The 57,671-nt window shown below is 28.7% G+C and carries 60 protein-coding genes and 1 pseudogene (1 of these 61 running past the window's edge); 28 read left to right on the forward strand and 33 right to left on the reverse strand.

The annotated features are described in order from the left end of the window. The 8 genes from L8X28_RS03475 to mqnE all read right to left on the reverse strand — a co-directional run. On the reverse strand, positions 1–1,029 hold a 1,029-nt coding region (locus L8X28_RS03475), incomplete at its 3' end, for a cache domain-containing protein (protein ID WP_263659815.1). Between the two features lie 78 nt (positions 1,030–1,107). Next, positions 1,108–1,848 carry a Tfp pilus assembly protein FimT/FimU gene (locus tag L8X28_RS03480; RefSeq protein ID WP_220566288.1) on the reverse strand — a complete coding sequence of 247 codons (741 nt, stop codon included), beginning with the start codon at positions 1,846–1,848 and terminating at the stop codon, positions 1,108–1,110. Then, entirely contained in the window at positions 1,845–3,002 is a 1,158-nt protein-coding gene (locus tag L8X28_RS03485; protein WP_263665534.1) for a hypothetical protein, read from the reverse strand. Before L8X28_RS03485 ends, L8X28_RS03480 begins: the two co-directional genes overlap by 4 nt. Before the next feature lie 6 nt (positions 3,003–3,008). Continuing rightward, on the reverse strand, positions 3,009–3,542 hold the full coding sequence (locus tag L8X28_RS03490) for a hypothetical protein (protein ID WP_133319345.1): 534 nt from the start codon (positions 3,540–3,542) through the stop codon (positions 3,009–3,011). Position 3,543: 1 nt separating this feature from the next. Then, positions 3,544–5,937: a molybdopterin guanine dinucleotide-containing S/N-oxide reductase gene (locus L8X28_RS03495; RefSeq protein WP_263665535.1), complete on the reverse strand. Its 2,394-nt coding sequence runs from the start codon at positions 5,935–5,937 to the stop codon at positions 3,544–3,546. A gap of 61 nt (positions 5,938–5,998) precedes the next feature. After that, positions 5,999–6,439, reverse strand: a complete 441-nt coding sequence (locus tag L8X28_RS03500) for a phosphoribosyltransferase (RefSeq protein ID WP_133319347.1) — start codon at positions 6,437–6,439, stop codon at positions 5,999–6,001. Positions 6,440–6,448: 9 nt separating this feature from the next. Then, positions 6,449–7,765: an NCS2 family permease gene (locus L8X28_RS03505; protein WP_263665536.1), complete on the reverse strand. Its 1,317-nt coding sequence runs from the start codon at positions 7,763–7,765 to the stop codon at positions 6,449–6,451. Positions 7,766–7,773: 8 nt separating this feature from the next. Beyond that, complete coding sequence (gene mqnE / locus L8X28_RS03510) at positions 7,774–8,838, reverse strand: aminofutalosine synthase MqnE (protein ID WP_133319349.1); 1,065 nt, start codon at positions 8,836–8,838, stop codon at positions 7,774–7,776. Between the two features lie 120 nt (positions 8,839–8,958). Here mqnE and L8X28_RS03515 point away from each other — a divergent pair, with 120 nt between their 5' ends. From L8X28_RS03515 to L8X28_RS03535, 5 genes are all read left to right on the forward strand, one after another. Further along, complete coding sequence (locus tag L8X28_RS03515; RefSeq protein ID WP_263665537.1) at positions 8,959–11,313, forward strand: nucleotidyltransferase; 2,355 nt, start codon at positions 8,959–8,961, stop codon at positions 11,311–11,313. Positions 11,314–11,316: 3 nt separating this feature from the next. Beyond that, on the forward strand, positions 11,317–13,116 hold the full coding sequence (gene glmS, locus L8X28_RS03520; RefSeq protein ID WP_263665538.1) for a glutamine--fructose-6-phosphate transaminase (isomerizing): 1,800 nt from the start codon (positions 11,317–11,319) through the stop codon (positions 13,114–13,116). A 128-nt stretch (positions 13,117–13,244) separates the two neighbouring features. Beyond that, positions 13,245–14,636, forward strand: coding sequence for a class II fumarate hydratase (gene fumC, locus L8X28_RS03525; RefSeq protein WP_263665539.1), 1,392 nt, complete (start codon positions 13,245–13,247; stop codon positions 14,634–14,636). Between the two features lie 41 nt (positions 14,637–14,677). After that, the gene (locus L8X28_RS03530) at positions 14,678–15,052 is read left to right on the forward strand and encodes an HIT family protein (RefSeq protein ID WP_263665540.1); all 375 of its coding nucleotides are present in this window, start codon (positions 14,678–14,680) and stop codon (positions 15,050–15,052) included. A gap of 235 nt (positions 15,053–15,287) precedes the next feature. After that, a complete protein-coding gene (locus L8X28_RS03535) occupies positions 15,288–15,662 on the forward strand; it encodes a DUF1090 domain-containing protein (RefSeq protein ID WP_263665541.1) in 375 nt (124 codons plus the stop codon). A gap of 510 nt (positions 15,663–16,172) precedes the next feature. Here L8X28_RS03535 and rsfS read toward each other — a convergent pair. Both rsfS and nadD read right to left on the reverse strand, forming a co-directional pair. Then, positions 16,173–16,502 carry a ribosome silencing factor gene (rsfS, locus tag L8X28_RS03540; protein WP_133319354.1) on the reverse strand — a complete coding sequence of 110 codons (330 nt, stop codon included), beginning with the start codon at positions 16,500–16,502 and terminating at the stop codon, positions 16,173–16,175. A 13-nt stretch (positions 16,503–16,515) separates the two neighbouring features. Further along, positions 16,516–17,061: a nicotinate (nicotinamide) nucleotide adenylyltransferase gene (gene nadD, locus L8X28_RS03545; RefSeq protein WP_263665542.1), complete on the reverse strand. Its 546-nt coding sequence runs from the start codon at positions 17,059–17,061 to the stop codon at positions 16,516–16,518. A gap of 59 nt (positions 17,062–17,120) precedes the next feature. Here nadD and gap point away from each other — a divergent pair, with 59 nt between their 5' ends. The 10 genes and pseudogenes from gap to L8X28_RS08415 all read left to right on the forward strand — a co-directional run bounded on the left by gap (position 17,121) and on the right by L8X28_RS08415 (position 26,246). Next, positions 17,121–18,116 carry a type I glyceraldehyde-3-phosphate dehydrogenase gene (gap, locus tag L8X28_RS03550; RefSeq protein WP_220566300.1) on the forward strand — a complete coding sequence of 332 codons (996 nt, stop codon included), beginning with the start codon at positions 17,121–17,123 and terminating at the stop codon, positions 18,114–18,116. A gap of 1 nt (position 18,117) precedes the next feature. Next, entirely contained in the window at positions 18,118–19,320 is a 1,203-nt protein-coding gene (locus L8X28_RS03555) for a phosphoglycerate kinase (protein WP_263665543.1), read from the forward strand. Continuing rightward, positions 19,317–19,997 (forward strand): triose-phosphate isomerase, encoded by a 681-nt coding sequence (locus tag L8X28_RS03560; RefSeq protein WP_263665544.1) that lies wholly within the window; start codon positions 19,317–19,319, stop codon positions 19,995–19,997. The genes L8X28_RS03555 and L8X28_RS03560 overlap by 4 nt, the downstream gene beginning before the upstream one ends. Positions 19,998–20,000: 3 nt before the next feature. Beyond that, positions 20,001–21,635 (forward strand): hydrogenase small subunit, encoded by a 1,635-nt coding sequence (locus L8X28_RS03565; RefSeq protein WP_263665545.1) that lies wholly within the window; start codon positions 20,001–20,003, stop codon positions 21,633–21,635. Positions 21,636–21,760: 125 nt separating this feature from the next. Further along, the gene (locus L8X28_RS03570) at positions 21,761–22,309 is read left to right on the forward strand and encodes an ATP-binding protein (protein ID WP_133319360.1); all 549 of its coding nucleotides are present in this window, start codon (positions 21,761–21,763) and stop codon (positions 22,307–22,309) included. Between the two features lie 12 nt (positions 22,310–22,321). Next, on the forward strand, positions 22,322–23,014 hold the full coding sequence (locus L8X28_RS03575) for a dUTP diphosphatase (RefSeq protein ID WP_133319361.1): 693 nt from the start codon (positions 22,322–22,324) through the stop codon (positions 23,012–23,014). Further along, positions 23,011–23,721 (forward strand): EI24 domain-containing protein, encoded by a 711-nt coding sequence (locus tag L8X28_RS03580; RefSeq protein WP_133319362.1) that lies wholly within the window; start codon positions 23,011–23,013, stop codon positions 23,719–23,721. Before L8X28_RS03575 ends, L8X28_RS03580 begins: the two co-directional genes overlap by 4 nt. After that, the gene (locus tag L8X28_RS03585; RefSeq protein WP_263661056.1) at positions 23,714–24,118 is read left to right on the forward strand and encodes a hypothetical protein; all 405 of its coding nucleotides are present in this window, start codon (positions 23,714–23,716) and stop codon (positions 24,116–24,118) included. The genes L8X28_RS03580 and L8X28_RS03585 overlap by 8 nt, the downstream gene beginning before the upstream one ends. Positions 24,119–24,248: 130 nt before the next feature. Continuing rightward, positions 24,249–24,917: pseudogene (locus L8X28_RS08410) on the forward strand (cache domain-containing protein); the annotation flags it as partial. An 804-nt stretch (positions 24,918–25,721) separates the two neighbouring features. Continuing rightward, positions 25,722–26,246, forward strand: coding sequence for a methyl-accepting chemotaxis protein (locus L8X28_RS08415; protein ID WP_393921402.1), 525 nt, complete (start codon positions 25,722–25,724; stop codon positions 26,244–26,246). 24 nt (positions 26,247–26,270) lie between these two features. Here L8X28_RS08415 and fldA read toward each other — a convergent pair whose 3' ends face one another. The 5 genes from fldA to L8X28_RS03615 form a co-directional block, all read right to left on the reverse strand. Beyond that, positions 26,271–26,762 (reverse strand): flavodoxin FldA, encoded by a 492-nt coding sequence (gene fldA / locus L8X28_RS03595; RefSeq protein WP_263665547.1) that lies wholly within the window; start codon positions 26,760–26,762, stop codon positions 26,271–26,273. Then, on the reverse strand, positions 26,763–27,455 hold the full coding sequence (locus L8X28_RS03600) for a hypothetical protein (protein ID WP_263664618.1): 693 nt from the start codon (positions 27,453–27,455) through the stop codon (positions 26,763–26,765). A gap of 1 nt (position 27,456) precedes the next feature. Continuing rightward, positions 27,457–27,774, reverse strand: coding sequence for a DUF2325 domain-containing protein (locus tag L8X28_RS03605; protein WP_039666680.1), 318 nt, complete (start codon positions 27,772–27,774; stop codon positions 27,457–27,459). A gap of 86 nt (positions 27,775–27,860) precedes the next feature. Then, positions 27,861–28,994, reverse strand: coding sequence for a tRNA pseudouridine(13) synthase TruD (gene truD, locus L8X28_RS03610; RefSeq protein ID WP_133319458.1), 1,134 nt, complete (start codon positions 28,992–28,994; stop codon positions 27,861–27,863). Then, positions 28,963–29,784: a thiamine-phosphate kinase gene (locus L8X28_RS03615; RefSeq protein WP_263665548.1), complete on the reverse strand. Its 822-nt coding sequence runs from the start codon at positions 29,782–29,784 to the stop codon at positions 28,963–28,965. The genes truD and L8X28_RS03615 overlap by 32 nt, the downstream gene beginning before the upstream one ends. Before the next feature lie 97 nt (positions 29,785–29,881). Here L8X28_RS03615 and L8X28_RS03620 point away from each other — a divergent pair, with 97 nt between their 5' ends. From L8X28_RS03620 to L8X28_RS03670, 11 genes are read left to right on the forward strand one after another with little or no spacing between them, the layout of a single operon-like run. After that, entirely contained in the window at positions 29,882–30,520 is a 639-nt protein-coding gene (locus L8X28_RS03620) for a DUF5644 domain-containing protein (RefSeq protein WP_133319369.1), read from the forward strand. 9 nt (positions 30,521–30,529) lie between these two features. Then, the gene (locus L8X28_RS03625) at positions 30,530–31,234 is read left to right on the forward strand and encodes a hypothetical protein (protein WP_263665549.1); all 705 of its coding nucleotides are present in this window, start codon (positions 30,530–30,532) and stop codon (positions 31,232–31,234) included. Next, the gene (locus L8X28_RS03630) at positions 31,218–31,613 is read left to right on the forward strand and encodes a hypothetical protein (protein ID WP_263659833.1); all 396 of its coding nucleotides are present in this window, start codon (positions 31,218–31,220) and stop codon (positions 31,611–31,613) included. Before L8X28_RS03625 ends, L8X28_RS03630 begins: the two co-directional genes overlap by 17 nt. Continuing rightward, the gene (locus L8X28_RS03635) at positions 31,606–32,262 is read left to right on the forward strand and encodes an RsmD family RNA methyltransferase (protein ID WP_133319372.1); all 657 of its coding nucleotides are present in this window, start codon (positions 31,606–31,608) and stop codon (positions 32,260–32,262) included. Before L8X28_RS03630 ends, L8X28_RS03635 begins: the two co-directional genes overlap by 8 nt. 58 nt (positions 32,263–32,320) lie before the next feature. Then, a complete protein-coding gene (locus L8X28_RS03640) occupies positions 32,321–33,367 on the forward strand; it encodes a flagellar basal body P-ring protein FlgI (RefSeq protein ID WP_263660510.1) in 1,047 nt (348 codons plus the stop codon). After that, positions 33,367–33,732, forward strand: a complete 366-nt coding sequence (locus tag L8X28_RS03645; RefSeq protein ID WP_207921002.1) for a rod-binding protein — start codon at positions 33,367–33,369, stop codon at positions 33,730–33,732. The genes L8X28_RS03640 and L8X28_RS03645 overlap by 1 nt, the downstream gene beginning before the upstream one ends. A gap of 60 nt (positions 33,733–33,792) precedes the next feature. Continuing rightward, positions 33,793–33,999, forward strand: coding sequence for a flagellar biosynthesis anti-sigma factor FlgM (locus tag L8X28_RS03650; RefSeq protein WP_133319374.1), 207 nt, complete (start codon positions 33,793–33,795; stop codon positions 33,997–33,999). A gap of 42 nt (positions 34,000–34,041) precedes the next feature. Then, positions 34,042–34,476: a flagellar export chaperone FlgN gene (flgN, locus tag L8X28_RS03655; protein WP_133319375.1), complete on the forward strand. Its 435-nt coding sequence runs from the start codon at positions 34,042–34,044 to the stop codon at positions 34,474–34,476. A gap of 10 nt (positions 34,477–34,486) precedes the next feature. Continuing rightward, positions 34,487–36,316 carry a flagellar hook-associated protein FlgK gene (flgK, locus tag L8X28_RS03660; protein ID WP_263665550.1) on the forward strand — a complete coding sequence of 610 codons (1,830 nt, stop codon included), beginning with the start codon at positions 34,487–34,489 and terminating at the stop codon, positions 36,314–36,316. Then, positions 36,316–37,065: a TIGR02757 family protein gene (locus tag L8X28_RS03665; RefSeq protein WP_263665551.1), complete on the forward strand. Its 750-nt coding sequence runs from the start codon at positions 36,316–36,318 to the stop codon at positions 37,063–37,065. The genes flgK and L8X28_RS03665 overlap by 1 nt, the downstream gene beginning before the upstream one ends. Beyond that, positions 37,050–37,802 (forward strand): TSUP family transporter, encoded by a 753-nt coding sequence (locus L8X28_RS03670; protein WP_263665552.1) that lies wholly within the window; start codon positions 37,050–37,052, stop codon positions 37,800–37,802. The genes L8X28_RS03665 and L8X28_RS03670 overlap by 16 nt, the downstream gene beginning before the upstream one ends. A gap of 9 nt (positions 37,803–37,811) precedes the next feature. On the opposite strand, the gene L8X28_RS03675 is transcribed toward L8X28_RS03670, so the two are convergent. The 10 genes from L8X28_RS03675 to rplM all read right to left on the reverse strand — a co-directional run bounded on the left by L8X28_RS03675 (position 37,812) and on the right by rplM (position 48,833). Beyond that, positions 37,812–38,960 (reverse strand): type II secretion system F family protein, encoded by a 1,149-nt coding sequence (locus L8X28_RS03675; protein ID WP_263665553.1) that lies wholly within the window; start codon positions 38,958–38,960, stop codon positions 37,812–37,814. Further along, the gene (locus L8X28_RS03680; protein ID WP_263665554.1) at positions 38,957–40,474 is read right to left on the reverse strand and encodes a GspE/PulE family protein; all 1,518 of its coding nucleotides are present in this window, start codon (positions 40,472–40,474) and stop codon (positions 38,957–38,959) included. The genes L8X28_RS03675 and L8X28_RS03680 overlap by 4 nt, the downstream gene beginning before the upstream one ends. After that, positions 40,467–40,796 (reverse strand): CDC27 family protein, encoded by a 330-nt coding sequence (locus L8X28_RS03685; RefSeq protein ID WP_263665555.1) that lies wholly within the window; start codon positions 40,794–40,796, stop codon positions 40,467–40,469. Before L8X28_RS03685 ends, L8X28_RS03680 begins: the two co-directional genes overlap by 8 nt. After that, a complete protein-coding gene (gene mshL / locus L8X28_RS03690) occupies positions 40,777–42,168 on the reverse strand; it encodes a pilus (MSHA type) biogenesis protein MshL (RefSeq protein ID WP_263665556.1) in 1,392 nt (463 codons plus the stop codon). The genes L8X28_RS03685 and mshL overlap by 20 nt, the downstream gene beginning before the upstream one ends. Next, positions 42,140–42,463 (reverse strand): hypothetical protein, encoded by a 324-nt coding sequence (locus L8X28_RS03695; protein WP_263661061.1) that lies wholly within the window; start codon positions 42,461–42,463, stop codon positions 42,140–42,142. Before L8X28_RS03695 ends, mshL begins: the two co-directional genes overlap by 29 nt. A gap of 2 nt (positions 42,464–42,465) precedes the next feature. After that, positions 42,466–46,020, reverse strand: coding sequence for a pyruvate:ferredoxin (flavodoxin) oxidoreductase (nifJ, locus tag L8X28_RS03700; RefSeq protein ID WP_263665557.1), 3,555 nt, complete (start codon positions 46,018–46,020; stop codon positions 42,466–42,468). 117 nt (positions 46,021–46,137) lie between these two features. Then, on the reverse strand, positions 46,138–46,782 hold the full coding sequence (locus tag L8X28_RS03705; protein ID WP_263665558.1) for an HAD family hydrolase: 645 nt from the start codon (positions 46,780–46,782) through the stop codon (positions 46,138–46,140). Between the two features lie 3 nt (positions 46,783–46,785). Continuing rightward, positions 46,786–47,772 (reverse strand): OmpA family protein, encoded by a 987-nt coding sequence (locus tag L8X28_RS03710; RefSeq protein ID WP_263665559.1) that lies wholly within the window; start codon positions 47,770–47,772, stop codon positions 46,786–46,788. Between the two features lie 243 nt (positions 47,773–48,015). After that, entirely contained in the window at positions 48,016–48,405 is a 390-nt protein-coding gene (gene rpsI / locus L8X28_RS03715; RefSeq protein WP_039617655.1) for a 30S ribosomal protein S9, read from the reverse strand. A 2-nt stretch (positions 48,406–48,407) separates the two neighbouring features. Then, a complete protein-coding gene (gene rplM / locus L8X28_RS03720; RefSeq protein ID WP_039617653.1) occupies positions 48,408–48,833 on the reverse strand; it encodes a 50S ribosomal protein L13 in 426 nt (141 codons plus the stop codon). 171 nt (positions 48,834–49,004) lie between these two features. On the opposite strand from rplM, the gene L8X28_RS03725 reads away from it, so the two are divergent. Further along, positions 49,005–49,388 (forward strand): WG repeat-containing protein, encoded by a 384-nt coding sequence (locus L8X28_RS03725; RefSeq protein ID WP_263665560.1) that lies wholly within the window; start codon positions 49,005–49,007, stop codon positions 49,386–49,388. A gap of 5 nt (positions 49,389–49,393) precedes the next feature. Beyond that, positions 49,394–49,522 carry a WG repeat-containing protein gene (locus L8X28_RS03730; RefSeq protein WP_263665607.1) on the forward strand — a complete coding sequence of 43 codons (129 nt, stop codon included), beginning with the start codon at positions 49,394–49,396 and terminating at the stop codon, positions 49,520–49,522. Here L8X28_RS03730 and L8X28_RS03735 read toward each other — a convergent pair. The 8 genes from L8X28_RS03735 to ccoO form a co-directional block, all read right to left on the reverse strand. Then, positions 49,519–52,263, reverse strand: a complete 2,745-nt coding sequence (locus tag L8X28_RS03735) for a RecB-like helicase (protein WP_263665561.1) — start codon at positions 52,261–52,263, stop codon at positions 49,519–49,521. The two genes, L8X28_RS03730 and L8X28_RS03735, sit on opposite strands and share 4 nt — an antisense overlap. Beyond that, positions 52,260–54,647, reverse strand: coding sequence for a PD-(D/E)XK nuclease family protein (locus tag L8X28_RS03740; protein WP_263660524.1), 2,388 nt, complete (start codon positions 54,645–54,647; stop codon positions 52,260–52,262). Before L8X28_RS03740 ends, L8X28_RS03735 begins: the two co-directional genes overlap by 4 nt. Beyond that, positions 54,647–55,159, reverse strand: a complete 513-nt coding sequence (locus tag L8X28_RS03745) for a FixH family protein (protein WP_165955270.1) — start codon at positions 55,157–55,159, stop codon at positions 54,647–54,649. The genes L8X28_RS03740 and L8X28_RS03745 overlap by 1 nt, the downstream gene beginning before the upstream one ends. A gap of 2 nt (positions 55,160–55,161) precedes the next feature. Continuing rightward, the gene (locus L8X28_RS03750; RefSeq protein WP_261529512.1) at positions 55,162–55,737 is read right to left on the reverse strand and encodes a hypothetical protein; all 576 of its coding nucleotides are present in this window, start codon (positions 55,735–55,737) and stop codon (positions 55,162–55,164) included. Positions 55,738–55,837: 100 nt separating this feature from the next. Further along, positions 55,838–56,050, reverse strand: a complete 213-nt coding sequence (locus L8X28_RS03760; protein WP_133319393.1) for a DUF4006 family protein — start codon at positions 56,048–56,050, stop codon at positions 55,838–55,840. Beyond that, positions 56,050–56,928, reverse strand: a complete 879-nt coding sequence (gene ccoP, locus L8X28_RS03765) for a cytochrome-c oxidase, cbb3-type subunit III (RefSeq protein ID WP_263665562.1) — start codon at positions 56,926–56,928, stop codon at positions 56,050–56,052. Before ccoP ends, L8X28_RS03760 begins: the two co-directional genes overlap by 1 nt. Continuing rightward, positions 56,928–57,131: a cytochrome c oxidase, cbb3-type, CcoQ subunit gene (locus tag L8X28_RS03770; RefSeq protein ID WP_133319395.1), complete on the reverse strand. Its 204-nt coding sequence runs from the start codon at positions 57,129–57,131 to the stop codon at positions 56,928–56,930. Before L8X28_RS03770 ends, ccoP begins: the two co-directional genes overlap by 1 nt. Positions 57,132–57,139: 8 nt before the next feature. After that, positions 57,140–57,671, reverse strand: partial view of a cytochrome-c oxidase, cbb3-type subunit II gene (gene ccoO, locus L8X28_RS03775; protein ID WP_087700416.1) — the 3' portion only. Its footprint extends 134 nt past the window's final position; 532 of the gene's 666 nt are visible here — the last part of the coding sequence; its start codon lies off the right edge, out of view; it ends in the stop codon at positions 57,140–57,142.

Raw genomic sequence — 57,671 nt, forward strand, 5'->3', positions numbered from 1 at the left:
ATTGATACCTTTTTGGATTGCTTGTAAAGGGGATAGTAATTTTGAAGAAAAAAAGTAAATAGCAAAACATGAAATAAACAATATAATAATAGAAAAAATAATTTGCTTATATGCGTCTTTTAAAACCAACATTTCCAACTCATCTTGCTTTTGAGTTGCACAAGCAATATAGCTTACTTTAGCTTTTGAATTATCTATATTAGCGCAAATTCCAAATCTTTCTTCTTGTGTATCAACGCTTATATATTCAAATGTTTTATAATCTCCAAATTGCTGATGATATTTTTTTATCTCTTCTATACTTGGATGTTGAGTTAAGATTAGTGATTTATTATTTGATGCAAAAGGAATAGAGCTTGTTGTATCAAAAACAAAAACATTTCCTGGAAGTTTTTCAAAGGTCTTTTGCAAAGATGTTAGCAGTAAATCAACACCTAAAACACCTATCAACTTACCATTTTTCTTAATCGGGGTAGAATAAGTAAAACTAGGTAATTTTGTAACAGAATCTTCATAGACATCGCTTATAAACACTCCATCATTTGCAATAGCCCCTTTATACCAGTCTCTAGAAGTAGCATCGTAACTTGGATCATCATAAGAAGAAACTCCACCACCTCTTTTTCTAAAATTAACTCCTTTTTTATCAGAAACAGTATCGCTTACAAGCATAGTTCCATCGGGAAAACCAACATAGACAGCTAAAGTATTTGATCCATCTTTAAAAATTTTTAAATCATCTCCTAGTATTTGCTCCATAGAATCAAAATTTAAAACTTGATTTTTTCCCAAAGAATCAATGTATTTTTTTATGGCAAGTAAAATATCTATATAGCCATCAACATATCCTTCTACTTGAGTTTCTGTGATCAATAAATAATCTTCATTCGCTTGTTTACTGTTTGAAATTAAATTATTTCTACTAGAAACAAATGCCATTATAGTGATTATTGATAAAGCTAAAAAGACAATAACACCAACAACAATGGACAATTTATTTTTCACACTCATTTGTGTATTTACATTCATATATCTCCTTTTTTGTATTTAAATTGAAGTATTTTAGTAAATATATTTTATCAAAAAAATAATAAATTTTAATAAAAATTATATATTATGACAAAATATTTGTTTATTATTTAAAATAATACTCTGCTGGTTTAGTGAAGAAAAATTAGGTATATAAGCATAACCGCTGATAGGATTTATAACTATACATATATGCTGATCTTGTTTATTAGATAATCTTATAATGCAGTTATTATTAAAAGATGAGAGTTTATCATAAGGACGCATAGCATTTTTCAAAGGTGTATATAAGCGACCATAATCATCAAAAATTAAACGCGTACTTCCCTTGCAAGCACCTTCAAACAAAACTTTTGAAATACCATATGTTTTTTCTATATTATATTTTAAATTCGCCTTAGAATCATTTTGATTTATTACTCCGCTTTGTCCTGAGTTCATCAATAAGTTTGGATTAATTAAATCAACAGCTATTTCTCTGTCTTTATTAATCATGTTTTTACCTATATTTGCATTACCATCACCATTTTTATCTAAAAAAATAGTATAAGTTTGTTCATTATTTGTAGCTGACTTTGAGCGTATGAAATATAATTGCCATTTGGCTTTAAACCACTCTCGTTTAGCAATGTTAAATTCTTTTACTCTAAAATCATTTTGTATTAATGCTAAATGTCTTGTGTATTTAATATCATTTAAAATTTGTTCAGCCCCTAAACGCAAATAGTCAGGTTTGTAATAAAAATACCCCATAGAAAACAATAAAGACAGTATAATACAAACAAAAACTAGTTCTATTAAAGTAAAAGCTTGTTTCATTTTATATAATAATAAATTTTATGCTTACCTAAACTAACATATATCTTACTAGCTTTTTTACTAGAATGAAGTTCTAATTTACCTTTGGAAATACCATAAAATTTAAGTCTTAAAGCTAACTCTTTATCTTTAGTGAAAATATGTGTAAAATTTCTTTGTTTTAATTTTAAAGACAATTCTTTAGCAATATGATAATCATAAGCAAAATGTTTTTTTGGATCTTTTAATAAATAATAAAAACTTTGATTAAAAATAATACCAAGATAAAAAAATAGTAAAAAAACTAAAGAGCATTCTATAAAAATTTTATGTTTTAGGCGCAATTGTGGTATTCTTGAGCGATAAGAAGACATTAAATAACGAACTAATAATGGAGTACAAACTACACAAAAAGGTAAAAAGTCTTCTAAAAAAAGTTTTTGTCTTATAGAAAAAATCAAACAAAAAACAAAAGTAGTTGCACTAATAAACCATAAAAGAGGTTTATCATCTTGTAAAAGAATTCTATAAATAACATAAAAAAAATAAAGAAAAATTAAAGGTGAAAAGCAAGCCGCAAAAATACCTAAAGTATCTAAAAAATATCCTTTAGGTTTTCCACTTGCATCAAAACCATAAATACTCATTGCAATAGCAAATAAAATCAAAGAGCATGCAATAAGTAATTTATCTTTTTTATATATAGCAAAAAAGAAAAAAGATAAATATAAAATTACAAAATTTCCATCTACAAAAAGAACTAAAAAAAACAAGATATAAAATAAAAAGAATTTTTTATATTCAAACAGCACCAAAATCAAAAGCGTAAAAAATATTACTACGCTAGATTCATTGATAAGCAAAGCACTGGCTACACTACCAGGAAGCAATATAAAAAGCACAACAGAAATAAAAGCATCAAAAGAAGTTTTGGTGTATCTTAAAGCCAAAATATACAACAAAATACAACTTAAAGAATGCAACAAAACAAACGGAAGTCTTAATCCAAAATCATTTTGTCCAAGAAGAGTAGTACCAAATCTAGCAATCATAGCAATTAAGCTATGATCGTAAAAATAAATTTGTGCTTCATTATAGCTGATAGATAAAGTGCTTACACCATATAATAAAGCACAAAAATCAAAAAATAAAACGGCTAATAAATACCTTTTCATTTTTGATTAGTCAAGTTTTACAGGCCCATTACTTGCGTGAGATTGTAAAAATCTTAAAATTCTATCTTTTTCCGCATCAGTGATTTTAGCAAAACCTTGCATAGCAGATAAATATGCATCCCATTCTTCCATTAAATGTTCTTTTGGTTTATGTGCTGCGTGACAACTTGTGCAAGTATCATAATAAGTTAATTCTATCTCATCCCAAGCAAGAATTTCTTGATCGGTCAAATCTTTACTTTTAACTAAAAATTCCATTTCATTACTTGCATTTTTACCATTTAAAGTAAGTAAAAGATAAATTCCATCTTTGGTATAAGCAAGGCTTTTTGGATTTGACTCCACAACCTCACCTTTGACTTTAATTAAAGAGTATTCACCTTCTTCTTTTATAAGCTCCACTTTAGAGCCTTCATAAATTTGTCCTACTACTTTTTTACTAGCACTATCTAAAAGATCTACTTTTTCATTAAAAATAAACATATCTTTAGCAAACAAGGCACTAGCTAAAAAAGTTAATGTCAATATAATTTTCTTCATTTTAAGCTCCTATGATTTCTGGTGGTGTAGTTGAATTATAAGGTTTTATAACTTCTTTTAGCTTTTTAATACCCACTAAGCAAGTATTTACACTAGTTGCTTGAGCCATAGTTGAAGTTGGTCTTGAGCTTGTTAAAACATTTACATGACCTGCATTACATCTTGGCTTGCTATCGCTTACATCTTCAGGGTCATACCAAGCACCTTCTTGGATACTAACAACTCCTTCCATGATATTATCTGTTACAAAAGCACCTGCTAAAAGTGACCCACGATCATTATATACTTCTACAACTTCTCCGTGGGTAATACCAAGTTTTTTGGCATCATTTGTATTAATCATCACAGGTTCTCTACCTTGAATTTTATACAAATCTCTTACCCAAGTATTATCAAGCTGAGAATGCACTCTATATCTTGGATGTGGACTTACTAAATGGAAAGGAAATTTTTTAACTAATTCTTCATTACCCAGCCACTCTGCAGGCTCAAACCATGTTGGATGTGCTTTAAAATCATCTAAATTGTATTTTTCAAATTTTGGAGAATAAATTTGGATTTTTCCACTTTCTGTTGCAAGTTTATTTGCCACAGGATCGGCTCTAAATTCAGAGTGTCTTACAAAATTATAAGCTTCTTTTGGTGGTTCAAAATGGATAAAACCTTGTTTCCAAAAGTCAGCAAATTCCATATAATAAGGACAATCACTTCTTCCATAAAAACCTTCAAGCCATTGTTGTTTTGTTTTATTACCTGTAAATTTTTTATGCTCTCTCTCGCCAATTCTTTTTGCTAATTCTTCGAAAATATCATAGTCATTTCTACTTTCAAAATAAGGCTCAATTACTTTTTTCATAGCATAAACATAATCTTGAGAATAAGAGCCACCAAAGCTAATATCATCTCTTTCTAAAGTTGTAGTTGAAGGTAATACAATATCTGCCATTTTTGCCATAGGAGTCCACCAAGGCTCATGTACAATTAATGTATCAAGTGTTCTTAAAGCTTTGATAAGTTCATTTGTATTTGGATGATGACCCAATACAGAAGCACCCACTACATACATGAGTTTAATTTTAGGATAAGTGATTTCTTTACCTTTAAATTTAACTGTTTTACCTGGATTTAAAATAGCTTCTGAAACTCTACTTGCAGGAATATTAATATCAAGATTATTTTTACCTTGTGGTAAACCTACTGGTAATCTTACACCTGAAAATGCTTGACCACCACCTGAATAATGCATAGAAAAACCAAATCCACCACCAGGTAAGCCTACTTGACCTATCATTGAAGCTAAAACCATTAAAGTCCAATCGGCTTGCTCGCCATGGTGTGCTCTTTGCATAGCCCAGTTACCTGCTAAAAAGGTTCTATTTTTTACAAAAGTATCTGCTAATGCGGTAATAACTTTTTCTTCAACGCCGGTAATATTTGCAGCCCAAGCTGGAGTTTTATCAATACCATCAGTTTTTCCAAGCAAATAAGGTAAGAATTTGTCAAAACCATCAGTGTATTTTTCAATGAATTTTTTATCATATTTTCCACTTTTATATAAATAATTCATCATACCAAGCATTAAAGCAACATCAGTATTTGGACGAATCTTAATCCACTGGGCATTTAAAATTTCTGCTGTTTGAGTATATTGAGGATCAATAGTTATAAATTTAATTTTTGATTTGCTGTATTTTTTATAATAATCATCATTACCACGATTTGCAACTTTAAAATCAATTTGATTACATTTATAAAGATCAGCTCCCCATAAAACATAAACCTGAGTGTTTTCCAAAATAACTTCATGAGAAGTTTGTAAAGAATAAACTTCCAAATCTCCTACTATACTAGCATTTACTTTACCAGCAGCACCATTACTATACTCACCATCAGTACCAATATGGCCACCTAAAGCGGTATTAAAAAATCTTCCTGCTACTGAGTTACAATTGTGCAATAAACCTACATGTCCCCATGCACCATAACTTGCATTAAATAAATTTTCAATAGGGGTTTCTTTTAATTTTTCCAATACAAGCTCTAAAGCTTTCTCCCAACTTACTCTTACAAAAGGTTCTTTACCTCTTAATTTAGGTCTTTTTTTACCTTCTAAAAAGCTTTTTCTAACACAAGGATACTTTACCCTAGTGTCTGAATAAGTTCTATCGATAATGGCATCAGTTATTACTGAAGGATGTTTATCAGATTTTTGTGGAGTAACTTTTACTATTTTTCCTTCTGAATTTACTTCAGCCCAAAAAGCACCAAAGTGAGTTGCATGAGGAATTTTTTTAGTATCGTAAAATTTTGTTTGTGCTGCCATTAAAGGATTAACGGAAGCAACTGCTGAAGTTGCAGCAAGACCTTTTAAGAATTTTCTTCTTGTTAAACTCATGTTTGTCCTTCCTTTTAGTTTAGTATTTAATTATATTGTATTATTTATAGCTAATAATAAACTAAATTTTAATACTCCAGAAAAAATCAATCCATTCCTTAGCTTCTTTAATATAAAATTCAGGGATTAATAATGCTGAAGTTTTGTAAAAAACACTTGCTACTTTAAGCTCTAAATGAGGAAACTTTTGACTTAAGACTCTCTTAATTTCTATCATAGTTTCACCGCTATCTATGATATCATCTACCAAAAGAACTTTTTTATATGAACTAAGATCAGGAATATTAAAAATTTTAATCGTATCTAATTTTTGAGTATCTTCATAATGGATAGAATTTAAAGAAAATAAATTTCTATTACCCATACCTTCTGCTAAAAAATGGCCCAAAGTCATACCACCTCTTGCTATAGCAAGTAAAACATCGGGATTAAATTCCTCTTTTATTTTGCGCGTAAAAGGGATAATTTCTTTTTGAAATTCTTCATAAGCATAATAATACATAATCACTTCCTATAAAAATTGTAATAAAAATACCAATAATGAAATTGCACTTAAAATGATAATTCCGAGATTAATTTTATCAAATTCTTTTTGCATAATACGCATAAATAAATACGCAATAAAACCAAAAGCAAAACCTGTTGTAATAGAATAAGTCAGCGGCATCATAATAATAATAAAAAACGCACTCACAGCTATTGCTTTATCTTTAAAATTAATATTTGCAACTTCCATAAACATTAAAACTCCAACAAGAACCAATACAGGATAAATAGAATTTGCAGGAATAGCTTTAAATACCGGTAGTAAAAATAAAGTGAAAACAAAACATATAGCAGTAACTAAAGCTGTAAGACCTGTTCTACCGCCTGCTTCAACTCCCGCTGAACTCTCCACAAATGCCGTTACAGTAGAGGTGCCAACAACTGCTCCCATAGCTGAACTAACAGCATCTACTCCTAAAGTTTTTCCTAGTTTTTTATCACCTTGTTTTGGATCATCAAATATTTTTCCTCTTGAGCCTACGCCTGTGATTGTCCCTACGCTATCAAAAAGCTGAGTAACAAAAAAAGTAAGCACTATAGGAATCATACTAAGCTCTAAAGCTCCTTTAATATCAAGCTTACCAAATATTGCACTTAAGCCATTATCTCCGTTTATAACTGGCATCGACAAAAGTTGTTCTGGAAACTTAGCTCCATCAATACCAAAAATCCAAGCACACAAAGCACTTACAAAAACAGCTAAGATAAAAGCAGCTTTAATCCTCCAAGCCCAAAAAACAAAAACTAAAAACAAACCAAATAATCCAAAAAGTACTTTAGTGCTTGAAAAATCTCCCAAGCCTACTAAAGTTGCTTCGCTTTTGGTGATAATTCCCATTTGCACAAGTCCCATAAAAGCTATAAAAGTTCCAATACCCGCTGATATAGCTTTTCTTAGATCATTTGGTATGCTTTTTATAACCCAAATTCTAAAATTAGTAAAAGATAATAAAGTAAAAACAATACCTGATAAAAAAACAGCCCCCAAAGCACTTTGCCAAGGAATTTGATAAGTATTACACACGCTAAAAGTAAAATACGCATTTAATCCCATGCCTACACTCATAGCCACAGGAGTATTAGAAAAAAAAGCACTTAAAGTAGTAGCTATAATAGTTACCAAAGCGGTTGCTACGATTAAAGCTTCTAGTGGCATACCTGAATTGCTCATTATATTAGCATTAACCGGTATAATATAAATCATTGCTAAAAAGGTAGCAATACCTGCATAAATTTCAGTTTTTACATCGCTATTATGCTCTTTAAGTTTAAAAAAATCCATTTTAATCCTTAATAAATTTTTAGTTCATTATATAAACTATCTCGCTCTATTGCTATATAACCTGAACTTTGAATCATCTCTATGAAGGTTTTTAAACTTAAGCCATTTGAGCTTTTTGCTCCGCCTGCACTTTGTATGCTTTCTTTTTCTATGGTACCATCTAAATCATTTGCGCCAAAATCTTGAGCCACCATAGCTAAATTTATACCCATAGTTGCCCAATAAGCTTTGATATTTTTAATATTATCAAGCACTATTCTTGCTATAGCTAAAGTTTTTAAAATTTCCACCGAGCCAAGTGGCTTTTTACCTGTAATAAAACTATTATCTTGTTGCCAAACTAAAGGAATAAAAGCATTAAACCCACTTGTTTGATCTTGGAGATTTCTTAATCTTATCATGTGATTAATTCTATTTTCTCTACTTTCTATATGCCCAAATAACATAGTAGCATTACTTTGTTTACCTTTTTCATGCCAAAGTTTGTGAATTTTTAGCCAATTTTCACTACTTACCTTACCATGACAAATTCTTTTTCTAACTTCTTCATCAAAAATTTCAGCTCCACCACCTGGCATAGAATCAACACCATACTCAAGCATTTTTTCTATTACTTCTTCATAACTCATATCAAAAGCTCTACTTAAAAAATCAACCTCAGCAGCAGTTAGAGCTTTAATGTGTAAAAATGGATATTTTTCTTTAATCATTTTAAAAATTTCTAAATACCACTGCCATGATGTATTTTTATTGTGCGCTGAAACAATATGAATTTCTTTCGTATCTCTTAAAACTGTCTCATCAACTATTTTCATTATCTCTTCATGTGTCATAGTGTAAGGATTAGGATTTTTCCTATGTGCTGAAAAAGCACAAAATTTACAAGTATCTGCACATATATTTGTAGGATTAATATGTCGATTGATATTAAAATAAACCTTTTTGCCATGCAAATTAGTACGAATTTTTTGTGCATATTTAGCTAGAGTAAAAAGCTCTAAATCCCAAAGTTTATTAGCCTCTTCTTCGTTTAATCTTTCTTGATTTTCTAATTTTTCTATAATTGTTTGCATATTCTTACCATATTTTTAATTTTAAACTACAATTATAATTTTAACTTACTTAAAATTTAATACAAAGTATTTTTTGGTATGATTTTAACAAAAATTTAAAGCAAGGAATAATTTTCAAAAATGGATATGCAAAAAATTCAAAAATTAAAAAATTCTTTAAAAGACTATGAAGCATATTGTTCTAGACTTTTTTTAAAGCAAGGTTCTTTTAGCTTTTACCATTCTAAAGAGATTGATCGTTTTATAGAAGATATTTATGAGCTTGTTTTAAATGATTTTTTTGATGATTTTTTTCCACATAATGACAAAATTCCTTTTTGTATTATCGCCATTAAACAATATGCTAAAATGAATTTAAGCATAAAAGAAAATATTGATTTATTGCTTATTTATAAAGATATAAAAGCTTATAATATTAAGCCTTTAATGAAAGCATTTATCACTTCTTTAAACGATATTGGTTTAAGCATTAACTATCAAATTTGTGAAATAAATGGACTTTATAATATAGCTAAAAATGAGCTTAAACAAAATATTTTACAATATCGCTATATTAGCGGCTCTAAGATTTTATTTAAACAAATCAAAGAAAAAATTTTCCAAGCTCAAGATGAGTTAAAAGAAGAATTTGCTCTAAAAATCTTGCAAGAATTTAACCCTTATTATCAACCTTTAATCAAACAAGAATTTGATATTAATAAAAATTTTGGCGGTTTAGATGAGCAACTTAATATAGAAAATTTAAATATTTTATTTAAAGATTCTCCCAAAAATTATATGCTTAATTTTATCAATGAAAAAGAATTTAGCGAATTTAAGCTTGCGAGTGATTTTTTATTTTCACTTAAATGTGCAATGAATCTTTTAGAAGGTAAAAACACAAATTTATTTTTAATACAAAATTCACAAGAACTTGCTAACTTAATGCATAAAAAAGAAAAGAAAAATTTAGATCTTAAATCCATACTCATTCAAAAAGCAATGCAAAGTATGCAAATTTGTGGAATTTATACACATTTTTTAGCAAGGTGCATCCAGGAAAAACATTATAAAGAAAATAAACTTTATGAAATACAAGATAACTTTTTTACTCATTCAGATGAAAATGAAAATTTAAATTCAATACTCAATCGACTTTTAAAACTAGAAGATGAGGATTTTATTTTTGATATTAAACTAATTTTTGCATTAAAAAGAGCAAAAAATAATGATGAAAATTTGGAGTTATTTAAAGGTATATTAGAAAAAAAACATTCTTTTAGTATTTTAAAACTACTAAACAATGCAAATATTTTAAAAGATTTTTGCAAACCATTAATTCAAAGTAAATTTTTACTCGAAGAAGAAGGTATTTATAGTGCATTAGATAGAGCATTACTTTGCTTAAAATACTTTGAAGAAAAAGATTGCAAATTTGATAAAAAAACACTTCTAATAATAAAGCTTACCATACTTTTAAGTGCTATTCATGAAGAAAATGAAATTTCTTTAGCTAATATTTACAGAGCTTATGTTGGAAAATTCCAAGTTGATAATGAACTTTTAGATTTTGGCTTAAGATTATTTAAAAATTTCAATGCTTTTAAAGATATTATAGAAAAAGAAGATATTTATAATTCTACTATTGTATTAAATTTTATTTCCAAATTAAATGATACTCATACCCTAAAAACCTTACATCTTTTATCTTTTTGCAATGCTAAAGCTTTGGGTATAGAAAATCATTTTTATTATAAAAGTTTAGAAAGATTGTTTCAAAATGCACTAGAAGGTTTTGAGGATGAAAATTTAATTGATGAGAGTCAAAGAAGGGTAAAAAAAGAACAAACCCTAAAAAGAAGCAAGGCTTTTTTAGATCTTGATGAGCAAACTCAAAACAATATCACTCATATTAAATCTAATCTCTTTTTTATAAAAAATAGCTTTGAAAAAATTATTAAAATAACACAGATTGCGCAAAAAGAAAATTTTACTTTTTGGCTTGACAATCAAGATAATTTTACTCTAGAGCTTATAATGAATAGAAAAAATAATCTTGAAAATATACTCAACACTTTAAGTTCTTTAAATTTAGTCTTTATGAGTTTTTTTGAATTATTTGATGAAAAAGTTTATCTGAAATTTGAATATTCAGATATAGTAAGTGATAATCAAAAACAAAGTTTAGAAAATTTACTTAATTCTAAATTACATTTAAAAGTACAAAAAAAAGCAAAAAAACCAAACATTAAAAAAGATGAATTAAAATTAGACATGAATTATTCCAAAAGCTATGCCAAAATAACCTTAAACACAAAAGATCAAAAAGGTTTAATGGCTTATGTAATGGATGTGCTTGTAAGATATGATATTGTCTTAAGTGCAGCAAAAATTCAAACTATAAAAGAAAGAACGCGAAATGTTTTGATTTTGCATAAAAATGAAAGCTTGCAAGATCATAAAGATCAAATTCTTAAATCACTAATAAGCGAGTAAAAGATGTGTGGAATAGTAGGTTATATAGGAACTAAAGAAAAGAAAAAAATCATATTAGAAGGTTTAAAAGAGCTTGAATATAGAGGTTATGATAGCGCCGGTATAGCAGTAATGAAAGATGGAGAATTAGACTTTTTTAAAGCGGTTGGAAAATTAGAAAATTTAGCTAATAAGACTGCTAATTTTAATAGTGATGGATTTGGACTTGCTATAGGCCATACGCGTTGGGCAACCCATGGAAAACCAACTGAAATAAATGCGCATCCACATTTAGGACAATACTCTTGTGTAATACATAATGGAATCATAGAAAATTACCAAGAATTAAAAACAAAACTCACACAAGAAGGTATTAATTTTCTAAGTCAAACAGACACTGAAGTTATTGTACATTTATTTGAATATCATGCGAGTAATTTAGAGCCATTTGAAGCTTTTAAAAAGACTATAGCTGAACTAAAAGGTGCTTTTGCAATCTTACTTGTGAGTAAAAAAGATCCTAATACAATTTATTTTGCTAAAAATGCTGTACCACTCATCATCGGAAAAAATGGCGATGAAAATGAATATTATTTTGCATCAAGTGATGCACCTTTAGTTTCTTTAGTGGATAAAGTAGCTTATCTTGAAGATGGAGATTATGGATATGTTAATTTAAATGAATGCAAAATTTGTCATGATCAAGCTTGTATACAACCTACTTTTGTAGCTTTAAGTCAAGATAAAAGTTATGCTCAAAAAGATGGTTATAGATTTTTCATGGAAAAAGAAATTTATGAGCAAAGTAGAGTTTTAGGTGAAGTTTTAATGGGACGCTTGCAAAGTGAGCAGATTGTTTTTGAAGATATAGATGAAGTTCTTTTACAAAACATAGATGAAATCACACTTTGTGCTTGTGGTACAAGTTATCATGCAGCATTAAGTGGGGCTTATTTACTTGAAAGACTTGCAAAGATTAAAACTAAAGTTGAAGTAGCAAGTGAATTTAGATACAGAGAAGCCATTATAGGTAAAAATACTCTTTTTGTAGTAATCTCACAAAGTGGTGAAACAGCTGATACACTAGAAGCTTTAAAAATAGCAAAAACACAAGGAGTTAAAACTTTAGCAATATGTAATGTGGATAATTCTAACATCGTGCGTTTGGCTGATATATCTTTACTTACCAGAGCGGGCATTGAAAAAGGCGTAGCTTCAACTAAAGCATTTGCCACTCAAGTAGCAACTTTATGGATGCTTGCAATCTATCTTGCACAAAAAGCAAATTTAGATATGGGTAAAGAAATCAAAGCTCTAAGAAGTTTACCGAGTATAGTTAAAGTTGAACAAAACTTACATGAAAAAGTACATAGAATTTCAAAAAGATACCTACATGGCCATGGCTTTTTCTTTATAGGAAGAGATGTATTTTATCCATTAGCACTAGAAGGAGCTTTAAAACTTAAAGAAATTTCATACTTACATGCTGAAGGCTATCCGGCAGGAGAGATGAAACATGGACCTATTGCTCTAGCAGATAGTGAGCTTTTTACCGTTGCATTAATGCCGCAAAATTGTCTTTATGAAAAAACAAAATCAAATGTAGAAGAATTAGCTGCAAGGGATTCTACTTTACTTGCTATCTCTCCACTTGATTTTGATTTAAGTGATGATTTTATAAAAACTTCAAAACAAGAGCACTATATGTGCGAATTTTTCGAAATGATGGTAATCTTACAACTTCTAGCTTTAGAAGTTTCTATAAGACTTGGCAATGATGTGGATATGCCAAGAAATCTAGCAAAAAGTGTTACAGTAGAATAATATTTGTGTAGTTTTGAAAAAAACTACACCTTTCTTCAAAAATTTTATAAATACTTCTTAAATTATAAGCAAACTTTAGGGTTTATTTAGTTTAAATATCACAACTTATTTTATTACAAGGAAAGGCCATGGAATACAGAATCGAACACGATACTATGGGAGAGATAAAAGTTCCTAATGATAAATATTGGGGAGCACAAACTGAAAGAAGTTTTGAAAATTTTAAAATTGGTTGTGAAAAAATGCCAAAAGTTTTAATTTATGCTTTTGCAAATCTTAAAAAATCTTTGGCTTTAGTAAATAATAAACTTGGCAAATTAGATGATGTTAAAAAAAATGCTATCGTGCAAGCTTGCGATGAAATTGTAGCAGGAAAATTTGACGATAATTTCCCACTAGCAATATGGCAAACAGGTTCAGGCACTCAAAGCAATATGAATATGAATGAAGTTATAGCAAACCGTGCAACTGAAATTATGGGTGGAGATTTTAGAAAAGAAAAGCTTGTTCATCCAAATGATCATGTAAATATGAGTCAAAGTTCAAATGATACTTTTCCAACTGCTATGAGTATAGTTTCGGTAGAGCAAGTAGAGAAAAAACTTATCCCTGCTTTAGATGAGCTTATTGCAACTTTTGAAAAAAAAGTAAAAGAATTTGAAGGAATTATTAAAATAGGAAGAACTCACCTTCAAGATGCTACACCACTTACTCTAGCTCAAGAATTTAGCGGATATCTTTCTATGTTACTTCACTCAAAAGAGCAAATCATCACTTCTTTACCTACATTAAGAGAACTTGCAATAGGTGGGACAGCTGTTGGTACAGGATTGAATGCGCATCCAGAACTTAGTGAAAAAGTAAGCGAAGAATTAAGCAAGCTAATAGGCACTAAATTTGTTTCAAGTCCAAATAAATTCCATGCCCTAACAAGCCATGATGCAATTAATTTTACTCATGGGGCCATGAAAGGCTTAGCTGCAAATTTAATGAAAATAGCAAATGATATTAGATGGCTAGCAAGTGGTCCTAGATGTGGTCTTGGGGAATTAAACATACCTGAAAATGAGCCAGGAAGTTCTATCATGCCAGGCAAGGTTAATCCTACTCAATGCGAAGCTTTAACTATGGTTGCAGTGCAAGTTATGGGAAATGATGCAACTATTGGCTTTGCAGCAAGCCAAGGAAATTTCGAGCTTAATGTTTTCAAACCTGTGATTATTTATAACTTCTTGCAAAGCCTTGATTTATTAGCTGATGCTATGCATTCATTTAATATCCATTGTGCTGTTGGTATAGAGCCAAATAAAGAAAAAATAGATCATAATTTACATAATTCTTTAATGCTAGTAACTGCACTAAATCCACATATTGGCTATGAAAATGCAGCTAAAGTAGCAAAAAATGCTCATAAAAAAGGTATTTCTTTAAAAGAAAGTGCTATGGAACTTGGCTTAGTAAGCGAAGAAGACTTTGCTAAATTTGTAGATCCTACAAAAATGATAGGAGTAAAAAAATAATCAAAAGACTAGGAATAACCCTAGTCTTTTTAAGGATTTAGATGATTTATGAAAATGATTTTTTATTTATAGAAAAAGAAAATTCTCAAATTCCTTGGGTAAAAATTTTTACTAAAGAAAATTACAGAGAATTAAGTGATTGTCCAGCCTTTTTACAAAATATGCTTTTTCAGTATGTTTTAGCTTGTGAATTAAGCCTTAGAGAGTATTATAACCCAGAAAAAATCAACATAGCTTCCTTTGCAAACTATGTGCCAAGAGTGCATTTTCATGTTATGGCACGTTTTAAAAAAGATGGGTTTTTTCCTGAATGCATGTGGGGAAAACAACAAAGAGAAATTAAGGATTTAAAATTGCCTGATTTTGAAGGATTTGTATCAATTTTACTTAAAAAAATAAATAATATTCATGTTTAAAAAATTTATTAATTCTAGTTATCAAGTCCTATCACATCATCTACTTAGGATTATTTTAGTACAAAAATCATATAAGTTTAAAATATGAGAAAATCAAACTATAAGCTTGATAATAATTCATCTTTGTTTTTATAAAAGGTCAAATAACTTTTTTAAAACTCATGTTTTTATTAAAAACAGCAAATAAATTATTTAATATAATAAACTAAAATTTGAAAAAAGAAAGGTTTAAACTATGAAGCAATTGTTATTTTTACTTACACTTTGCTCATTTGCATTTTCCACACAATGTGAGATTAAAATAGAACGAATTCAAAAAGAAATAGCTTATGCTAAAAATTACAATCATCAAGAAAAAGCTTTAAGTTTAGAATTAGCCTTAAAAGAAGTTCAGGCAGATTGTGCAAAAGATCCTCTTTTTTATGATAAAAAATTAGAGGCCAAAAAACTTAAAGAGCAAGAGATAGAAAAAATCAAACAAGAGTTAAAAGAATTAAAAAAACAAAAAGATTATATGAGTAAAACAGAGTATAAAAATAAAAAACAAGCTTTAAAAGACAAAAAAGACAAAATCAAAAAAGAGATTAAAGAATACATCAACAAACTCTAATTTAATTCCAAATTTGCCACCATTTTTATTTTGTTGTTTTAATTTTTGCATTAAAATATTTTGATTTTTTAATGCAAACTCATTTTCTTCATCAAGCTTTGGTAATTCTTTGGTATATTCTAAAACTTGTTTACTCAATCATTTTATTAAAAAATTCTATAGCCTTTTGATAATCTTCCAAATTCTCAAAGTCACTTCTTAATCAAGAGCTAAATCAATATAAGTTTACAATTTTTTTAAGGCTTTTATTTTGCTTATCTAAAAGTATATAAACTCTAGCTCTGTTAAAATATACTAAATAATATATATTATCTAGTACATGGTTTTATGAAAGCCAAAAGTACTTCTTGAAATTTCAAACAATTAAATCCACAAAATGCTCTATTATGATAAGCTTCCAAAAACAATATGCTCGCTTAAAACTTCATCGCATTTTTCAAATTCTGAATTTTCAAAATATTCTTTAGCTAAATCTGATAACTCAGTAATTAAATTATCCAAATCTTAACCCTAGTTTTGATTTTCTTTATTTAAACTTTTCAAAAATTCTTCTATATTATATTTTGTTCTATAAGTTTCACTCATTAAGTGAATCAAAATATCTCCTAAATCAAGCACAGTCCATTCTTCACTACTTTCTATATTTAAAAACTCCTCACCCTTGCTTTTAAGATTAGTTTTTAAATCATCAATCAAAGAAAGCGCGTGTCTTTCCCCCATAGTAGTAGCAATCACTACAAATTTAACAAAATAATCCTTATCTTGCATATCAAAGCTTTCTATTAAATCTGCTTTTTTATCATCTAAAATCTGCACTATATTATTAATTCTTTCTTGCATTGTTTTCCTTTTGTTAAATATTTTTAAATTTAGAATAATAAAGCTTAACTTCTTCTTTGATTTGCTCACAAACTTGCGTTGTTTGTAAAGTTTGTCTTATAAAAGATGAAGAGATATTTACTTTAGTATCTAAAGTTTTAAAATGTTTTGGTATAAAAATACCATCTCTTTTAGCTACAACAAATTCTACCAAATTTTGCAATCTTTCAAATTCATGCCATTTTTCAAGACTTTGCAAATGATCAGCTCCTAAAATAAGATAAAATTTTGAAATTTCATATTGCTTATATAAAAATTCAACACTTTCTATACTAGGCACAGGTCTTTGCTTTTTTATTTCAAAATCACAAATTTCAACTTTTATTAAGCTTCCCCAAATTTCCTTGCACCATTTTAAGCGTCTTTGTTCATCTGCAGTAAATTCTTGTTTAAAAAGACTAATAAAAGTAGGCATAATAATGAGCTTATCAAGCTCTAAATTTTCTAATGCATTTAAGACTATAGCATTATGACCTAAATGAGGCGGATCAAAACTACCGCCAAAAAGTGCGATTTTCATTAAAATTTAACCTTTTTTTAGTAGAATTTTATCTACTTAATCATAAAAAGGAAATGAAAATGGCTGTAAAAGTTGCAATAAATGGCTTTGGACGCATTGGAAGATGTGTTGCAAGAATTATCATGAAACGCGATGATATAGAACTTGTAGCGATTAATGATACTACTGATATTGAACTCACAAAATATCTTTTTAAATACGACACCGTTCATGGGGTATATGATGGTAGTGTTGAAAATGAAAATGATGATTTAATAATTGATAATAAAAAAATAAAAGTTTTAAAAAGTAGAAATGTAGCAGATTTGGACTTTGCAAAATATGGCGCACAAATTGTTTTAGAGTGTACCGGTGCACACTTAACTATGGAAAAATGTCAAGGATTTTTAGATCATGGGGTGCAAAAAGTCATCATGAGTGCACCTGCAAAAGATAAAACTCCAACCTATGTTTTAGGAGTAAATGCACATGAATACAAAGGCGAAAATATCATCTCAAATGCAAGTTGTACCACCAACTGCCTAGGACCAATTTGTAGAGTTTTGCAAGATAATTTTGGCATAGAAAAAGGTTTAATGACTACTATACATGCTTACACCAATGGTCAAAGTATTATTGATGCAAAAGCAAGAGATAAAAGAAGATCACGCGCTGCTGCACAAAATATCATCCCTACTTCTACCGGTGCAGCAAAAGCTATGAAGCTTGTTATGCCTGAACTTGATGGAAAATTACATGGTCAAAGCATGCGTGTGCCTGTAGCTGATGTATCAACTGTAGATTTAACTGCAACTTTAAAGAAAAAAGTAAGTAAAGAAGAAATCAATGAAGCCTTTAGAAAAGCAGCTGCTAGTAATTTAAAAGGCATATTATTGGTAGATGATGAAGAAAGAGTTTCAAGTGATTTTATAACTTGCTCTTATGGTGCAATTGTAGCAAGTGATTTAACTCAAGTGATTTGTGATGATTTTGTTAAAGTGGTTGCTTGGTATGATAATGAATGGGGTTATTCTTCTCGTTTAGTAGATATGGCAGTATTTATAGCAAAGGCTTAAGATGAGTAGTATTTTATCGATTAAAGATATTGATCTTGCAAAGAAAAAAGTATTTATAAGATGTGATTTCAATGTTCCTCAAGATGAGTTTTTAAATATCACCGACGATCGTCGTATTCGCTCGGCCATCCCTACTATAAGGTATTGTTTAGATAATGGCTGTGCGGTTATTTTAGCTTCACATTTAGGGCGTCCAAAAGAAATAGCTTCAAAATACTCTTTAGAACCAGTTGCAAAAAGACTTGCACGCTTAATGACTAAAGAAGTCATCATGGCTAAAGATGTTATAGGTGAAGATGCAAAGAAAAAAGCTAGCGAATTAAAATCAAGTGAAATTTTGCTTTTAGAAAATTTACGCTTTGAAAAGGGTGAAACTAAGAATGATGAAAATTTAGCCAAAGAACTTGCTTCTATGGCTGATGTTTATATTAATGATGCTTTTGGGGTTTGTCATAGAGCCCATGCTAGCGTTGAAGCTATTACAAAATACTTTGATAATACAAACAAGGGTGCGGGATTTTTACTCCAAAAAGAAATTGAGTTTGCAAGCAATCTTATCAAACACCCTGCGCGTCCTTTTGTAGCCGTAGTAGGTGGTTCTAAAGTAAGTGGAAAATTACAAGCTTTGACTAACTTACTTCCAAAAGTAGATAAATTAATCATAGGTGGAGGTATGGCCTTTACTTTCTTAAAAGCTCAAGGTTATGATATAGGAAATTCTCTTTTAGAAGAAGATTTAATTGAAGAAGCAAATAAAATCTTACTCAAAGGTAAAAATCTAGGTGTAAAAATTTACCTTCCTGTGGATGTTACAGCAGCACAAACTTGCTCCCAAGAGGCAGTGATGAAATACACCCCTGTGCAAGAAATTCCTGCAGGTTGGATGGGACTTGATATAGGTCCTGCTAGCGTAAGATTATTTAAAGAGGCACTTTCTGATGCTCAAACTATATGGTGGAATGGGCCTATGGGGGTTTTTGAAATCGATAAATTCTCAAAAGGTAGCATTAAAATGAGCCATTATATTAGTGAATCTCACGCAACAACTGTAATAGGTGGTGGCGATACTGCTGATGTTGTAGCAAGAGCTGGTGATGCTGATGAGATGACTTTCATTTCAACTGGCGGTGGAGCATCATTAGAACTTATAGAAGGAAAAGAACTTCCTGGTGTAAAACCTTTGACTATAAAGGATAATGAATGATTTTTGCAGCAAATTTAAAGTGCAATCATACAAGATCGAGCTTTGAACTTTATGCTCAAGAATTAAATCAAAATTTAAACAAAGAAGATGAAATTTTCATCTTCCCACCTAGCATAGCTTTTTTAAAAGACAATTTTTCATTTCAGCAAGGCGCGCAGAATTTCTACCCTTGTGAAAATGGAGCCTATACCGGAGAAATTGGTAAAATTCACTTAGAAGAATTTAATATCAAAAGTGTTTTAATAGGTCATTCTGAAAGAAGAGCTTTAAATGAAAATGAAAGCTTTTTAAAAGCTAAATTTGATTTTGCAAAAAATCTTGATTTTAATATCATTTATTGTATAGGCGAAAGTTTAGAAACCAAAAATACTAATAAAAGCTTAGATTTTTTAAAAAAACAAATTGAAAATATTGATTTATCTTATAAAAAACTTATCATAGCATATGAGCCTATTTATTCTATAGGCACAGGAGTTAGTGCTAATCTTGATGATATTAATACCATACTTAATTTTTTAAGAGAATTTACTAACGCTAAGCTTTTATACGGTGGAAGTGTTAATCAAAACAATATTAAAGAAATTTGTGCTTTAAAAAATTGTGATGGAGTATTAATAGGTTCAGCCGCATTAAATGCAAATGATTTTTTAAATATGATACAAATAGCCAAAGGTTAAAAAATGTCTTTAAGCAATGAAGAATTAAAAAGCATATTAGAGCATAAAATTGCTCTATTAGAAAACTCGCATAAAGAAGAGAAAAATATCTCATTAGAAGCCGTAAATTCTATCATTAAAACTTTAGGTTTGCCAAATGATTTTAGCCCTTTAGCACATAGATATTTTCAACTTCACACCCCACCTAGTCTCATATGGCTTCATTTAAGTGAATGCACAGGGTGTAGTGAGAGTTTGCTTAGAACTTCATTGCCTGACTTTTTAGATCTGATTTTTGATTTCATTTCTTTAGAATATCATGAAACCTTTATGAGTGCAAGCGGATACCAGGCAGAATCGCATTTAGAAGAAGTTTTAGAAAAAAAAGATTTTCTTTTGGCCGTTGAAGGCGGGGTTTGTGCTATAGATCCTTTTTATCTAACTATAGGAGCACATGGTGAAAATGGATATGAAATTTTACAAAAATGTGCCAAAAATGCTAAAACAATCTTTGCTATGGGAACTTGCTCAAGCTATGGAGGAATTCAAGCTGCACATCCAAACCCTACCAAAAGCATAGGAATTTCTAAAGTCTTGGAAAAAAAAGTAATCAATATACCAGGTTGTCCTCCAAGTGATGTAAATATCATCGCAGCGCTTTGCTTTTATATATTATTTGAGCAAGACATGGCTTTAGATGAACAAAATAGACCTTTAGCTTTTTATGGTAAATGTTTGCATGATTTATGTGAAAGAAAAGCTAAATTTGAAGCAGGCAATTTTGCTCAAAGTTTTAACGATGAAAATATAAAACAAGGTTATTGTCTTTTTAAAGTAGGTTGTAAAGGACCTTATGCTTATAATAATTGCCCTAAGGTTAAATTTAACTCCAAAACCTCTTGGCCAGTAGCTGCAGGACATGGCTGTATTGCCTGTAGTGAAGAGAATTTTTGGGATGATTTTGGTTTTTATGAAAAACCTATGAGCAATGAATTTGCTTATAATGATTTTTCTATTATATTAGATGATAAAATAATTCATAATAGTTCTAACAATGAGCTTAATTCAGATAATATTTTACTAGATTTAGAAAGTGATACTAGTGGGATTTTTTATCAAAATGATACAAAGATTAATTTTTTAGATTTTAGTTTTGAAGCTAATCCTAAAGTTTTTTTAAATAATTTCGCAAAAACCAAAATGGCTATGACTTTAGTGCAAAATTACCAAGAGCAATTTAAAACATATTATGATTTTATACAAGAAAATTATAATAATAAAAACAAAATTAGTAATAATATCTTAGATTTATTTTATTTTATTTATCCATTTATTAGTGGAAAAAAATTAAACCATTTAGATGAGTTTTTAGATCTTGCTTTAGCTTATAAGTTCAAACATCCTAGCAAATTTGATTTTAAAACTACCATTAATGAACAAGCAAAGCTTGATGTTTCTAAGTCAATGCGTATGCCTTTGATTTATATTTTAGGTGGTTTAGATAAAGAAGCTATTGCTTTTGGATTGATTTTTTCTTTAAAAGAAAATTTAAAACAGGCTTTAAAAGCATGTAAAAATATACATAACAAAAAACAAATTTTAATACACTCAAATAATGAAAAAATACTAAAATTATTTTGGGATTTAACGAGTGTTTAAAGACTTAATGATAAAATATTTATCTCCCTAGTATTTGAAATTTGCAAAGCTTAAAAACTTTGCAAATTTATTTAAGATTTAGTTATTTTGACGATATAACTTTATCTTGATTTGAAAGGAACATTATGCAAATTTCTAGCTACAACTCTCAAAATTTTTCTATGGATATAAAAACAAAAAATGGCAATCATCTTTCTTTTTCTATGTACGATAAAAAAGAAGCAAAATTAGATAAAGATGGAAATTCAGCATCTTTGAGTTTAAGAAATCAATTTGGTTTTTCGTTTTCATATAGTGGCACAAAACTTTCACAAGAAGAAATTGAAGAAATTAAAGAAGCAGTAGCCAAAGTACAGCCTCAAATTGATGAATTTATGAAAAACTCAAGAGTAGGAACCTTAAAGCCAAAAGAGCTTATCACCACTGCGATGAAAATTGGCGATGCTCTGCCTATACCAAAAAATGAAGAGCACAAAAAAGCAACCTTGCATGAGTTATTTAATATTATGGATAAAAGTTTAAATAAAGAAATGACAAAAACTGATCTTGAAGATATTAAAAAACAGATTTTCCAAGATAGTGCTAAATTATTAGAAGAAATTTGGAAGCAATATAACAATCAAGAAAAGAAAAAAGAAGAAGAAAATAATAAAGAATTTGGATTTTACGCTTAAGAAGGAAAATAAATGCAAGTAAAAGATATTTTAAAAAGCATGCTAGAACTCCAGCAAAAATTAAATGATGATACTAATGGTATAGGATGGGAAAATGGCTATACCAAAGAAGGTAAATTAATTAGCTTTAGAAGATGCATTTATATGGAGTGTGCTGAACTTATTGATTCTTTTGCTTGGAAGCATTGGAAAAGTATACACACTCCTGCAAACTGGGATAATGTATGTATTGAAATAGTAGATATATGGCATTTTATCTTGAGTTTAATTTTAGAAGAATACAAAGAAAAACAAATTAATGATAAAAATTTCATAGCAGAAGAAGTTTCTTCTGTAAGTTTTTTTGATGATTTTTGCAAAGAAACTTCTAATCCAAATGAAGCAGATATTTATGGAATTTTAAATGATATTGAGCTTATTATCCATAAATGCAGTGGATTTGATTATGATTTAGGTGAGCTTTTAAGTGTCTATTTTATTCTAGCTAGAAAATGTGGCTTAAATTTCTTTAAACTTTACAAAACATATATTGGAAAAAATATTTTAAATCAATTCAGACAAGAAAATGGCTATAAAGAAGGCACATATAAAAAAACATGGAATGGTGTAGAAGATAATGAAGTTTTAAATCAAATTTTAAAAGAAACCTTAGATTATAAAGAAATTTACAAAAAACTTCAAAATTATTACGATGAATTAAAATGAATATTTTATATCTAAGCTTGCAAAATTTTTTTAGTAAACCTTTTTTAAAATTTTCTTTTTTGCCTTTTTTTGTTAGTTTGATTATTTTAGCCTTGCTTGTATTCTACACCTATGATATCTTTTTTTCTTATATTGAAGATGTCATTAGCGGAACTTTCATGGCTTGGTTTTTTAGCTTTTCCATAGTACAATTTTCACTTACATTTTTGAGTGCCATAGGTGGATTTTTCATAGTAGTTTTTGCCTCAGTATTTTTATCCATGCTAATTATTTCTTTTTTAACGCCTTATATAGTAAAAAAAATAAATCAAAAATACTACAACTATTTCATACAAAAAGAAGTAAATTCTTTAGAAGTTTTACTCAAAACATTTAAATTTATATTGACTTTTTGCGTATTATTTATAATCGCTACTTTTTTACTAATCATACCTTTTATAAGTATTGTGATTTATTATGGAGTTTTTTATTATTTATTTCATAAACTTTTACTCTTAGATGTATTAAGCAATGTCTTGGATAAAAATTCTTTTAATAATTTTTATAAGAACTCTTCACCTTTGAACTTTAAAATAAGTACTTTAATATTTTTTATTTTATCAAGCATTCCTTTACTTGGACTATTTTTACAAGTATTTTATGTAATTTTTTTAACTCATTTAAGTTACCAAAAGATCTTAAATTTAGAAGCTAAAAATAATGGATGAGAGAATTAAAAAATTCATTCATTCTCAAAAACTCTTAACCTTGAGCGTGCAAGATAATGATGAAATATATTGCGCAAGTTGCTATTATGCTTTTGATGATAAAAATCTTGCATTGATTTTTGCTAGCGAAGAACATACTAAACACATTCAGCTTTCTTATAAAAATCCAAAAGTAGGAGTTAATATAGCACTAGATACAAATATTATCAATCTTATTAAAGGAGTGCAAATTAAAGCTATTTTTAGAAAAGCTACCGCAGAACAAGAAAAAATATATTATGAAAAATTTCCCTTTGCAAAACTTGCAAAAGCTTGTATTTTTGCTCTAAATATACAATGGGCAAAATATACCGATAATAAAATTCTACTTTCTAAAAAATTAGAATTTTTTATTTAAAAATATCCTAAAAATATAATATTTTTTAATAAAAATTAATTTTTTTATAATTTTTTAAATATTTTTTTAATAAAATCATACAAACCATCATAATCATAAAGTCAAATATTGACTTTATCAAGGAGAAAAAATGCTCTCTTCTATTAAGAAATACCTACTAGGTAATTTTTCCAACAAAATAGCTTTCTTAGTTTGTATTTTTGTTGTAGTTTTACTATGTGTTTTAGGTTTTTTTAATTATGTTAAATCTAAATCCAATAGCCATACACTGTTAGTTCAGTTTCAACAAAAGGTTGCTTTTGATGTGAGTAAAAGATTTGATTTATACGCAAGCGATAGACGCAATGTGATCAATTCTTTAACAAAATACATCAAAGAAAATAAAAATAATCTAAATTCAACACAATATACTAGTTTATTAAATTCTATAGGAAATTCTTTGGGTTTTGATTTAACCTATGTGGGTTTTGAAGATGGAACTATATTTAGATCAAATGGCAATAATCAAACTCCAGAAAGTGGTTATGATCCTAGATCTAGAGGATGGTATAAAGAAGCCAAGGAAAAAAGAGAATTAATTGTCACAGATCCTTACATATCATCTAGTATGCAAAAACCAACCATTTCTTATGCTAGTCCTATTATAGACAATGGAAAAGTTATAGGTGTAGTTGCTGCTGATTATGATTTGAAAAAATTCTCAGAAGAAGTTTTGGCTATAGGTAAAACACCTTATTCACATGCTGCTGTTTTAGCTGATGATGGAACTTATCTTTTTCATACCGATTCTTCCAAAATCTTAACCTCAACTAATATTAGTAAAGATATTATTTCAAATTATTTTAAAACAACTGAAGGTGCAAACAAAGGTCTTTCTAGGGATATTTTCAAAATTCAAACTAAAGAAGAAGGGATCAAAGCTTTAATTTGTAATGGTAGTATCAATCCAAAATATACTATTTGCTCTATAGCTGATTATGATTTTTACAGCGATACAGCTAAACAAACATTGATGGAACAAATTATTATTTCCTTAATTGCTATTTTTATTACTTTGATTTTTATTAGAATAATCATTTCTTATAATCTTAAGCCAATTGCTATTATATCTTCAGGCTTGCATAATTTCTTTAACTATTTAAATCATAAAGACATTCATTCACACCCTATTAAACTAAAAACTCAAGATGAATTTGGAAAAATGGCTGATGAGATTAATGAAAATATTAATATTATCAAAGAGGCTTTAAGTAAAGATGCAAAAGCTATTGAAGAATCTGTAAATGTTGCTAGAAAAATAGAAACAGGTGAGCTTAATTTACACATTAGCTCTCATGCTAACAATCCACAAATTCAAGAACTCATAGATGTTTTAAATAAAATGCTTGATACTTTACAACAAAAAATTGGTAATAATTTAAACGAAATTCAAGCGGTATTTGATAGTTATAAACAATTAGATTTTACTGCAGCTATTAATATCCCAAAAGGCGATGTTGAAAAAGCAATCAATGCCCTTGGGAATGAAATCAAAAACATGCTTTCAAAATCACTAAACCAAGGTGAGTTATTAAATCAAAAAGCTGAAGCACTCAAACAAAGTATGCATGAACTTACAAATGATGCCACACATCAAACCTCATCATTACAAGAAAGCGCAAGAGCTTTAGAGCAAATGAATTCAACTATGAGTGAAATTTCTATCAAAGCACAAGATGTAGTTAAACAAAGTAATGATATTAAAAGTGTTACCACTATGATTTCAGATATTGCTGATCAAATTAACCTACTTGCATTAAATGCAGCTATTGAAGCAGCTCGTGCAGGAGAACATGGTCGTGGCTTTGCTGTTGTTGCTGATGAAGTTAGAAATCTAGCAGAAAGAACTCAAAAGTCTTTAGGTGAGATTGAAGCTAATACTAATATCTTAGCCCAGTCTATAAATGATATGGGTGAAGCTATAAAGGAAGAAGCTAATGATATTAGCCAAATTAATGAGTCAGTGGCTACTATAGAAAAACTTACACAACAAAATTCTCAAACAGCAATACATACAAATGCTATTGCAAATGAAGTAGATTCTTTAGCACAAGATATATTAAGTGAAACAAAAAAAAGGAAATTTTAAAAGATGCCTTTTTGGCATCTAAATTTAAGAAAAAGAAGGTTTAATTTGTTCTAACCAAGCATCAATTCTACTTTCGGTTAAATCCTCATGGTTATCATTATCTAATGCAAGCCCTACAAATTTATCTCCTTCTACCGCATCACTTGATTCAAAAGTATAACCACCTGTAGAAACTGAACCTACTAAATTTGCACCTGCTGCTTTTAAAACCTGAGCAAGTTTTCCCATAGCACTACAATATGTATCTGAGTAGCTTTCACTATCTCCCATACCAAAAACTGCAACGGTTTTTCCACTAAGATTTAAAGCTGAAAAATCAAAACTATCCCAATCATCTTGAAAATCTCCACTTCCCCAAGTAGAAGTTCCGCAGATTAATTTATCATAAGAATTGATTTTTTCTGCATTAATATCTGCAATATTTAACACATCTGAAATTCCTAATTTTTGAGCGATCATATTTGCCGCACCTTCGGTATTTCCCATAGAGCTACCATAAATTACTGCTACTGACATTTAACATCTCCTTAAAATTTGATTATTAATAGTATAGGGAACTAATTTTAGCAAAGTTTTGTTATTTTCACATAAATTATGTCTTATTTCTTTATGTTGAGTAAAATTTTTATTTCTTGGATACACAATATAAAATATTTCAAAAACATTTTTTTTGATAATTTGCAAAGCTAAATTTATATCCTTTTTATTATCTTCAAAAAAAGAAGGCATAATAGCCATTTTATCATTGATAATAATGATATTTTCTTGAATATCTACCCTAGCCTTTACATTGCTTTTACAAATTTTATCATACACAAAAGACTCAAAAGCCACCTGTGGATCTAAGATAAAATTTGATGACATAAAAACATTTTGTATTAATCTAGCTAAAGCGTATTTTGGCATCTTTGCTTCAAGCTGTAATTTATTTAAATTTCCTTCTTTATATGCTTTGATGATTTTATGAGAATATGGACAAAATTGTTTTATTTTACTAAATTTAAAAACCCTTTCTGTGATCATATTTTGGATTTTTAACTCAAAAATATTTCTTAAACTAGTAGCTTTTTTTGCATAAATATAAGATATTTTTAGATCATTTTCCACCAAAGAATTATACAAATTCAAAAAAATAAAATTAATATTTTCTTGTTCTAAATCTCTAAATATTTTAGGTACCAAATCCTCTTTGTTATTAAAACCAAACATGTTATGCCTTCTTTGTACATTCATAAGTTTGATCAAGACCAAAAACCTTACAATATTCACAATATACACAACTCACACTGCGTTTAGCACAAACCAAAGGTATATTGCGTTTTTTTGCCTCTGTTTTAATTTTTTTCATGGTGTTGTGATTTAAAAAACTAGTAAGCATGACTATGCATTCAGTATTTTGTGGAATGGGTTTTCTATTTACCCTATTTTCATTTCTAGCATCCCAATGCTCTATACTTTTTGCGCCTAAATTTGTCAAAACTGCCTTAATTGGAGTAATTTCATCTGCACCTATAACCAAAACTGACATTGAGCTTTCCTTTTATAAAAATGATAATTGTTATTATAATTTATAAAAGATAAATTTTAACTGATACTCAATATCAATTTTTAAAATTATGTATTATAGGTTTGATCAAAAATATCTGCGTGCAAAATCTCTTCTAAAACCACTGTAGCATATGAACCTTTTTGCAAGAAAAATTCTAAAGTAAAATGAGCTTTTTCTTCATCATAATAACTTTTACAATCTTGCAAATAAGACCACATAAAGCGTCTTGAACCTTGCATTTTATCTTTAAACTCATATGCAAAAGAAAAAATCTCATCTTCTAATTTTTTAGCTAGACCTTCATTTGTTTCATAAGCTTTAGAGCCTATTAAAAGTCCCATAGAACTAATATCTTTTTGATTAAATCTTTCTACTTCACTTGGCAAATCTTCACATACAAAGCATTTACCAAAAGGATAATGCCCTAAAACTTCACCTTTTAAAAGCTTAAAAAACTGCTTTTGATTTTTTAAACTTTTGATTTCATCTTTATCTAAATCATAAATTTGTTTTATTTCTTTTTCACTAAAATCATTGATAAAATGTGATAATTCCACCCTTTTACTCAAATATCTGTTAAAAAGTTCGCTTTGAAAGGCAGAAATTAAAAATTCTTGTATTTTTTTATTTTTGATTTTTTTACCTTTTAAAATTTCTAGTCCTTGTAAAAAATTATCTTGAAATTTACCAAAACGCTGATATCCAAAATAATTAGCAAAACCTTGTTCTTGGATATTTTTGAAAGCTTGTTCTATTTTTAAAGCATCTACTTTTGAAACTTTTTTTAATCTTATAAAAAATGAATTTCCTTTTAAATGCCCTATTCTAAGTTTATTATCATGATAAAAACTTTCTAAAATTTTCATCTTATCATGTTTAAAATTTTTTAAGCCCTCTTCAAATTTTTTAGGCATAGAAATATATTGAAAAGTTAAGCCTTGTTTATCTTTTAAACCACTATAACCAAAATCTCTCATTTTAACACCGCTTTGCTCACTTAAAATTCTCAAAGCTTCACTGGTGCTTAGATCTTTTTTTTGTATATGTAAAATAAGATGTTCACCTTTACCACTAAATTCATACAAAGGCTTTTCTCTTACTACAAAATCATTACTATTTTTTGAAAAATACACATTTATCGGGCTGTGTTTTAAAGTATATAAGGGCTTAAAAATGATGTTCTCTTCCATAAAATTTATACCTTCCTGTTGTTGTTTTTGCAAAAATATTTAGTTTAATTCTATGTTTTTTAGCCATATTTTGTATAAATACTTTATGTTTTTTATCAAAAGCAAATAAAATTTCATACTCTTCTGCACTATTTAAGCTAAATTTATCTAATTTTTTAAGAAATTTTATACCAAGTTGATTTATAAAGAGCATTCTCGATAGATCCTTATTTAAACCATCTGAAATATCCATACTTACTCTGACTTTTTTTGCTATATCATAAAAAAATTTCTGCCTTAAATTTGGTTTTATAAAACGATGTTTAGAATGTAATTTTCCACCGCGAAATAGTATATTTAAACCTTTTAAACTCTCACCTAATTTCCCACTAAAAGCGAGCAAATCTCCCTTTTTTAAACCTTTTCTAAAAATAGCCCTTTTATTCACTTTAGAAATAATAGTTATACTAATATTAATTTTCCTATCTGCTATAGTATCTCCGCCTATAATTTGCACCCCAAATTCTTTTGCGCTATCTAGCAAGCCTTTTTGCAAAGCTTTAACTTGTTTCATTTCTAAACATTTTGGTAAAGAAAGCCCCAAAAGAGCGTATTTTGGTGTAGCATTCATAGCAATTGCATCAGAAATATTAACGAGCATAGCTTTTGCGCCAATTTGCTCTAAACTCATCCAAGATCGTTTAAAATGCACATCCTCACAAAATAAATCTTTAGAATAACAATATCCATCGATGATTGCTCCATCATCTCCGTTGATAGAATTTGCAAAAACATTTATAATAAATTTTTCTTTATCCATGTGAATATTTTATACAAAAAGCTTTTAATTTTATATAATAATCAAATTTTTATAAGTTTAAAATGTATATAATCAAAAATAATACCAAGGATAAAAAATGCAAATAACTTTAAGAATTTTTCGTTTTGATAAAGATAGTGATTATTTAGCTTATTATAAACCATATGTTTATGATAGTAAAAATTTTAAAAGTGTTTATGATATTTTAAGTCAGATTAAAAAAGATGATATATATTTTGATTTTGAAGAAAATCCAGAAAGTTGTATTAAAGTTAATCAAGTTACCATTAGACAAAGAAGAGATTTAAGTAATATTATTGAAAGATTTGGAAAAGAACTCATCATAGAACCACTCGATACTAAAAGAGCTATTAAAGACTTAATCATGGATAAGAGTGATTTTTTAGAAAAACTTGAGCTTTTTAAAGGACTTATTGACATACATGATATAGAGCTTTACAAGCAATATGACTTTTTATATTATACAAGCGAAGTAAGAGAATTTCTACCTGAATATCTAGGAGATAGTTTCTTTATATTTGCCTATAAAATGCTACTTAAATATCCAGAAAAAACTCCACAATTTTTAAAATTGATAGCAGATGAAGAAAAAGGAATTTATTATCATACTAAATTCAAAAATTTTATTTCATCTAATGAGCTTGACTATGAATCTTACATCAAAGAATTAAAAGTTATGCTTGTAAAATCAGGTCTTGCAAGAAGTATTTTTTAAGGAATTAAAATGTATAAAATTTATACCAATAGCAATAATGATTTATTTTGTTATTTTGATATTATCAAAAATGTCTTGGATACAGTCGGTGTTGAAAGCACATTATGTGAAAAACCTTTGGGTAAAAATTATTTTATTATTGACTATGATCCTAAAGATATTTTAGATGAATATTCTAGAATGATGGATGAGAATAATATCTTAGCTTGCGAATATAGCTCTTATGAAATTATGAGTAAAATCAATAAGATTAAATACGCTCCAGAGTTTTTTTTAAAATACTTAAAAACAGAACATATTAAATATTTTTTTGATAAATTTAACATAGGTGTATATCAAGGATTTTCCCATGCTAATTGCTCTTTAGAACTTGCTAAGATTCTTAAAGCAAATATAATTGATTTTGAAAGAAAATATAAGAGTTGTGGCTATGGGTTCTTAAGTTTAAATGCGCAATTAGCTTATAAAAGTGCAGCAGCAATCATTTTAGATGCTTATGATAGTGGTTGTGATTTTTTAGTTGTAGAAGATTTTTATTCTTTTTATATGTTTGATAAGTGTTCTAAAGAATTACAAGCAATTTCAAATAGAAATTTTGAAGATTTTTATATTTTAAGTTTTGCAGAGCTTGCAAATTTAGCTCTAGGTATAGTACCATACACTTTAAAAAAACACAAATTAAAAGTGAGTTTAGTCAATGAAAATCGCTCTTGAATGCAAGGATTTAATTTTAGAAAAAACTTTAGAAATTGCTTTAAAAGATTTTTTAGTTTTAAAAAAAGATTGTGATTTTTTAGTCTGTGATGAAAAAATCAACACACAAAAGCCACAATTTATCATCAACAAAAAATCAAATTTCTTAACTCACCCTTTTAACATAGAAGAGTTGCTATGTGCTTTAAATGATTTCAATGCAAGCTTGCAAAATATTGCCTATAAAATAGCAATGCGTGAGAAAAAAATTATGAATCAAAAATGTGAAGCCATTTTAGAACAACTACGCCAAGAAAGTCATGAAAAAATCGATGCAATATTTGATCTTTATAAAACAGAGTTAAAAAATCTTATCAAAGAAGAAAATAATAATGCATAAAACACAAGAATATCAAAGCGTAAGAGATTTTTTAAAAAATTACAAAGAGGATAAAAAAACAAGCTCAAAAAAACAAGCTCAAAAAATTTACACCACCATAGAAAGTGGAATTTATAAGGGTAAAAAAATTTTACTTCCTAGCCTAGATACCACAAGAAGCACTAAAAGCATAGTAAAATCATGTGTTTTTAATGTTTTGCGTTTTTCTTTACAAGATAAGGTTTTTATAGAGGCCTTTGGAGGAAGTGCTTTGATGGCATTAGAAGCAAGAAGCAATGGTTGTTTAAAAAGTTATGCCATAGAAAAAGATAAAAAGGCTTATGAAATAGCTTTAAAAAACGCTTCTGGTGTTGATCAAAATACTCTTTGTTTTAATGATGATACTTTTAAAAAAACTCCTCAAATTATTCAAAATTCCAAAGAAGATATTATTTTATATCTTGATCCTCCATTTGATATTAGAGAAGGTTTTTTTGATATTTATGAAAAAACTTTAAAATTGATAGAAAATATACAAAATTCAAATGTAAAAATCATTATCATAGAACACCACAGCACTTTTAAAACTCCAACTAAAATACAAGATTACGAAAAAACTAAAGAAAAAAAATTTGGCTCAACTACTCTAAGTTTTTACTCCTTTATATAAATTTGGAACTTTTTTTGCTTTAATTTTATGAAAATAGCATAGATTAAAGGAAGAATCGATGAGAATATTACTATTTTGCTTGGTATTAAATCTAAGCGTTTTTGCAGCTACTATTAAAGAACTTACTAATGTAGTAGGTGTTAGAGATAACCAACTTATAGGATATGGTTTGGTTGTTGGCTTAAACGGAAGTGGAGATGGTACAAGTAGTGAATTTACTCTACAATCTATTTCAAATATGCTTCAGGGTATGAATGTAAAAGTTAGCCCAGGTGATATAAAATCAAAAAATACAGCAGCAGTAATGGTAACAGCAAAGCTTCCTGCTTTTGCAAGAAGTGGGGATAAGCTTGATGTAAGTGTGGCTTCTTTAGGTGATGCAAAATCTTTACAAGGTGGAACCTTACTTATGACGGCTCTAAAAGGGGTTGATGGAGAGATTTATGCAGTAGCTCAAGGTTCATTAGCTATAGGTGGACTTAGCCCAAGACCGGGTGCAGCAGGAACACACTCAACCTCAGCAAATGTTATTAATGGCGCTGTGGTAGAAAGAGAAATTCCACAAAACTTTAGTCAAAGCGAAGATTTGATTTTAAGCTTAAAAGAAGCAGATTTTAAAACAGCTAATAATATAGAAAGAGTTTTAAATACTATTTTTGACACAGATATAGCAAAAGCTTTAGATTCTAGAACTATAAAATTAACAAAACCTGAAGAATTTTCTCATGTTGAATTTATGGCAAGAGTATTAGAACAAGATATAGCTTATACCCCAGAAAGCAAAGTAATCATTGATGAAAGAACAGGAACTATCGTTGCGGGAGTAAATATAGAAGTTGAACCTATATTAATTACTCATAAAGATATTACTATAAAAATCGATCCAAACAATACCGTAGCTTTAGGACAAAATGAAATCGATATGAAAGATGGTGGTATTTTAGACCCTGTATCTAATACTTTAAAAATCACAAACAATAAAACAACAGTAGCAAACATAGCTAGAATGTTAAATAAACTTGGAGCAGCACCAAATGATATCATAGCTATTATGCAAAATCTAAAAAGAGCTGGTGCAATCAGTGCTGAATTAGAGGTGATATGATGAGAGTTGATAATTATTTAGCGAGCAAAAATTACAGCAGTGAGCTTTATGAAAACATTACCAAGCATAATAATAGCTATAAGGCTGCTAAAAACTATGCAGATAGTGCTTTTAAAAATGATTTAACTCATATACAAGCATTAAATGATGAAGATAAAGCTTTAAAAGAACAAACCGATGCTTTTGAAGCTTTCTTAATCAAAAGTGTTTTGGATATTTCTTTAAAACAAGAAAATTCTTTATTTGGAAAAGATGCAAGTGATGAAATTTATTCATCTATGTATAATGATACTATGAGTAAAGCATTAAGTGGTGGTTTAGGTTTTTCAAAATTATTATTTGATTATTTAAAAGAAAGGCGTTAAGTTATTTTTTTAAGTGTCGATATGGTTCTTAGAGTTTTTCAATAGAACTGGAGGCTTAAAATGATAAACCCTATACATCAAAGCTATGTGGCTCAAGTTGCTACTAGCGATATAAATAAAACAGAAAACAAAGAAAATAACAAGGCAAAAGAAACTCAAAAGGTAGAAGAAAATAAGGCATCTTTTATTGCTTCACAAATAAAGAATGGCGAGTATAAAATAGACTTGCAAGCCACTTCAAAAGCAATAGTAGATTCTTTATTATAATTTTTATCCTTTTTTGGGTTAGTGCCTAAGAAAGGATAAAAAATGGTTAAACAACACTTAGACAAAACAAATTCTATTTTAGAAAAACTCATCAATCTTACTTTAGAAGATATAGCTCAAATTCAAGCTGCTAATCACCAACATGTTAGCAAAAGCGTAGAAGAAAAAACTAAACTTGTAAATGATTTTCAAATTGCTAAAAAAAATCTTGATAAGGCTTTAGTAGAACTTAGCAATCAAGGAAACAATAAGGGTTTAGACGAACTTTTAGATGATGAAGATAAAGAAAAACTTGCTCTTTTAAAGCAAAATTTAAACACCTTACATCAAAAAAATAAAGAATATGCTAAATTGGCTCTTATTATTAAAAATTTTTACGACAATCTTTTGAATACAATGTTTGAACAAAATGGAACAAATAATGCTTATGGGGATAATAAGACAATTCCAGATTCATTATTTAAGATCAATGTTTAAAGGCTAAGTCATGGGAATTTTTGATAGTTTATATACAGGGGTTAGTGGTATAAGAGCTGCTGAACTTCAAATCAATACTACAGGTAACAATATCTCTAATGCAAATGCAGTATTTTATACTAGACAAAGAGCGGTGCAAAGTTCAGGTATGTCTCTTGATAGAGGTGGCTTACACCTAGGAACAGGTACGCAAATTGATACTATTAAAAGATTGCATGATGAGCATTCTTATTATGAGCTAAAAAACGCCACTACTCAACAAAACTATACAAATTATTTAGGACAAATTTTACAAGAAGCAAGTCAAAGATTTCCTGATATGCAAGGAACTGGTATTTTACAAGATTATAAAAATTACTATGATGCGTGGAATAATTTTGCTTCCAACCCAAGCGATGGGGCAAGTAAAATAGATCTTGTTAATAGTGCAAACACATTAGCCCAGAACATACAAAAAACATTACAAGATCTTAGCAAAATGCAACAAACAGTTAATGAGCAAATTCAACAAACCGTAGATGAGATTAATAACATTGGTCAAGAAATTGCAAATATTAATAAACAACTTGAAAATGAAGAAGTTTTACCTACCGATAATGCAAATCAACTAAGAGACAAAAGAGATGAACTTGAACTTAGACTTTCAAAGTTAGTTAATGCTGTTGCTTGGAAAGGAACAAGCTCTCAAGATAGTACTTTAGAATCTACCATGACTGATTCTGGAAGATATTATGATTTAAGCATTCAAGGCTTTAGTATAGTAAATGGCTCTAGCTTTCACCCTTTAAAATTAGATAATAACAACCCTAATGGTTTTTATCAAATTTATTATGAAGTAAATGATGAAAACCGCTATGATTTAACAAGCAAAATTTCAGGTGGGCAGCTTGGTGCTCAACTTGATCTTAGAGGTAGAAATTATGATGGCAATCATGATACTTACAGCGATGGAAAATTACAAGAGTATAAAGATATGCTCAATACCTTTACAAAAACACTCATAACTCAAACTAATAATGTCTATGCTCAAGCAGCAACCGATAAAGTAAATTCAGATGATTTAAAAGGTTTAAAATCTGATACTTCTTTAATGAGTTATGATAAAAACATCCAAGCAGGAAGCTTTGACATCACAGTTTATGATGAAAAAGGTAATGCAGTAGCTACTAGAACTATAAAAATAGATGTCAATACCACTATAGAAGATGTTATTAAACAAATCAATGCAGATATTGATGATAATAAAAATGGTCAAAGTGGTGATGATTTAAATGATTATTTTCAAGCCTTTTATCATTATGATGGAAAAAGTGATAGCGGAAATTTCCAAATCAATGGCTTAAAAAAAGGTTATAAAATAGCTTTTAAAGACAATGGCACAAATTTCCCAGGTGCTTTAAATGTATCTTCATTTTTTAATGGTCAAGATGCAAGTAGCATTAATGTAAATTCAAGCATTAGAAATGATCCAAATAGCTTAAAAGCTAGTTCAAACGGAGTTGATGGAAATAACGATGTAGCTAATGCTATGTTGCAACTTCAAAATCAAAAAGTAAATTTTTATAATAAAGATGGTACAGTAGATACTATGACTTTAGATGGATATTATAGAAAATTTACAGGCCAAATTGCTTCAGATGCTGAAAGCAATGGTTTTGCGCATGCGACTAATATGACGGTATTTAATACAGCTTATGCAGAATACCAATCAAAAAGTGGTGTAAATACCAATGAAGAATTAGCAGCACTCATACAATATCAAGCAAGTTATGGCGCTGCAGCTAAAATCGTAACTACCGTTGATCAAATGCTTGAAACCTTACTTGGTTTAAAATCTTAATGCAAATTAAAGCTCTTTTAGATGAGGCAATTTTAAGCAAAAACACTCAAAAAGAGCTTTTTTCTCATCCTGATCCTTTGCAAATTGCAAGTGTTTATAAAGATGAAAATATAGCCTTGCTTTGTGCTTTATTTGCCTATGGGAATGCTAAAAATATTGTAAATTTTTTAAATAAACTTGATTTTTCCTTGCTTGAAAGAAACGATGAGATTATTAAAAAAGAATGCAAAAATCTAAAATACCGCTTTCAAAACTCTCAAGATATAGCTCAAATTTTCATCACACTCAAGCGCTTAAAAAATGAAGATAGTATAGAAAATATTTTTACCAAAACTTATCAAAAAGAGCAAAACATAACACAAGCAATAAAAGCTTTCATAGAAACAATTTACAAGCTTAATCCTTATAAAAGTTATGGTTATGAATTTTTCTTTTCAAAAGAATTTAACATTCCAAAAGGTCCTTTAAAAAGATACAATATGTATCTTAGGTGGATGGTAAGAAAAGATGAATTAGATTTAGGTTTGTTTAAAAATATAGACAAAAAAGATTTACTCATACCCTTAGATACTCATACTCATAAAGTTTCATTAAAACTTAAGCTTTTAAAGCGTAAGATTTATGATTTTAAAAGTGTTTTAGAACTTACGCAAAGTCTTAAAAAATTCGATCCTACTGATCCTATAAAATATGATTTTGCTCTATATAGAATCGGACAAAACAAGGAAAGCTTATGGAGCTTGAATTAACTTATTATGTGATTTTATTCTTTGTTGCTGCTTTTGCAGGTTGTGTTGATGCGATTGTAGGTGGTGGTGGGCTTATTACCATACCTGCTTTATTTGCTTGTGGTATTCCTCCTCATTTAGCCCTAGCTACTAATAAACTTCAAAGTACCTTTGGATCACTCACTGCGGTTTTAGCTTATAGAAAATCTATGCATATAGAAAAGATAGCTTTGGGAATTTTATTTACTGCTATTGGAGCTGCCATTGGAACTTATGCAGTCTTACTAATAGATCAAAATGCTGTTAAAATCATTGTATTAATTTGCCTTGTTTTAATCTTTTTTTACACTATTTTCAAGCCTGATTTAGGCCATGTATATAATAAAGCTAAAATGAGCACTACAAGCTTTCAAATCATCTTTGGCTTGCTACTTGGTTTTTATGATGGTTTTTTAGGACCTGGCACTGGATCTTTTTGGATTTTTGCTTGCGTGATATTTCTTGGTTTTAGCATGAAAAATGCAAGCATTAATACTAAAATCTTAAATTTTACTAGCAATGTAGTAGCTTTAGGGGTATTTTTATACTCTTATGAGGTACTTTGGAAAGTTGGTATTTTAATGGGTATAGGCCAAATTTTAGGTGCTTTTATAGGATCAAAACTAGTCTTAAAAACACAAGGAACTTTTATCAAAAAACTCTTTTTGATTATGGTTGCTTTAACTATAGCTAAGGTTGCTTATGATTATCTTGCTTAAATTTCTTGACTAATTTGCCACATAGGTAAAAATACACCCAAGGCTAAAACTAAAATCAAACTCGCCATAAAAATTGTCATCAAAGGCTCCAAAACACTCAAAAGCTTTTGAGTATAATTTTCTTTTTTTATACTCATAAAACAAAGCAAGCTCATAAGTACTTTCATCTAATTTAGAACTTTTTAAAGCTAAATTTAACATTCTTATCACAAAAGGCTCAAAAAGCTTTGTGTTAGAAAAAGCTTGAGCTAAATCAAGTCCTGATTCAAATGAAGTCTTTATAATAAACATTTTGTTTTTAAAGAATTGATTTTCTATACCCTCACAAGCAAGCTTAAAAGCTCTTTTTATATCCACCCCTGCTTTTAATAAATATGAAAAAATTAAGAAAAAACAAAATTTATCTTGATAAAATATTATTTTTCCAAAAATGGGAAAATAAAAAAGAATTCTATGAAAAAACAAAGACTTCCTAAAAAAATAAGTAAGTATTATAAAAAATCCTATATTTAATAAAATAATCATATAAAAATGACTAAAAAAATCAGCTATAATAAAAAGAATTTGAGTGATTTTTGGCAAATCCAATTCAAGTTGTAAAAATAAAGTTTTAAATTCAGGCAAAACTAAAGTTATAAGAATAAAAAAAGCAAAAATAATACACATAAAAACGAAAAGTGGATAAGCTATAGCCTTTTTTAACTGCTTAAAACTATGAAGATTTTTTTCTTTTAAACTAATAATAATATCAAGAGCCCTATGTAAATCTTCTCTGCCATCACAAATTTTTAAAATAGCACATTCTCTAGAATTTAAAATATCTTTAAAGGCTTCATTATAAGAACTTCCATTATTGAGTTTATTATAAATTGTATTAAAAATTTTAATATTTTGTTTTTCATAGCTTGATTTTAAAAATTCTAAAATTGCTTCCTGTAAGCTTAATCCTGCCTTTAAGATCATATTTAAATCCTTAAGAATGAGAATAAGCTCTTCTTCTTTGATTTTATGTTTTATCGGTTTGAAATATTCTTCAACACTAATAATATTTACAAATGACTTTAACGCAAAATTTCTAGCTTCACATAAATTTCTAGCCCTTATTATATATTGTTTTTGCTCTTTATTTAATACATAAAAAATAACAAATTTTTTCAAAAACTAATCTTTCTTAACTCATCTATACTTGTTAAGCCAAGTTTTGCCTTTTCTAAAGCATCCATACCTAAAGTCAAAAAACCTTTTTTTAAAGCGTATGCTGAAATATTTTCATAATTTTCATTATTTTCTATCATATTTTTTAAATTATGATCTAAAAATAAAAATTCAGCTACCATCAAACGCCCTTTATATCCACTATACATACACTCAACACAACCTTTTGCTTTGTAAAATTTTCCTTCAAAAACTTGATTTTGAAAGTAAAATTTTTCCTTGTTAGGTTCTTTACATTCACATAGTTTTCTTACTAATCGTTGAGCTATAATTAAATTAAGAGAATGAGCTATTAAGTATTCTCTTGCACCCATATGCTTCATTCTAAAAATAGCTTCTATAGCGCCATTAGTGTGTAGGGTACTTAAAACTAAATGTCCGCTTAAAGAAGCTTTTAAAACTATATCCAAACTATCCTCATCTCTAATTTCACCTATCATAATCACATCAGGATCGTGTCTTAAAACTGCTCTTAAAGCTTTGTGAAAATCAAATCCGGCTTTAGAATTTAAAAGAATTTGTTGAGCATATTTAAGTTTATATTCTATAGGATCTTCTAGAGTGATGATTTTTTTACTTTGTTCAATTTCATTTAAAATAGCATGCATAAAAGTACTTTTACCACTCCCTGTTGGCCCACAAAACAAAATCAGACCATAAGGTGCATTCGTGTATATTTTCAGCTGAATTAAATTTTCTTCTTTGATAAAAAGTTTATCAAGTTTTAAAACATATCCATCTTGTTTTAAAATTCTAAACACTATGCTTTGTCCAAATAATAAAGGCATAATTGAAACTCTAAAATCATATTTTTGCTCTAAAATGATTTTAGAAAAACTCCCATCTTGAGCTTGTCTTTGTTCAGCTACATTAAGCAAAGCAATAATTTTTACATGCATCAATAAGGCTTGGTATGATTTTGCATCAAAACTATGTATATATTTTAACTCTCCATCTATTCTAAATCTTACATATACTTCATTTTCTAAAGGCTCTAAATGGATATCACTTGCTCTTAAAAAACAAGCATAAGTTAAAATTAAATTCAAAAACTGCTCTAATAAAAATTCATCTTTATTTTCATCACTTTTCAAACTAAGCTCTAATCTATTAAGATGATTTTGAAATTTAATTAAAAATTTAACCCTTTCTAGCAAAAATTCAAATTGCGTAAAAACACAAAGAAAAATCTTGATAGTTTTAAAACGATATAAATTTTGTATTTTTTCCAAAACATTCTCTTCCAATGGTTTAAAGGAAGCTATATGGATATTTTCATCATCTTCATAAAAACAAAAAATATCATGTTGTTCTATTAAAGAAAAAGGCAAAATGTGAAGATATTTTTCAAAATCAAAAGTTTGATTTAAATTTAAAAATTCCATTTTGTATTGAGAAGCAATTTCTTTTAAAGAATACTCACTTAAGTTTTTTAATTTTTGATGTGTATCACTCAAAATAAATCTCCAAAAGCTTTTCGTATTCTTTTTTAGCTATTAAAGCATCTTCATATCTTCCGAGTTTTATTTTAGCATTAATAAAAACAAGCCAAGCTTCTTTTTGCAATAAATCAAAATCATTAGCCTCTATAACCCAAAAAACTGCTTGTTTGTATTCTTTATTTTGATAAAAATATTTTGCTAAATTTAAAGCATTTTCATAGTTTGGTTGATTAATGAATTTTTCATAAAATATGTTTTGATCGAAACTATTGTTTTGAATTTCTATAGCATTTAAAAAAGAAAAACATATTAAGATTTTAAAACATATCATCTTCATGCTGAAAACCTAGGTCTTTTAAACTTAAAATTTTATTATTAGTTTTTACTAAACTTGGTTTGATAATAAAAACTATTTCACTAATATCTTCATAATTTTGTTTTCCTTGAAATAAAGCTCCAAAAAGTGGAATTTTAGATAAAATGCTTATTTCATTATGATTATTAATGGTATTTTTGCTCATCAATCCGCCTAAAATTAAAGTTTGTCCATCATCAACCTCAACTACAGTAGAAAGCTTTTTTTGTATAGTATCTGGCGCTATATTTCTTGGTTTGCTTTGTCTATGATTATCAAAACTATATTTAAAATCACTCAAGCTTGGATTAATCCTAAGCATAATTTTATGATCATCTGAAATCTCAGGCAATATATTAAGTAAAATTCCTACAAAAATAGAATAATTATTATATATTTCACTAACTATTGTACCATTTTCTGTTCCTTTAGAACTTTCTTTTACTTGATAATTTATTGTATCGCCTATAGAAATAATAGCTTGCTGATTGTTTAAAGCCATAAGTTTTGGGTTAGAAAGTATAGTTGTTTTACCATTTTCTTGTAATAAATTTAAAATAGCTTTAGTTTCAATATTTGCTTTTAAGTTAATATTTCTAACACCATCTTTATTAATTATAAAATCATTATCATCACCATTAAGTTTAAAAGCAAGTTCTTGCCAATTAATTCCACTTGAATGATTTTTGTTTAAATGCACAGCAACAATACTTACATCAATTAAAACTTGTTTTTTAAGTCTTTTATTTAAGTCATCTAAATATTTTCCAACTCTTGCAAGTTCATATGGAGTTGCATTTAAAGTAATAATTCCTGCATTAGTATTGACAATAGGTTTAGTTGTATTTTCATCCAACAAAGCTTGAATTTCTTCTGAAATTTTCTCCCAAAAATCAAATTTATCAGTACTAATAACTAAATTATCTACTTCTTTATAATTATCATAATCTCCTTGTTTTGGCCTAGAATCCACTGAAGCTTTAGTAATACTTTGTCCTTCTCTAATAGAACTTATATAATGCACTTTAAAAGTTTTAACTTGTTTTCCATAAATTTTTAAAGCATTTTTATCGTATTCATAAGCAAGATTGTTTTCCACCAATAAAAGCTTAAAAATCTCTCTTAAAGACATTTTCTTTATATGTAAATAATTTTGAACATGCATTAATTTTTCTTGAGCAAAAATATCTTTGATAATAATACTAAAATCACACTCTCTTCCGAGTTCATTTAAAATTTCAAGCAAAGAAGTTTTGTCTTCTACTCTTATATTAAAAAAATGCTGATTACACTGCATGGCAAATACATTTGTAAAAAACAAAAAATTAATACATAAAAATACTATTTTTTTCATACAAATTTAAAACCATTATTTTTTCTTCCTTTTTTAATACAACTTGAGAATTTCTAATTTCAACTATTTTAAAACCATCAATATAATCGTTTAAAGCATACCACTTATCATTAATCTTAATCTTATTTGAAACAATAGCTTGCAAAGAAAAATTAGATTTTATATTTGTAGTCTTTTTAAAAAAAGGATCTTGAATTGAAATTAAATTATCAACATAACAATTTCGATTTAAAAATGGATAATTAACACCAAAAGCATTAATTACCCATAAAACAAGAATAAAAATTCGAAACAAAATTAATTTTCATTGCTAAAATCAGCACTTGCTAAACGCTTAAGCTGTCTGTAACGACGTTGTGCCTCTGCTTTATTTTTTTCAAATAATTCTTTTGCTAGCTCAGGATTTGATTTTTTCAAAGAATTATAACGAACTTCATTCATTAAAAAGCTTTCATATAAATCCCAATCAGGTTCTTTTGAAGAAATTGTTAAAGGATTTTTACCTTCAGCTTCTAAACGCGGATCATAAATATAAGTTGGCCAATATCCACATTTTGTAGCTAACTCTGCTTGATTTCCTGAATTTCCAAGTCCACCTTTAATACCATGAGCTATACAAGGAGAATAAGCAATAATCAAAGAAGGTCCATCATAAGCTTCTGCCGCCATTACAGCTTTTAACAATTGTGCATAATTTGCATTAGAATTTACTTGAGCCACAAAAATATAACCATAAGTCATAGCAATTTGACCAAGATCTTTTTTCTGTACTGGCTTACCTGCTGCAGCAAACTGTGCTACTGAACCTGTTCTTGAAGATTTTGAGCTCTGACCGCCTGTGTTAGAATACACTTCAGTATCAAGCACTAAAATATTTACATTCTCACCGCTTGCCAAAACATGATCAAGTCCACCATAACCTATATCATAAGCCCAGCCATCACCACCAAAAATCCAATGTGATTTTTTACTTAAATAGCTTTTAAGTTCTAAAATATCATTAACTGCTTTGATTTGCTTATTTTCTTCTAACAATGGAACTAATTTATCTCTTAATTCCAAAGAAACTTTAGAATCTTCTTTATTTGCAATCCACTCTTTATATAATGCAGAAAGTGCGTTAGGTACTTCTTGCATACTTTCATTCATTATGTGTTCTATTTTATGTCTTGTAGTTTCAGTTGCTATTTTCATACCAAGACCAAATTCAGCATTATCTTCAAATAAAGAATTACCCCAAGCAGGTCCATGACCATTTTTATTGCTTTTTCTATATGGAGTTGAAGGAGCTGAGCCACCATAAATAGAACTACAACCAGTTGCATTAGCAACAATCATTCTTTCACCAAATAATCTAGTAATTAAAGTAATATAAGGAGTTTCTCCACACCCTGGACATGCTCCATGAAATTCAAATAAAGGTTGAGCAAATTGGATGCCTTTGGTATTTTCTCTATTTAAAATATTATCTTTATAACTTACTTTTTTGAATAAATAATCTGCATTTTCTTGCTCACCATGATCAAGCTCTTCACCTAGTGGTACCATCACTAAAGATTTTTCTTTGGTAGGACACTCATGCACACAAAGCTCACAACCTGTACAATCAAGCGGCGAAACTTGAATTTTGAAATTTAATTTTTGCTCTTTCACGCCTTTTGCATTTAAGCTGTGCTCTTTTACACCTGCTGGAGCATTGTTTAATTCTTCTTCATCAATCAAGAAAGGTCTGATAACTGCATGAGGGCATACTGAAGCACATTGATTACACTGAATACAATTAGTTTCTATCCATCTTGGCACCATAACACCAACGCCTCTTTTTTCATACTCAGTAGTACCATGCTCAAAACTACCATCTTCATAGCCCAAAAATGCCGAAACTGGTAAATCATCGCCCTTAGCTGCATTCATAGGTTTTGCGATTTTTTCAACAAATTCAGTGCCTTTATAAGCTATAGTTTCTTCTTTTGCTTCATTAGCTAAATTTACCCAAGAAGGATCAATATCAACTTTTACAAGTCCATCTGCACCTACATCAATAGCTTTATAATTCATTTCAACTATAGCATCACCTTTTTTACTATATGATTTATAAGCTAATTCTTTCATATATTTTTGCGCATCTTCAAAAGGAATGATATTAGCAAGTTTGAAAAATGCTGATTGCATAATCGTGTTTGTTCTACTACCTAGTCCTATCTCTCTAGCAAGTTTTGTAGCATTAATGATATAAAAATTAATTTCCTTTTGCGCTAAAACTCTTTTTACTGCATTTGGAATTTTTTCAATAGTTTCTTGCGCACTCCAAATACTATTTAAAAGGAAAGTTCCTCCTTTTCTAATACCTGCTAAAACATCATAAATTTCTAAATACGCAGCCACTGAGCATGCTACGAAATGTGGCGTAGAAACTAAATAAGTTGAAGTAATAGGTTTTTTAGAAAATCTTAAATGGCTTCTTGTATAACCACCTGATTTTTTAGAATCATAAGCAAAATAAGCTTGCGCGTAAAAATCTGTTTTATCTCCTATAATTTTAATAGAGTTTTTATTTGCACCTACAGTGCCATCGGCACCAAGTCCATAAAATAAACACTCTATAGTACTTTCATCACCCAAAGAAATTTTCTCTCCCACAGGCAATGAAGTAAAGGTTACATCATCATTAATTCCTATGGTAAAACCATCTTTTGGATTTGCTTGATTTAGATTTTCAAAAACTGCTATTAACTGAGCAGGATCCACATCTTTTGAAGAAAGTCCATATCTACCACCAACGATTAAAGGTGCTTTTTCTTTTCCATAATATGCACTTTTTAAATCCAAATAAAGTGGCTCGCCTAAACTTCCTGGCTCTTTAGTTCTATCTAAAACAGCAATTTTTTCAACACTTTGAGGCATTACATCAAATAAATATTTTAAACTAAATGGTCTATATAAATGAACTTTTAAAACCCCTACTTTTTCACCTTTGCTACTCAAATAATCTACAACTTCTTTTAAAGCTTCAGTCACTGAACCCATTGCTACAACAACACGCGTTGCATTTTTATCCCCATAATACACAAAAGGTCTATATTCTCTTCCTGTAATTTTTGAAATTTCTTGCATATATTCATTAACAATATCAGGAACAGCTTCATAATATTTATTTGCCAACTCTCTTGTTTGAAAATAAATATCATCATTTTGAGCCGTACCTCTTGTTTTTGGATTTTCTGGATTTAGACAGGAATTTCTAAATTCCAATAAAGCCTTACGATCCAATAAGCGATCAAAATGTGCATAATCCATTACTTCAATTTTTTGGATTTCATGAGAGGTTCTAAAACCATCAAAAAAATGCATAAAAGGCACTCTACCTTTAATAGCTGCTAGGTGTGCAACACCTGCTAAATCCATACTTTCTTGCACAGAATGCGAACAAAGCATAGCAAAACCTGTTTGTCTTGCAGCATAAATATCTTGATGATCTCCAAAAATAGATAGCGCTTGAGATGCTAAAGCTCTAGCTGCCACATGAATTACTCCAGGTAAAAGTTGACCTGCAATTTTATACATATTTGGTATTTTTAACAAAAGTCCTTGAGAAGCGGTATAAGTCGTGGTTAAAGAACCCGCTTGTAAAGATCCATGAACTGTCCCTGCTGCACCTGCTTCACTTTGCATTTCTACAACTTTAACTGGTACTCCAAAAAGATTTTTTTTGCCTTGAGAAGCCCATATATCAGTATAATCAGCCATAGGAGAGCTTGGAGTGATAGGATAAATTCCAGCAACCTCTGTAAATGCATAAGCAGCGTAAGCTGCTGCTTCATTACCATCCATCGTTTTCATTATTTTACTCATTTAATCTATCCTTATAATTAAATAATTACTTAAAGTCAATAACTACTTTATCTTTAATTGTCTTAAACAATAATAAAAATTTTTTATTATTTATAGGTATAGAGTTTAAATGGGAAATTATCGGATATTTCTTATATATTTTATGGCTTCATAGGTATTTTTAAAAAGCGGAATTTCAAATTTAGCTAAACTTTCTTTACTTTCATAACCACTACTTACAGCCACAGGAATAATATTGGCATTTTGAGCAGCTTTTATATCTAAATGAGTATCACCTACCATAAAAGCATTTTCTTTGTTTTTAGAAAGTTTCTTCAAAGCTAATAAAATAGGCTCAGCATCTGGCTTTGGACAAGTTACATCGTCTCTACCTATAATAACTTTAAAATGCTCTCCTATACCTAAATGATCAAGTAAAGGTTTAGAAAATTTAGAACTTTTAGTCGTAACAACAGCTAAATCAGCAAATAAACTAGCCTCATATACACTTTCTTTTGCCAAAGGAAGTAAAGAAGTTTGTTCTATATAGATTTTTTGATATACATTTCTATAAGCATTAATATATTCACTTGTTTTCTCTTTTGCCACACCAAGCTTTTCAAAAGCTACATCCAAAGGAAAACCTATCAAAGCCTTAATAGCTTCATAATCTCTTAAAGGCTCATTAAAAGCTTTAAAAGCAGCATCAAATCCATCTAAAATGGCACTTGTAGAATCTATCAAAGTGCCATCTAAATCAAATAAAATTGTCTTTTTTAGCAAAGCTTATTCTTTAATAAAAAATTTTGCTTCAACGCGTCTATTTTGCGCACGACCTTCTTTGGTATCATTGCTTGCTTTTGGCTTTTCAAAACCATAGCCTTTAGTTACAATTTTTTCTTTAGTAACACCTGTTTTTTCAAGTTCCTTCGCTACGGCATTAGCACGCTCTAATGATAATTTTTGATTATAAGCCTTAGGACCTGTACTATCTGTATGGCCTTCTAAAATAGTATAGTATTGAGGATTTTCTTCTAAGATCTTACCTACTTCTTGAATTTTTTGAGCAAATTCTGGATTTATATTAGTCTGATCAAAACCAAAATGTCCCTCAAGGGCTATTGTTTTTTCACAACCTATATGATCAAGCAAAGCACCTTTTCTTGGCTCTGAACATGTTTTATTGATTTGTTTTACTTGTGGCTTTTCTTCAATTTGCTTAGTTTCAACATTAGGGGTTTTTGGAGCTTTATTGCCAAAATAAAAACTTAAGCCAACACTAGAAATTAAATTATGTTCGCCATTGTTGAATTTAATTTGATCTCTTGCTTCAAGTCTTAAAGCTAAATCTTCTCCAAGCGCGAATTTAAAACCCGCACCATATTGAGCAAACATACCACTTTTATTTTCATAAGCCCCGTGACTTAAATACTCATAACCTGTTCCTAATAATCCATATAAATACACATGATTAGCTAAATCAATTCCTTTAATAGCATTCACATAAAATCTCGAAACACTAGTATCTGTATGTGTATTATCATTTGGATTATTATATTTTGCATTATCATAATACTCTAAACCAAGTTCAGCTTGATCTATCCATAAATCATCATAGTGATAGCCAAATCTTAAGCCAACTCCACCATAATTTTTAAGATCTAAATTTCCTTCTGGTGTTGTATAGTTAAAGGTCGGGGTTATTTCTATTTTGCTAGTATCAAAAGCAAATAAAACACTAGCTAAACTAACTAAGCTTATAATTTTTTTCATAACAATCCTTATAAAATAAATTGAGCGATTATATAAAAAAGAAGATTAAAATAAAATAAGCCCCTTTGGGTAAGGGGCTTAAATTTACTACAAAAAGGAGGTTTCCCTGATCGGACCTTGGAATTATAAATATTTATTCTAAACAAAAAATCCTTTGATTTTAAATAAAATAAAAATATATGAAAAAAATATGATTTTTTTAAAAAAATAGAGAAAATGGATCCAAAATGGATCCAAAAAATATTAGCGTTTAGAGAATTGTGGACTTCTTCTTGCTTTTCTGCGACCGTATTTTTTACGCTCAACAGTTCTGCTATCTCTAGTAAGAAGTCCTTTTGGTTTTAATAATGCTCTAAAATCTGCATCCATAGCAGCTAAAGCTCTTGAAATACCATGTCTTAAAGCTTCAGCTTGAGCACTGTAACCACCACCTAAAGTTGTTGCTTTAATGTCCATAGAAGTTTCTTGTTTAGTTACTAATAAAGGCTGAACTACTTTTAATTTTATAGCTTCATGTCCGCCAAGCCAAGTATTTAAATCCATACCATTAACGATGATTTTACCACTACCAGCTTTTACCCAAACTTTAGCTACAGCGGTTTTTCTTTTACCTGTTGCGTATGTTGTTGCCATGATTATTTTCCTTTATTAGCAATTTGAGCAGTATGAGGATGTTCGCTACCTGCATAAATTTTTAATTTTTTAAGCATAGCTCTACCTAGGTTTGTTTTAGGTAGCATACCACGAACTGCTAATTTATATAATTTAACTGGATTTTTTTCTAATAAATCACCAAATTTTTCACTTTTTACACTTCCAAAATACCCTGAATGTCTGTGGTATAGTTTATCTTCTGCTTTATTTGCACCTGTGAAAACTGCTTTAGAAGCATTGATAATGATTACATAATCTCCACAATCAACATTTGGAGTATAGCAAGGTTTATTTTTACCTCTTAAAATAGTCGCTACTTCTGTTAAAAGACGACCAAAACGCTTTCCTTCAGCGTCTAAAACGATCCATTCGCGTTTTACTTCGTTTGGCTTTGTTATCTTTGTCATCATCTTACCTTTGCCAAAAATTTTTTAAAAATGAGATTATAATTATTTTAGCTTAATTAATACTTAATTTAAGAATACTTAAAGTTTAAATGATATCTTTTTTATATTGTAACTTATTCTTAAATAGTTTATATTACAATTGTAATATAAAATACTTTATAAGGCGAAATAATGTTAAATTTATTTGCTAAACATAAAATAAAATTTGCTATTGCTTTTGTACTACCTATTTTAGCTTTTGGTTTTAATATTTATTATAATACAAATAAAAGTGAAATTCATACAACTAACCCAAACAAACAAAATAACAAATATGAAATTTTAAAAGAAAAGTGCAACAGTGGGGATATTAAGGCGTGCTTAGATTCCTATCCTCTTAAATATAAAAAGCCCATACAAGCTAAATTAAATGGAAAATGGGGATTTATAGATAAAAACGAGGAAATAATAATAAATCCTATATTTGATAATGTTTCTAATTTTAAGGAAAATCTAGCAAGTGTTAATTTAAACGGAAAATGGGATTTTATAGATAAAAATGGAAATTTGCAATAAAACCTATTTTTGATAAAGTTTATAGTTTCAACCAAGGAATTGCAAAAGTCAAGTTAAATGAAAAATGGGGACTTATGGATAAAAATGGAAATTTTATAGTAGAACCTATATTTGATGATATAGATTATTATTAAACCTCCGCTATCTCCACTTTATCCTTTAAAACATATACCAAAAAAGCCTTAGTGGAAGTCTTGGCTAAGATTTTTTCTATGGCTTCTTTATAAAGTAAAACTTGCTTTTTATGTTCGTTTAAATTTAAGCCTGTTTTATAGTCTATAATGATAGCTTCATTATCATCAAATGCAAGCATATCAAGTTGTTTTTGTTCGCCTTTATAAGTGATGATTTGCTCTTTTAGTAGCTTTTTACCCACTAAAAGCGCGTTAAAGCTCTCATCTTTTAAAAGCATAGTAAGTCTTTTAAAAAGCTCATTAAAACCTTCATCATCTAAGTAAAAACGATATTTTTTATACACCATTTGCTTGCAAAATTCAAAATTACTTTTAGTATTAAAATCAAAATATTGCAAAAACTCATGCAAAGCCAAACCAAAATGTATTTGCGTGCTTGAAAGATGACTTTTTACTTTAACTTCTTGCAAATTTACCTTTTGAAATTCTTCAAAGTTTTCTATTTGTTCTAAATTTTCTAAAGGTTCATTTGTTTTGACAAGCTGTTCTTCTATAATGCCTATTTGTTTTTCTTCATAGTCTTGAAAATAGCTCTTAAAGGTTTTAAAACTCTCATCATTTTTTATGATAAAAAGAGAGTTTTTAGCTCTAGTAAGGGCTACATATAGACAATTTATCTCATCTTCTGCTTGAAGTTTTTCTCTTTTAGCTAAAAAGGTATTGTAATTTTGATCTTCAAGATATTTTCTAGCGCTATGTCTGTATTTTACTTCCCAACCTTGCTCTAAATCATACTCAAACATTAAAGTTTCATTATCCGGAGCTTTTTTACTAAGTCTATCAAGTACGATTAAATTTTCAAATTCAAGCCCCTTAGATTTATGCACGGTCATAATGCTTACTCCATCATCTTGAGCTTGTAAAGACTTTAACTCACATGGAGCAAATAAAAAATCAAAGAAATTATCAAAAGTACTTGCATACTCTAAATACGCAATGAGATTCACATCACTTAAATCAAGTTTTAAAACATACACTAAGTATTTTAAAATCTCACCTACACTGCGGTTTAAATCAAGCGTTATAAACTCAAGCTCTTTTTCTAAAATACTACTTGCAAAGTACAAACTAAACTCATCTTTAAGCACACAAGCCTTTGCATACTCAAAAAGCACTCTTACACTAATACAATCCATCAAAGCTACATTGCTTTGCGTATAAGCTTTAATGTCATTTTCTTCAAGAAATTCTTTCATTAAAGTAGCGTCTTTGTTAATCCATACCAAAATGCAAATTTCACTAAGCTTTACGCCTTTTTCTAAAAGCTTTTGAATGATCTTTAAAACTTCTTTACCACTTGCTTCATGCAAAGAACTTTTTGGCGGGATATGATTTTGTAAAACTTCCACATATCCACCTTCTTTAATGCTTTTTTGCAAAGTAAAGCTAGGATTTAAAAAGCTATCAAAAAATTTATCTTTAAAGACTTCATTTACATAATCAACAATAATCTTTTTACTACGATAATTAGTATCTAAATGCTCTAATTTAATTTGTGGAAAATCTTTTAAAAGCTTATCAAAAAGCTCTTTTTTACCCCCTCTAAAACCATATATGCTTTGCTTTTTATCCCCCACATAAAAAAAGCTTCTATTTTTTTTCACTCCCTCGCCTGAAACAAGCTCAGCAATGATGGGTTTTAAAATTTGATACTGCAAAACATTAGTATCTTGAAATTCATCGATTAATAAATGCGAAATATAACCATCGAGTCTAAAATAAATCAAATCTTTATTAGTTTCATCACTAATTAACTCATGAGTTTTTAAAGCTATATCTGAAAAAGTCAGTGCATTTTGCTTGGCATTATTTTCATTTCTTGCTTCTTTAAAATGCTTCAAAAGCTTTGCAAGCATACTAATGCGATAATTTTCCATTTGAGTAAAATACTCTTTTGCGCTTTGTAAAAACTCTGCTCTTTTTTGTAAAAATTCACTATCGGTGACTTTTACAAAATATTTTTTATCTAAATCACAAATAATAGGTTTAGTAAAGAAATCTTCTATGTTTTCAAATTCAAAATTTTTTTGATAGTTTTTATCTGTGCTTAAATTTCTTGCATAAGCTATAAACTCACTTAAGCTTTTTTCTAAAAAAGTTTTTTTTGGAAAATGTGCATTTTGTATAGAATTTATCTCACAAGATCTTTCATACAAGCTTTCAAGATTTTGCAAAAAATCACTTTTACTTTTTGTTTGGACAATATAATAAGCTAAAGCTCTTAATTCTTCTTCGTCTAATTTAGAAATGAAATTTTTATAACTATCTTGATTTTCTATAATATCAAAATCACTCATAAGACCTAAATTTAAAGCAAAAGAGCGAATGATTTGCGAAAAAAAGCTGTCAAAAGTGTAGATATTAAGCTTAGATCTTAAAAACTCATCTTTGTATTTTTCTCTTAAAGCTATAAGCTCATTTTTGCTTTTGCCTAGCATTTTCATAAGCTCATTACATTCTGCTTTATTCTCTCCATTTTCAAGCACATCAAATTCTAAAAAGGTTTTAAAAACTCTTTCTTTCATTTCACTTGTAGCTTTATTAGTAAAAGTAAGGGCTAAAATTTCATTAATCTTAGCTCCCATTAAAACCAAAGCTACAAAACGCACACTTAATGCAAAAGTTTTTCCACTTCCTGCGCTAGCTTCCAAAGCTAAAAAAGGCTCAAAATGATAACTCAAAGCTTAAACTCCTTTTTATAAAGCATGGTATAAGGGCTATAAGTATTGTCGTTTTTTTGATTAAAAAATTCTTTTTCCAAAGGCTCTTTAGCAAGCTCATTAAGTAAATCTTTCAGTTCTTGTACGCTCTTACTTTTAGCATTTTCATGTATGATTTTGATATTTTTTAGATCATAAAAACAAGCTTTTGTATTTAATAAGGCATTTTGATTTTCTAATAAAAACTTATAAAAAGCAAGTTGATAAGACTTTTCATCTGCTTTGCCACTTTTATAATCTATAATCAATCTTTCATTGCCATTATTATCTACTCTATCTAAAAAGCCTATGGCGTGAATTTTCACTCCATTTTCTGTGATAAATTCTTTTCTTGGTGGATTAAATTCGCATTTTTCTACCACATAACCTTGCTTAAAATGCTCATTTTCAAGTGTTTGGAATTCTTTAAATATAGTTTGTATTAAAGCTAAATTTAGCGCATCAACTCGGTATTGTTTAATGCTTTTTACCACTTGCATAAAAACTTCATAATCAAAATGATTTTTAGATTTTTGTGTATAATAAAGCTCTAAAGCCTTATGGATAAAACTCCCCAACTCATTTGCTCTAAGTGTATCATCTAAAGTCTTTGGCTCTTTTAATCTTAAAACATATTTATAATAATAATCCAAACCATAATGCACAAGAAGATGAAATCTTGAAAAAGAAAGATCACTTTGAAAATAATCGTGCTTTGCTTTAATACTTACAATAGGCTCAAGATTAAAAGTACATGGATAAGTTTGGAAATATTTCACATAAGCATTATTACTATAAGTCTTGTCTTCATAAAGTGGAAATTCAAGTTCATTTAAAAATCTTGATTTGATTTTTTCTTCATTTTCCACATAAGAAATTCCAACTAATTTTGCCTTGGCTATTAAAGTATAATAATAATGTCTTTGTAAATTTTCTCTTTGAGCATGAGTGATAAGTCCTGCTTTTTTGCGAATTTCATTGTTTAAAAATAACTCGCTTGAAACTCTTTTTGGGATAAATTCATCATTAAAATCAACTATAATTACCCCGTCATATCTAAGTCCCCTACTTTCTAAAAGCCCCATTACAGTAACTTCACCACCACCAACACTGCTTAATTTTATACCATCAATTTGCATGAAAAATAATTCTAAAATTTGCACAAAGCTTAACTCGTGTGTTTTTACAAGCTCTTTGATAAAAATAAGCTCTTGATGTATATAATTTTTTAATTCCTCATCACTATCTTCTAGCAAATTAAAAATAAAATTCTCAAAAAAATCAAAAGAAATATTTTCATCAAAAAACTTTTTAAACTCTGTAAAATCAACACTAGAAGAAAAAAAGTGTAAATTACACAAATGTTTGTTTAAATTACACCTTTCATAAAATTCTTCATTTTCTTCATACTCGAACTCATCATCTTTAGCACTTTCATACAAAGACTTTAATCTATGATAAAAAAGTGTATTTTTAATACTTTCTCCACTTGCATAATTTAAAACATTGTTTTTATCATAAAGTCTTAAAATATCTACAAAATTCTCATCAGGTGTAATCACTACAATATCTTTTGCGCTTATACCGGATTTTAAAAAAGAATTAATTTTTTCAAAAACAAAAGCAGCTTGCAAAGATCTTAAATGAAAACTTTTATAACTAATTTTACTTTCTTTAAAAAAGCACTCTTCTTTTAAAATTGTTTTTTGATTTAAATCAAACAAATAAGCATAATTTGCCTTAAGAGAAAGTCCTTGTAAAAAGCTAAGAGTATTTAAAAAATCTTTATTAAATTTAGTGCAATTAAACTGCACTTTAAGAGGAATTGTTTCCTTAACTTTTAACAAAAGCTCTACTTCAAAGGCATTTAAAAAACCTTGAAAATCAAAAATAATCTCATCATAATTTTTTAAAAAATCACTATTAATTTCATAATCTAGCGGCAAAGAAATATCATCATATAGATTTTGCTCTTTTAACAAGGTAAGATAATTTTTAAAAAGTTCTTCTAAAATTTGCAAATGTTCATCATACTGAGCGTAAGCATCATGAAATTTTAATGAGTTGATATCTTTTTTTTCTAAACTAAGCTCTTTAAAGAAACTAAATAAATAAGCATTATTTTTTAAGAAAGCAAAAAAATTACTCGGTATTTTTAAGCTTTGCTCTAAATTTTTAGTTTGCTCACAAGCCTTTTTCATCAAAAGTAAACACTCATAGTGTGTTGCTTGAAAATGCGGAGAAAAAACTAACTTTTGTATAAATTCGGCTATACTCATAGCCGGTTCTACTAAACTATCAACCTGTAGTTTTTTCTCATAATACTTTCTTAAAGCTCTTAGTGAGCTAAATACAAAAAGTTTCATTATTTAGTCTGCAAAAAGAATTTAAAAAATCCTACACTATTTTCATCTTGAGTGATTTTTAAAAGTATTTGCCAAACACCTTTTTCTTTGATATTAAAATCAAACACCAAATCACTTCCTTCTAATCTTACTTGCAAATTCTCATCATTTACATTTGTATGTGGACGCGAAAGTAAAGTTTGGATTTGAAGCTTACTTAAATCATAATCTTTTAAATTTTCAATTGCAATCCTAAGCTCATTTTGCCCTTCATTGATATAATAAACTTGATTTTTCTTATGCATAAAGCTTTCTTTGTCTTTAATGCTTAGCTTAAAATTTTCATCAAAAGTCTTTTGTCTGTTTTGAATTTCATTATAATTTAACTCTACATTTTGATAAGAATCAAAATAAAAATTATCTTCATACACAGGAGCCTTACTTGCAATAAAAATCGTAACAATACAAGCTATAACAATAAGCCCCAAAGAAATCAAAATACCATAAGGCCAAAATGTTTTCTTATTTTCCATTTTTATTTTCTCCTTTTGATTTTTCTTTGAACTAGCATTAAAATTGCAACACATAAAAATCCATAGATTAAAATTCTCATGATATTTAAAGTATCACGATTTGAATTTCCATAAAAAGGTTTTATATTAAAATAATTTGCTACTTGATCGGCTATATCTGCATAACCATTTAAAATAGCTGCATTATAAATATCTTTTTGTTTAGGATTTGCAAGTATAGGTAAAATTGTTCCTTTTTCAGGATAAGGACTCAAAACACCTTCTTTATCAAAAAAAGCCAAAGCATCATCGCTTGCAAGTATATCTACCTTATGTGAAGCTTTAGAAAATACAAGTAAAATATATGGTTTACTTAAATTAGCTTCATAATTTTTTAAACTTTCAAAATCTTTTTTATCACTTAATGCTAAAGCGATATTTACTCCAGTTAATTCATAAATTTGTCTAGAACTTGTAGTGATATTTTGTTCTATCGCAGTGTTTAAGATATTATCATTTAACAATATTTCAGCATGTAAAAAATTAGCAAAACAAATAAAAATGGCGGCTAAAAAACCGCCTTTAAATATATTTTTCATCCTATAAAAAGATGATTTGCAGTTAAAACCGACCAAGCAGTGATTCCAGCCGCTACAACTAAACCGGCTATGATTAAATACTCAAGAACTTTTGCCATAATCATTCCTTTATAATGATATGTTCTTCTCTTTTAGAGTCAAACATTTTAATTTGTTCTGCATTTTCTATTTTATAAGGTTTTTGCATAACATCTTGTTGTGTTTTTAGACCCAAAATAGTTAATCCTGCTAAAATCGATAATAATAAAATAGTTGCTATTAACATTCCGCTAACGCCTGAAAGTGAAAATACACATCTGTTTGAATTTTCCATTATTCGCCCCTTGAAAGAGAAATCACATATTCGCCAACTGCTTCTTTTTGAAGCTCATTTAACAAGCCATTGTTAAAATGAGGCATTACACCTATACTACCTGCTTTACCACGATTTAAAACATCTACTACAAATTCTGCACTACCATATTTTGTTAAATCTGGAGCCACTAATTGTCCATCAATAGTTCCTTTTCCATCTTCGCCATGGCATACTGTACAAGTGACAAATAATTCTTTTCCTTTTGCTACAAGTTGAGGATTTTCAGTTTTTTTAATTGCTGAAATTTCAGAAGCAACATAAGCAGCAATTGCAGGAATATCCGCTTCATCTATACCATTATCTGCTGCACTTAACATCTCACCCATAGGATAATTTAAACCCTTAGAGCCTTTAGTAATTACTTCTATAAGTCCCTCTTCTGAACCCCAAACATTAAGATTTTGAGCTTTTCCATTGATACCATCACCTGTAATACCATGACAAGAAGAGCATTGAACTAAAAAGATATTTTTACCCATTTCTTGCTTATCTTCATTACTTAAATTTGCAAATTTTTGTGCAAATTTCTCATTATGCACTTGTACTTCTTTATTATATTGACCAATTTGAGAATAACTATTTAAAGGATACCCCCAAAGAAAATACCATATACACCATACTATAGCTAAGAAAAATACCACAGCCCAGCCAAGTGGTATAGGATTTTTATATTCACCTATACCATCCCAACTATGTTCACTTAGCTCACCCTGACTTTTTTCTTCTTTCATACTTTTAAACAATTTTCCTACCACAACAAGCGTAATCAATATGATAAGAATTGCCCCAATAAAAGATAATAAATTAACATTATCTTGTAAGTTCAACCATTGCATTAAGCACTCCTTTTATTTTGCTCTAAAACACGATCACCAATTTCATCATGTAATGCTAAATCAGCATATTTTTCATAGTTTCTTCTACCTGTTTTTTCAGATCTATACAAATGAAACCAATAAGAATACAAAACTACCACTAAGAATACTACAAGGGCAAAAAAGCCATAAGCTTGCAACTCTCTTATTAGTTCTAAATCCATAGTTTTTCCTATTTCAAACTATTAAGATACGCAATCAAAGCGACAATTTCTCTAATTTCACCTCTAGCAAACGCATCTTTAACATCTTGATTTTTCATTTGATCTACTATAGCTTGGGCTTCTGCTTTAACTTCTGCTTGAGCTTCTTCCCAAGTACCAAGTTTTGTACCATTTTCAACATCATAAGGAACATTGAAAACTTTTTTTACAGTTAGTGCTTCTGCATAAGCTGTTTCTATATTTGCATTATTGCTAAACATATGTTTGTAAGCTGGCATAATAGAACCAGGAACAACTGAAACTGGATCCCACATGTGATTTTCATGCCAATCTGTAGTTCTAAAATTACCTATACGCAATAAATCAGGTCCAGTTCTTTTTGAACCCCATAAAAATGGTCTATCATAAGCATATTCACCACTAACTGAATACATACCATAACGATCTGTTTCTGATTTAAAAGGACGAATAAGTTGTGAATGACATGCATTGCAACTTTCTTTAATATAAGCATGGCGTCCTGCAAGTTGTAAAACCGTA

Origin of the sequence: Campylobacter sp. CNRCH_2016_0050h, assembly GCF_025772605.1 — a bacterium.
In the GTDB taxonomy this organism is placed as follows: domain Bacteria; phylum Campylobacterota; class Campylobacteria; order Campylobacterales; family Campylobacteraceae; genus Campylobacter_D; species Campylobacter_D lari_D.

What these genes read in the sequence shown, in the direction of transcription:
- L8X28_RS03480 (WP_220566288.1), bottom strand. Translation starts at nt 1,848, where the DNA reads ATGAAACAAGCTTTTACTTTAATAGAACTAGTTTTTGTTTGTATTATA.
- L8X28_RS03485 (WP_263665534.1), bottom strand. Translation starts at nt 3,002, where the DNA reads ATGAAAAGGTATTTATTAGCCGTTTTATTTTTTGATTTTTGTGCTTTA.
- L8X28_RS03490 (WP_133319345.1), bottom strand. Translation starts at nt 3,542, where the DNA reads ATGAAGAAAATTATATTGACATTAACTTTTTTAGCTAGTGCCTTGTTT.
- L8X28_RS03495 (WP_263665535.1), bottom strand. Translation starts at nt 5,937, where the DNA reads ATGAGTTTAACAAGAAGAAAATTCTTAAAAGGTCTTGCTGCAACTTCA.
- L8X28_RS03500 (WP_133319347.1), bottom strand. Translation starts at nt 6,439, where the DNA reads ATGTATTATTATGCTTATGAAGAATTTCAAAAAGAAATTATCCCTTTT.
- L8X28_RS03505 (WP_263665536.1), bottom strand. Translation starts at nt 7,765, where the DNA reads ATGGATTTTTTTAAACTTAAAGAGCATAATAGCGATGTAAAAACTGAA.
- mqnE (WP_133319349.1), bottom strand. Translation starts at nt 8,838, where the DNA reads ATGCAAACAATTATAGAAAAATTAGAAAATCAAGAAAGATTAAACGAA.
- L8X28_RS03515 (WP_263665537.1), top strand. Translation starts at nt 8,959, where the DNA reads ATGGATATGCAAAAAATTCAAAAATTAAAAAATTCTTTAAAAGACTAT.
- glmS (WP_263665538.1), top strand. Translation starts at nt 11,317, where the DNA reads ATGTGTGGAATAGTAGGTTATATAGGAACTAAAGAAAAGAAAAAAATC.
- fumC (WP_263665539.1), top strand. Translation starts at nt 13,245, where the DNA reads ATGGAATACAGAATCGAACACGATACTATGGGAGAGATAAAAGTTCCT.
- L8X28_RS03530 (WP_263665540.1), top strand. Translation starts at nt 14,678, where the DNA reads ATGATTTATGAAAATGATTTTTTATTTATAGAAAAAGAAAATTCTCAA.
- L8X28_RS03535 (WP_263665541.1), top strand. Translation starts at nt 15,288, where the DNA reads ATGAAGCAATTGTTATTTTTACTTACACTTTGCTCATTTGCATTTTCC.
- rsfS (WP_133319354.1), bottom strand. Translation starts at nt 16,502, where the DNA reads ATGCAAGAAAGAATTAATAATATAGTGCAGATTTTAGATGATAAAAAA.
- nadD (WP_263665542.1), bottom strand. Translation starts at nt 17,061, where the DNA reads ATGAAAATCGCACTTTTTGGCGGTAGTTTTGATCCGCCTCATTTAGGT.
- gap (WP_220566300.1), top strand. Translation starts at nt 17,121, where the DNA reads ATGGCTGTAAAAGTTGCAATAAATGGCTTTGGACGCATTGGAAGATGT.
- L8X28_RS03555 (WP_263665543.1), top strand. Translation starts at nt 18,118, where the DNA reads ATGAGTAGTATTTTATCGATTAAAGATATTGATCTTGCAAAGAAAAAA.
- L8X28_RS03560 (WP_263665544.1), top strand. Translation starts at nt 19,317, where the DNA reads ATGATTTTTGCAGCAAATTTAAAGTGCAATCATACAAGATCGAGCTTT.
- L8X28_RS03565 (WP_263665545.1), top strand. Translation starts at nt 20,001, where the DNA reads ATGTCTTTAAGCAATGAAGAATTAAAAAGCATATTAGAGCATAAAATT.
- L8X28_RS03570 (WP_133319360.1), top strand. Translation starts at nt 21,761, where the DNA reads ATGCAAATTTCTAGCTACAACTCTCAAAATTTTTCTATGGATATAAAA.
- L8X28_RS03575 (WP_133319361.1), top strand. Translation starts at nt 22,322, where the DNA reads ATGCAAGTAAAAGATATTTTAAAAAGCATGCTAGAACTCCAGCAAAAA.
- L8X28_RS03580 (WP_133319362.1), top strand. Translation starts at nt 23,011, where the DNA reads ATGAATATTTTATATCTAAGCTTGCAAAATTTTTTTAGTAAACCTTTT.
- L8X28_RS03585 (WP_263661056.1), top strand. Translation starts at nt 23,714, where the DNA reads ATGGATGAGAGAATTAAAAAATTCATTCATTCTCAAAAACTCTTAACC.
- L8X28_RS08415 (WP_393921402.1), top strand. Translation starts at nt 25,722, where the DNA reads ATGCATGAACTTACAAATGATGCCACACATCAAACCTCATCATTACAA.
- fldA (WP_263665547.1), bottom strand. Translation starts at nt 26,762, where the DNA reads ATGTCAGTAGCAGTAATTTATGGTAGCTCTATGGGAAATACCGAAGGT.
- L8X28_RS03600 (WP_263664618.1), bottom strand. Translation starts at nt 27,455, where the DNA reads ATGTTTGGTTTTAATAACAAAGAGGATTTGGTACCTAAAATATTTAGA.
- L8X28_RS03605 (WP_039666680.1), bottom strand. Translation starts at nt 27,774, where the DNA reads ATGTCAGTTTTGGTTATAGGTGCAGATGAAATTACTCCAATTAAGGCA.
- L8X28_RS03615 (WP_263665548.1), bottom strand. Translation starts at nt 29,784, where the DNA reads ATGGATAAAGAAAAATTTATTATAAATGTTTTTGCAAATTCTATCAAC.
- L8X28_RS03620 (WP_133319369.1), top strand. Translation starts at nt 29,882, where the DNA reads ATGCAAATAACTTTAAGAATTTTTCGTTTTGATAAAGATAGTGATTAT.
- L8X28_RS03625 (WP_263665549.1), top strand. Translation starts at nt 30,530, where the DNA reads ATGTATAAAATTTATACCAATAGCAATAATGATTTATTTTGTTATTTT.
- L8X28_RS03630 (WP_263659833.1), top strand. Translation starts at nt 31,218, where the DNA reads ATGAAAATCGCTCTTGAATGCAAGGATTTAATTTTAGAAAAAACTTTA.
- L8X28_RS03635 (WP_133319372.1), top strand. Translation starts at nt 31,606, where the DNA reads ATGCATAAAACACAAGAATATCAAAGCGTAAGAGATTTTTTAAAAAAT.
- L8X28_RS03640 (WP_263660510.1), top strand. Translation starts at nt 32,321, where the DNA reads ATGAGAATATTACTATTTTGCTTGGTATTAAATCTAAGCGTTTTTGCA.
- L8X28_RS03645 (WP_207921002.1), top strand. Translation starts at nt 33,367, where the DNA reads ATGAGAGTTGATAATTATTTAGCGAGCAAAAATTACAGCAGTGAGCTT.
- L8X28_RS03650 (WP_133319374.1), top strand. Translation starts at nt 33,793, where the DNA reads ATGATAAACCCTATACATCAAAGCTATGTGGCTCAAGTTGCTACTAGC.
- flgN (WP_133319375.1), top strand. Translation starts at nt 34,042, where the DNA reads ATGGTTAAACAACACTTAGACAAAACAAATTCTATTTTAGAAAAACTC.
- flgK (WP_263665550.1), top strand. Translation starts at nt 34,487, where the DNA reads ATGGGAATTTTTGATAGTTTATATACAGGGGTTAGTGGTATAAGAGCT.
- L8X28_RS03665 (WP_263665551.1), top strand. Translation starts at nt 36,316, where the DNA reads ATGCAAATTAAAGCTCTTTTAGATGAGGCAATTTTAAGCAAAAACACT.
- L8X28_RS03670 (WP_263665552.1), top strand. Translation starts at nt 37,050, where the DNA reads ATGGAGCTTGAATTAACTTATTATGTGATTTTATTCTTTGTTGCTGCT.
- L8X28_RS03685 (WP_263665555.1), bottom strand. Translation starts at nt 40,796, where the DNA reads ATGAAGATGATATGTTTTAAAATCTTAATATGTTTTTCTTTTTTAAAT.
- mshL (WP_263665556.1), bottom strand. Translation starts at nt 42,168, where the DNA reads ATGAAAAAAATAGTATTTTTATGTATTAATTTTTTGTTTTTTACAAAT.
- nifJ (WP_263665557.1), bottom strand. Translation starts at nt 46,020, where the DNA reads ATGAGTAAAATAATGAAAACGATGGATGGTAATGAAGCAGCAGCTTAC.
- L8X28_RS03710 (WP_263665559.1), bottom strand. Translation starts at nt 47,772, where the DNA reads ATGAAAAAAATTATAAGCTTAGTTAGTTTAGCTAGTGTTTTATTTGCT.
- rpsI (WP_039617655.1), bottom strand. Translation starts at nt 48,405, where the DNA reads ATGGCAACAACATACGCAACAGGTAAAAGAAAAACCGCTGTAGCTAAA.
- rplM (WP_039617653.1), bottom strand. Translation starts at nt 48,833, where the DNA reads ATGACAAAGATAACAAAGCCAAACGAAGTAAAACGCGAATGGATCGTT.
- L8X28_RS03725 (WP_263665560.1), top strand. Translation starts at nt 49,005, where the DNA reads ATGTTAAATTTATTTGCTAAACATAAAATAAAATTTGCTATTGCTTTT.
- L8X28_RS03740 (WP_263660524.1), bottom strand. Translation starts at nt 54,647, where the DNA reads ATGAAACTTTTTGTATTTAGCTCACTAAGAGCTTTAAGAAAGTATTAT.
- L8X28_RS03745 (WP_165955270.1), bottom strand. Translation starts at nt 55,159, where the DNA reads ATGGAAAATAAGAAAACATTTTGGCCTTATGGTATTTTGATTTCTTTG.
- L8X28_RS03750 (WP_261529512.1), bottom strand. Translation starts at nt 55,737, where the DNA reads ATGAAAAATATATTTAAAGGCGGTTTTTTAGCCGCCATTTTTATTTGT.
- L8X28_RS03760 (WP_133319393.1), bottom strand. Translation starts at nt 56,050, where the DNA reads ATGGAAAATTCAAACAGATGTGTATTTTCACTTTCAGGCGTTAGCGGA.
- ccoP (WP_263665562.1), bottom strand. Translation starts at nt 56,928, where the DNA reads ATGCAATGGTTGAACTTACAAGATAATGTTAATTTATTATCTTTTATT.
- L8X28_RS03770 (WP_133319395.1), bottom strand. Translation starts at nt 57,131, where the DNA reads ATGGATTTAGAACTAATAAGAGAGTTGCAAGCTTATGGCTTTTTTGCC.